Below are 57,671 nucleotides of genomic sequence, written 5' to 3'. Positions count from 1 at the left end.
ATTGAAGCGGCGATCCAAGCTGCAAAAGCAGATCCTCGTCCAACGCTTATCTGTACTAAAACGGTTATCGGTTTTGGTTCTCCAAACAAAGCGGGTACGCACGATTGTCACGGCGCGCCACTAGGTGCTGATGAAATCACGGCGACTAAAGCTCAACTAGGTTGGGAGCACGGTCCATTTGAAATTCCTGCTGATATTTACGCGCAGTGGGATGCAAAAGAAGCGGGCGCAGCAAAAGAAGCAGCTTGGAACGAAAAATTGGCAGCGTATGAAGCGGCTTACCCAGAGCTTGCTGACGAATTCAAACGTCGTATGGCGGGTGATTTGCCAAAAGAGTGGGAAGAAAAAGCAAATGCTATCATTGCTGATCTTCAAGCTAACCCAGCGAACATTGCATCACGTAAAGCATCACAAAATGCACTAGAAGCATTTGGTCAAATCTTACCTGAGTTTATGGGCGGTTCTGCGGACTTAGCACCATCGAACTTAACTATGTGGTCTGGTTCTAAATCTTTGACTGCTGATGACGCATCTGGCAACTACGTACACTACGGCGTACGTGAGTTTGGTATGACCGCTATCATCAACGGTATCGCACTACACGGTGGTTTCATCCCTTACGGTGCAACTTTCCTAATGTTCATGGAATACGCGCGTAACGCAATGCGTATGGCGGCATTGATGAAAGTGCAAAACATCCAAGTTTACACGCACGATTCAATCGGCCTAGGCGAAGATGGCCCAACTCACCAACCGGTTGAGCAAATGGCTTCTCTACGCATGACACCAAACATGAGCACATGGCGTCCATGTGACCAAGTTGAATCTGCAGTAGCATGGAAACTGGCTATCGAGCGTAAAGATGCGCCTTCAGCGTTGATCTTCTCTCGTCAAAACCTAGCACAGCAAGAGCGTACCGCTGAGCAAGTAGCAAACATTGCTAAAGGTGCTTACATCCTGAAAGATTGTGCAGGCAAACCTGAACTGATCTTGATTGCAACCGGTTCTGAAGTTGAACTAGCAGTAGAAGCTGCGGCGCAACTAACAGCAGAAGGCAAGCAAGTACGTGTGGTTTCTATGCCATCTACCGATGCATTTGATAAGCAAGATGCTGCTTACCGTGAATCAGTATTGCCATCTGACGTGACGGCTCGTATCGCTATCGAAGCGGGTATTGCGGATTATTGGTACAAGTATGTTGGTCTAGACGGCCGCATCATCGGTATGACCACATTCGGTGAATCAGCACCAGCAGGTGAACTATTCAAACTGTTCGGCTTCACCACTGAAAATGTGGTTGCGACAGCGAAAGAATTACTAGCTTAAGATACTCTTCTTAATTGCTAGTCAATCAAATCTAAAGCCGGACTGATGTTCGGCTTTTTTATTCCTCGGAAATAATGCGTTGGAAATAGGGATAAGGTAAGATAACTCCTCCTTAAATCTAATGATTCTTTAAACCAACAGTATGGAAAAATTATGCTCAGAATAGCGATTAATGGATTTGGTCGAATTGGACGTAGCGTGCTGCGAGCACTGTACGAAAGCGGTAAGAACCAATCGATTCAAGTTGTGGCTATCAATGAGCTTGCTGAGCCAGAAGGGATTGCGCATTTATTGCAATACGATTCCAGTCACGGTCGATTCTTTAAGCGAGTTAGCCATGATCAAGAGCATTTATTTATCCATCATGCCGAGCAATCCAGCTCGGCTTCAGAGCCTAGTTTTGATTCAATTCGAATCTTGCATTTAAGCGATATCAAATTGCTGCCGTGGAAAGATCTTAATGTCGATGTGGTATTAGATTGCACGGGTAAGTTTGGTTCACAAGCGGATGGGCAAGCGCACATTCAAGCTGGCGCAAAACGCGTCTTGTTTTCTCATCCTGGCGCTAATGATGTCGATAACACGATTATTTATGGTGTGAATCATGACTCACTAACATCGGAGCATCACGTCGTCTCAAATGGTTCTTGTACTACCAACTGTATTATTCCAGTGATTAAAGCACTCGATGACAGCTTTGGCATTGAATCTGGCACTATTACCACTATTCACTCTTCCATGAACGATCAACAAGTGATCGATGCTTATCATGCGGACTTACGTCGCTCACGCGCGGCCAGTCAATCGATCATTCCTGTCGACACCAAATTACACTTAGGAATTGCAAGAATTTACCCAAAATTTGCGGATAAATTTGAAGCAATCTCAGTGCGAGTGCCTACAATTAATGTCACGGCGATGGATTTAAGTGTCACAGTTCACAAAAATGTGAAAGTTGATGACATAAATCAATCCATTGTAGAAGCATCTCGTTGTACATTGGACGGCATATTGGATTACACCGAAGCACCATTGGTTTCGATTGACTTTAATCACGATTCTCATAGCGCCATTGTGGATGGTTCACAGACTCGAGTGAGCAACCATCGTTTAGTCAAAATGTTGGTTTGGTGTGATAACGAGTGGGGGTTTGCTAACCGTATGCTTGATACTGCTCAAACCATGGGCGAGCTGATTGAGTCATAGTGGTTGTGATTGTTGTGGCGAAAAAGTGCGCGTTTTTTTATTTTTTAGCTTGAAATAATAAATTCATGCCCCCACTATAATGAGCATTGAAATTGTAAGCTGAAAACTTTTACTGGTAATACATGGAAGTTGGCGGCAAAAAAGAAAGATTAAAAGAATTTTATCATTGGACATACGTCGAGTGACCGCAGTTTAGATATTATTAATTTCATTAACATTGAGAGGACAAACAATGTCTGTAATCAAGATGACAGACCTGGATCTAGCAGGTAAACGTGTATTCATCCGTGCTGACTTAAACGTGCCAGTAAAAGACGGTAAAGTAACTTCAGATGCTCGTATTCTAGCATCTCTACCAACGATCAAAACTTGCCTAGAAGCGGGTGCTAAAGTGATGGTTACTTCTCACCTTGGCCGTCCAACTGAAGGTGAATACAACGAAGAGTTCTCTCTACAGCCTGTTGTTAACTACCTAAACGACGCACTAGATTGCGAAGTGAAACTAGCAAAAGATTACCTAAACGGTCTTGAGCTAAACGCTGGTGAGTTAGTGGTTCTTGAAAACGTTCGCTTTAACAAAGGCGAGAAGAAAAACGAAGAAGAACTTTCTAAGAAATACGCTGCACTATGTGACGTATTCGTAATGGATGCATTTGGTACGGCTCACCGTGCTCAAGCGTCTACTCACGGTGTTGGCATGCACGCGCCAATCGCTTGTGCTGGTCCTCTACTGGCTAACGAGCTTGAAGCACTGGCTAAAGCTATGGACAAACCAGCTCGCCCAATGGTGGCTATCGTTGGTGGCTCTAAAGTTTCTACTAAACTGACTGTGCTTGAGTCTCTATCTAAAGTGGCTGACCAACTTGTTGTTGGTGGTGGTATCGCGAACACGTTCATCGCAGCAGCAGGCCACAACGTTGGTAAATCTCTATACGAAGCTGACCTAGTGGATACGGCTAAGAAGCTAATGGAAACTTGTGCAATTCCAGTTGCGACTGATGTGGCATGTGCAAAAGCATTTGATGAAAACGCTGAAGCTGAAATCAAGCACGTTTCTGAAGTACAAGATGACGACATGATCTTCGACCTAGGTCCTGATTCAACTGCGCAACTTGCTGAAATCCTAAAAGGTGCAAAAACTATCCTTTGGAACGGCCCAGTAGGCGTATTTGAATTCAAAAACTTTGAAGCGGGAACTAAAGGTATTTCTGAAGCAATCGCAGCTTCTGAAGGTTTCTCTGTAGCAGGTGGTGGTGACACTCTAGCGGCTATCGACAAGTTCGGTATCAAAGCGGATGTTTCTTATATCTCTACTGGTGGCGGTGCTTTCCTTGAGTTTGTTGAAGGAAAAGTACTTCCTGCAGTTGCTATGCTTGAAGAGCGTGCAAAAGCATAATATTTAAAAAAGGCGGGAGAAAACTCTCGCCTTTTTTACGTTTGTAGATTTTTATCTGTTGCGTAGATCACACTATGTGAATTGAAGCGGTTTATTGCTACAATGCGCACGTGAATTAAGCAAACGTTTATTTAATTAACGATTTCGTTCTTGGAACGGATTTTAAACGATAGAAAAATAGGACTAAACCCATGTCTAAGATCTTCGATTTTGTAAAACCTGGTGTTATCTCTGGTGATGACGTACAGAAAGTATTTGAAGTAGCAAAAGAAAACAAATTTGCTCTTCCAGCGGTTAACGTTGTAAACACTGACTCTGTAAACGCAGTACTAGAAGCCGCAGCGAAAGTTAAATCTCCAGTAATCGTTCAGTTCTCTAACGGTGGCGCAGCTTTCTTCGCAGGTAAAGGTATTAAGCTTGAAGGCCAAGGTGCACAAATCTTAGGTGCAGTTGCAGGTGCTAAATACGTACACGCTGTTGCAGAAACTTACGGTGTTCCAGTTATCCTTCACACTGACCACGCTGCTAAGAAACTACTTCCTTGGATCGACGGTCTACTAGACGCGGGTGAAAAACACTTCGCTGAAACTGGTAAACCTCTATTCTCTTCTCACATGCTAGACCTTTCTGAAGAGTCTCTAGAAGAGAACGTTGAGACTTGTGCTAAGTACCTAGAGCGCATGGCTAAAATGAACATGACTATCGAAATCGAACTAGGTTGTACTGGTGGCGAAGAAGATGGCGTAGATAACTCTCACATGGACGCATCTGAGCTTTACACTTCTCCAGAAGACGTAGCATACGCATACGAGAAACTAAGCGCTGTTAGCCACCGTTTCACTATCGCTGCATCTTTCGGTAACGTACACGGTGTTTACAAGCCAGGTAACGTTGTTCTTACTCCAACTATCCTACGTGATTCTCAAGCATACGTTTCTGAGAAGTTCGGCCTACCAGCTAACTCTCTAAACTTCGTATTCCACGGTGGTTCTGGTTCAACTGAAGCTGAAATCCAAGAGTCAATCGGCTACGGTGTTATCAAAATGAACATCGATACTGATACTCAGTGGGCATGTTGGGACGGCGTTCGTCAATACGAAGCTGACAACCACGATTACCTACAAGGTCAAATCGGTAACCCAACAGGTGAAGAAGCGCCTAACAAGAAATACTACGATCCACGCGTATGGCTACGTGCTGGTCAAGCGTCTATGGTTGCTCGTCTTGAAAAAGCATTCGCAGACCTTAACGCTATTGACGTACTATAAGTTGTCATCTTTTAGCGTTTAACTGATATTTTATTTAACAAAAGCCTCACAGTAATGTGGGGCTTTTTGTTTATTTGGACATCCAGTTCTGGAAGTGATTAATAATAAGAGGAATTATTTGAATACAGATAGCAACAAATAGTTTCCAGTGTTAAAAAAAATAGCTATATTGTGTATATGTTTGGTATCGAAAAGCATAATAGTTTGCTTTCAGAGAGCTTGCTCTATATCGGTATTCTACATACACCACCTAAGATTCATCGACTCATGTAATTTATAAAGGAAGAAACATGGCAGCTGAAGATCAAGTGACAGAAGTCGCTCACGCTATTGCTCCAAAGCTAACAGATTGGTTTGTCGCTAACTCTGATTTACTTGTGCAATATGGCGTCAATATTATTTCCGCTTTAGTTATTCTTTTCATTGGTAATATTGTTGTTAAGGCAATCAGTAACAGTGTTTCTAAAGTTCTTGAAAAGAAACAAATGGACCAAGCCGTTGTGCATTTTATTGGTTCGCTAGTTCGTTACTTATTGTTTGTTATCGTTTTAATCGCAGCACTAGGGCGCGTTGGTGTTGAAACTGCCTCTGTTGTTGCTGTAATTGGTGCTGCAGGTTTAGCAGTAGGTTTAGCACTTCAAGGTTCTCTATCTAACTTTGCTGCTGGCGTTCTGATTGTGGCATTCCGTCCGTTCAAAGCGGGTGATTATGTTGAGATCGGTGGTACTGCAGGTAGCGTAGAGTCTATCCAAATTTTCCAAACCATTTTAACAACACCTGATAACAAGATGGTTATTGTACCAAACAGCAGTGTTATTGGTGGTTCAATCACGAACTACTCTCGCCATGCTACACGTCGTATTGACTACGTGATTGGTGTGTCTTACAAAGCTGATCTTAAGAAAACCAAAGAAGTTCTTGCTAAGGTTCTAGCGGCTGAAGAGCGTCTATTGAAAACGCCAGAGCCAACCATTGGTGTGGTTGCACTTGCAGATTCTTCAGTTAACTTCGTTGTTCGCCCTTGGGTTAAGACTAACGATTACTGGGCAGTTTACTTCGACCTTCTACAAGCGATCAAAGAAGGCTTGGATGAAGAGGGTATCGAAATCCCATTCCCACAAATGGATGTTCATTTAAATAAGCTTGAAGACTAATTCTGTCAGCTTTATGTAACATTTAATTGAAAGGCGCTTAGTGCGCCTTTTTTATTGCTAATATATACCCTTCGTACTTGAAGTTGCAGTTTTGTTGACAGCGCTCATTCGCCCCAATCATTTAGGCAAGCTAAACTCATGGGGGCTCATTCACTTGTCGCCTCACTGAAACTCCAATTACTTTGGGTATAAAACCTAAATATTGATATATGTGAGGTAGTTATGAATCATTTTTTCAAACGAATTTTACTGTTAGGTGCCACACTATTCAGTGTTCATACATTCGCAGCAGAAGCCAACATTCCAACGCTTTCCACCAGTGGATACGGTGAAATGACGGTGAAGCCTGATATGGCTGTTTTTACCGTTGCGATTCAGGCGGAGCGTAGCCAGGCGAACCAGGCAAAGCAAGCCGTGGATAAAGTGGTGACTAAACTAATCAGTGCCTTAAATGCCAAAGGGATTGAGCGTAAAGAGATTCGCAGTGGTAACTTACAGGTTTCTCCGCAATATACTTACCCTAAAGATGCCAAGCCTGTGTTGAATGGCTATCAAGCGGTTCGTTATATAACAGTGAATGTTGTTCAATTAGATGGTTTGAATAGCTTGCTAGATACGGCATTAACTGCGGGTGTGAACCGTGTGGATAATATTCAGCTTAAAGTGAAAGATGAAGCGCAATATAAACAGCAAGCGCGAGCTGCCGCTATTGCGGATGCAAAAGAAAAAGCACAAGCATTAGCAAGTGGGTTTGATGCTAAGCTTGATGGCGTTTGGTCTATCAACTACCACAATAATAGCGCTCGTCCTGTGGTTATGGCGAAATCTATGATGATGGAAAGCCGCTCTGCGGATCAAACTTATCAAGATCAATCCATGACGATTTCAGACCAAGTCGATGTGGTATTTAAACTAAAAAATTGATGTGGTTTAAAAAGAAGTTCGTGTAAAAAGATTTAACCTCAGCTTAAGTTAAGGTTATTTAGTATAAAGAAAAACAGCGACGTAAAGGTCGCTGTTTTCTTTTGTCTTAATTCAATATTATGAATTAGTGCAGGATACGAGCACGAATCGTACCTTGTACGGCTTTCATTTTTTCCAGAGCTTCTTCTGAACGTTCCGCTTCGATATCAATGACTACGTAACCCATTTCAGGAGTGGTTTGTAGATACTGAGCCGCGATGTTAATACCGGCTTCAGCAAAGATGGTATTAATTTGTGTCAAGATACCAGGGCGGTTCTCGTGGATATGTAGCAAGCGTGAAGTGCCAACGTGTTCAGGTAGAGATACTTCTGGGAAGTTAACACAAGATAGGGTAGAGCCATTATCTGAGTATTTAGCGAGCTTGCCAGCGACTTCGATACCGATGTTTTCTTGTGCTTCTTGAGTTGAGCCACCGATGTGAGGCGTTAGAATGACGTTATCGAACTTCATCAATGGTGATTCGAATGGGTCATTGTTGGTTTTTGGCTCGACAGGGAATACATCGATTGCCGCGCCACCTAGGTGACCTGATTCTAATGCTGAACAAAGCGCATCGATATCAACGACCGTACCACGCGCTGCGTTGATAAAAATCGCACCTGGCTTCATCTGAGCAAATTCTTCAGCGCCCATCATATCTTTAGTGCTGTGAGTTTCTGGAACATGCAGAGAAATGATATCTGACTTATTGAGTAGCTCACTCATGGTTGCGACTTGATTTGCATTGCCCAGTGAGAGTTTATTTTCAATATCATAGTAAGAAACTTGCATACCTAGGTTTTCAGCTAAGATACTAAGTTGAGTACCAATATGGCCATAGCCGATAATGCCTAAGCGTTTACCGCGAGCTTCATAAGAGGCATCGGCACTTTTCTTCCAAATACCACGGTGAGCAAGGGCGTTCTTCTCTGGAATACCACGCAACAACAATAGAATTTGACCAAGTACTAATTCGGCAACACTACGTGTATTGGAGAATGGGGCGTTAAAAACGGGGATACCACGAGCAGCAGCTGCTTTAAGGTCCACTTGGTTAGTACCAATACAGAAACAACCAACCGCAACGAGTTTTTCGGCAGCGTCAAACACTTCTTGAGTCAGTTGAGTACGGGAACGAATACCGATGAAATGCACGTCTTTTACCGCTTCCAGTAAATCTTCTTCTGAAAGAGAGCCTTTGTGGTATTCGATATTGGTGTAGCCTGCTGATTGCAGTACTTCAACTGAAGATGGATGAAGGCCTTCGAGTAGCAGGATCTTAATCTTATCTTTGCCAAGTGATACTTTAGCCATGTAACGTCGTCCTTAATTGAGAATAATGATTCTTGCGCACTTTCATTACTGGCCTACAGGCATGATACCAATCGTATAGTATATTAATGACTGGTATTTGTAGGTCGAGCACTCCTTGTGCGTCACTGTTTAAATAAAATATCAAAAAAATGTGAACTTGGGTAAGGTTTTTACTAAATAAAGTACAAAAAAACGGCGCTTTGGGGCACCGTTTTCATTTTGTTCAATAAAAGAAAGTTTTGCCTAATAAAACAGCAGATTATTCTTCGATTTTGGCACCTTCCGGTGTACCAGTGATCACGATGTCTGCGCCGCGGTGGGCAAACAAACCAACCGTAACAACACCGGCAATGCCGTTAATTTTGTCTTCTAATGCTTTAGGGTCAACAATCGATAAGTTATGAACATCTAAAATGATGTTGCCATTATCGGTGACGATACCTTGGCGATATTCTGGTGTACCACCGAGTTTAACCAATTCACGAGCCACGTAAGAGCGAGCCATTGGAATAACTTCTACTGGTAGTGGGAATTTACCCAACACATCTACTGCTTTCGTATCATCGACAATACAAACAAATTTCTTAGACATGGCTGCGACAATTTTTTCTCGAGTTAATGCTGCGCCGCCGCCTTTGATCATCGCACCTTGAGGGTTAATTTCATCGGCGCCATCAACATACACATCAAGGCCATCGACTTCATTGGAATCAAAGACGTGAATCCCCAGTTCTTTCAAACGTTCAGTCGAAGCCACAGAGCTTGATACTGCACCTTCAATTTGGCCTTTCATTGTCGCTAGGGCATCAATGAAGTGATTAACGGTTGAACCTGTGCCCACACCCACAATGCTGTCTGGCTTTACATATTTCAAAGCGGCCCAACCAGCGGCTTTTTTCATTTCATCTTGTGTCATGTGTGCACTCCTAAATTGCTCAAGTAATCGATTGCTAAATGGTGGTTTTGAGGTCGGGCGGGATTATAGCTGCTTATTTCACTTTTCCCAATGCCAAATCTGACTTGGGGTCACAAATATGGGCAACGGGATGTCCCAATGTTCGCTGGGTAGGTGTTCGACTTGCTGACAATCGTGGGCTAAACCGATAGGAATTGCGCCTTGTCCGTTAGAAAACCAAGGTTGAAGCATACGATCATAATAACCGCCGCCCATGCCAAGACGTTGGCCGCTTTCATCAAAGGCAACTAATGGCGTAAAGATAATATCGATATTTTTGATTGGACAAATTTGAGTTTGATCGAGTACCGGCTCAATGATGCCATATTTGTTATGACATACACGGCTATCAGGTCGATAGTGCAAAAACAACAAATGGCCTTGAGAGAAAGGATGAAGTACGGGGAGTAAGACCTGTTTACCTTGCTGCCATAGCCATTCAATGGTTGGCTTAGTATCGATTTCACCATCATTAGATAAGTAAATCCCAACCGTATGCGCGTTAACTATTTGGGGTAACTGCTGAATCTTTTCGAGTAACGCTAACCCTGCTTGTTGTTGCTGTTGAGACGAGAGCGCGCAACGTCGTTGACGGATGAGTGTTCGAATTTGAGAGCGAGATGCATGAGCTGGAATTGGGCATTTCATATTAAAACCAATATGAGGAATACCCCAAAGTGCCGTTGAGAATTGATGGACCTATGAACCAGCGAGTTCAAGGCGGATCCGCAATGAGAACCGTAGGCTTCTCGGTACGAGCCGAGCTTGCACAATAGCCCTTCAAATGCCAATCCTTTGGTGTTGCTTATCGGCTCAGGGACTTAAATCCTCTGACAAACACTCCAGGGTAAATTTTTTAGCTGTTTTGCTATAGCGTTAGCTTACTGCTTCGCTAAAGCTTGATCAAGTTGTTGCGATAATTGTTCGATACGTTGTGTCATTGCTTGATTTTCGCTTTGTTCATTTTTTAACTCTTGCACTTCATAACAAGCGTTGAGCGCAGCGATAATCAGTAATTGTTCAATATTGTGCACTTTAGTGCGTTCAGTCATCTGGTTCAAGCGGCGGTTTAATTCATTCGCAGCAGCATGCAAAGCCTCTTCTTGCCCAGGAGGACAATTAACACGAGTGAGTTTTCCTAAAATTTCGACTTCCACTGTGGTGCACTCTTAGTTGCTGAGAAATATACAATCTCAATTAAAATGATAGATAAATAAGATTGTTCGACTGAGGGGAAACTATAGGCTAAATGGCGGTCTATGTTCAAGCATTTCAGTGATGAGCGTTGCTATTTTGCTGAATGTTGACCAATTCGATTATAAAGTGACTGATTTCGATTGTAACTCGGTGGATTAGGGTTTTCGGTAGGAGGCTTGAGTTGATATACTCAGAGTAAATTTACCCAACTCAATGGAACACTTCATGACTGACATTCGTCTTCCCGATTATCATCAAGCCTTAGTTGAAATGACCTCAGCTTCTTTGTCTGTTACTCCTGCTGAACTGCAAGGTATTTTAGTTGGGATGTTAAGTGGCGGTTTTACCCAAGACGGCGATAGTTGGAAAACCATATTGTTTGATTACACCAATGATGGCATGGGCTGGCCGGTGAATGCGAGCCAAGTTGCGGAAGCGGTGTATGCTCACGCGATTAAGCAATTGAGCGGTGCAAGCATGGAATTAACTTTATTGCTTCCGGATGAAGATGATTTATTTAATTACGCAGACGCGGTTTCGGATTGGGTGAATCATTTTATTTCAGGTCTTGGACTTGCTGGTTCGAATCTATCTAAATTATCGGATGAAACCAAAGAAGCGTTAGCGGATCTCGAAGAAATTTCAAAATTGGGTATTGATGAAGACGATGATTTACCTGAACAAGCGCTATTACTTGAACAAGTGATCGAACATGTGAAAGTGTGCGTATTGACCATTCATGCCGATTTAGGTGCTAAGCCTCAGACGAGTTCTGAGAAGAAAATACTCCATTAATACAGCAATAAAGGCGATAGGATGAAGCAGTACGATATTGCAATAGTTGGGGCTGGAATGGCAGGTGCGACGTTAGCCGTAGCCGTTGACCATTTGTGCCAAGGCAAATTGAATATTGCCGTGATTGAAGCTTATCAATTGCATGACGAACAACGTCATCCTGGCTTTGATTCCCGTGCGATTGCTTTATCTTATGGAACAGCTCAAATCTTAAAACAGTTAGATTTATGGGCACGTTTTGAACCATTTTTGACGCCTATTACCGATATTGAAATCTCCGATCGTAGTCATTTAGGCTTAGCGGATATTACCGCACAAGACGAACATGTTGCCGCTCTTGGCTACGTGGTTGAGCTGGAAAGTGTTGGTCGAATTTATCAGCAGGCCATTCGAGAATGCACGTCGATTGATTATTATTGTCCTGCGAAAGTGAAGCACATTGAACGTACGCTTGAGTCTGTGACTGTCACCTTGTCTGATGATCAGCTATTGCAGGCAAATTTATTGGTGGCGGCCGATGGCGCGTTATCGGAAAGCTGTCAGCACATCAATATTCCTTTAAATGAAATCGATTTTGAGCAAGTTGCGGTCATTGCAAATGTGACGACTGAAGTGGCGCCACAAGGTCGAGCCTTTGAGCGTTTTACTGAATTTGGCCCCGTTGCTTTTTTACCTATGTCAGAAGGTCGCAGTTCTGTTGTGTGGTGCATGCCTGAAGCCAGAGCCCAAAAGATGATGCAAGCTACCGATGATGATGTGATCGCCGCGTTACAGCAAGACTTTGGCTGGCGTCTAGGGAAGATCACGAAAGTCGGCGCTTTGGCGTGTTATCCTTTAGTACTACGTTATCGAGAGCAAATTGTGTCTCACCGATTTGCCGTTGTGGGGAATGCCGCGCAAACCCTTCATCCCATTGCGGGTCAAGGATTTAACTTAGGTATTCGAGACGTATTCAGCCTTGCTGAAGAAATTACTCAGGCTTATCAAGAGCAAGGCGATGTCGGGAATTATTCCATGTTATCTCGTTACCGCCAGCGTCGTCAGCAGGATAGAGAACTCACTATGTCGTTGACATCTTGCCTAGTGAATAGCTTTTCCAATGCTTGGCCAGCGATGAGAGTTGGACGTAATCTAGGACTGTTAGCCATCAGCTATTTACCTTATCTCAAACAACCTATTGTGAAACGTACAATGGGGCTAGTGGAGCGATAATATGCAAAGTTTTGATATCACTATTGTAGGTGGAGGCATGGTTGGCCTTGCACTTGCGGCTTCTTTAGCCGATAGCCATTTACGCGTTGCAGTTATAGAAGGGCAAACGCCTGATGAACACCTGGCTGCGATGCCTGATACGCGGGTATCGGCATTAAGTCGTGCTAGTGAAAACTTACTGAAAAATCTAAAGGCTTGGCCTGGCATCACTTCTCGTCGCCTTTCTCCGTATCAAGCCATGGAAGTGTGGGAACAAGACAGCTTTGCTCGTTTGGAATTCAAAGCGCAGGACTTGTCGCAATCTAACCTTGGGCATATCGTAGAAAACCGTGTGATTCAACTGGCACTGTTGGACCGCGTTAAGCAGTTGAGCAACGTTAGCCTGTTTATGCCAAATCGTTGTAGCAATATGGTGGTTGGAGAAAGTGAGGCTTGGATTACGTTAGATAATGGCGATTCTATTTCCAGTAAGCTCGTGGTTGGTGCTGATGGCGCTAATTCTTGGGTTCGTCAGCAGCAAGATATTCCTTTGACCCATTGGGATTATGGCCACAATGCGATAGTGGCGAACATTCGTACCGCTGAATCTCATCAAGGTGTGGCAAGACAAATCTTTACTCCGCAAGGCCCAATTGCGTTATTGCCCCTTTCTGAACCGAATTTATGTTCACTAGTGTGGTCAACAGAGCCGAATCGAGCCGATATGCTGGTGGGATGTTCTGATAAGATCTTTAACCAGACACTTACGAGTGAATTCGATACACGTCTGGGGTTATGCCAAGTTGAAGGTGAACGCAGTAGTTACCCATTAAAAATGCGTTACGCGCGAAACTTTGTGACTAATCGAGTTGCATTGGTCGGGGATGCTGCGCACACCATACATCCATTAGCCGGACAAGGTGTGAATCTTGGGTTTTTAGATGCTGCCAGTCTAGCGGAAGAAATCTTGTCACTGTGGCAACAAGGTAAAGATCTTGGCTTGCATTCACATTTGAGATCTTACGAGCGCTGGAGAAAAGCGGAAGCCGCTAAAATGATAGCAGCGATGCAAGGATTCAGAGACCTGTTTGATGGTGATAATCCAGCGAAAAAATTGGTGCGTGGTTTAGGCATGCAGTTTGTTGGGCATTTACCTGGTATGAAAGAAGAAATGATGAAAAGAGCGCTTGGTATTACCGGCAATTTACCCAGTTTGGTTAAAGTTAAAGCGTAATATCTTCTTTTTAATAAAAAGAGCTCTAAACAAAAAAGGTTGGCGTAGTGCCAACCTTCTTTGTTTTGTCTTACTTTATTCTGTTTTTTTGGGCCCGTTTTGCGTTGGTTATCACCTGCAAAACAAAGGTCCACTACACACAGCGGATTCGATTGATCTCTTGGTTGATCTCTTTCACCATGCGGTAATGCAGGCTTTGCGCTTGAGAAGGAATGATCAACTTAGCGTTATCAAATTCAAACTTACCCACACCATTAATATAAATACGCCCTTTAAAAAAACGACTTACATGTCTTGCGACGGCACCTGGAACATATTTATTAAACAGTCTCATACTAACATCCTTATAGTAACTTGAGGCCATTATAACGAGCTTTATGAAACCTTAATGTTAAAGTTTGATTTTTTATGTAAAAATTGCTGCATCCATCAAACTTTTATTCTGCTTTTTCTCGATTAATCCATATTTTAATTTGCTTTGTGTATGTTTGAATAGTTATTGATTTGTCAGTTATATGAATTTGGCATAAAAAATGCCCACACGCTAAGGTGTGGGCCAATAGTCACAGATGCATTATACAAAGTGGATATGGCTGGACAGACCAGCCTGACACTTTACTTGCCTTTGTCGTACTCAATTGAGTTCGCAGTCAAAGCCAAGCGAATTCATCATACAGTAAAAAGATATAGATCAATAATTATTCATTTGTTTTGAGTAAAAATTCTTTTTGTTGTTTTCTGATGTGTGAGGGTGATCGACCTTTTGTGAATAAATTGTAATCGATTGCATGTTCTTGACATTCTTAACTGATAACACTCGATAAAAAATCACCAATGAAAGTGAATTTCATTGGTGATAATCAAAAGTGATAAAAATAGAGAAAGAGAAATTAATAAAGAAAGTGAGCTTATTCCTCTTCACTCAAGCTATACGGTAATTCTGCAAAGTGAAGTCTTGATTCTGGGAAGGCTTCTAGGCGGAATTGAGTATCGTTTTCTAAGTTATTCGGTAGTACCGCTAATAAGATCAATTTCCCATCTCCAAATTGGTAGTAAGTATTGATCTGACCTGCGTTACGCCAATTTTCACCGACTTGACGCTCCAAATTGAGGTTGTCGCTAAGGGGATCAGGACATTCTCCTTCAAGGCGGAAAAGTGCGCGTTTATTAATACCACGATATTTAGCGCGAGCGACGGTTTCTTGTCCGGTATAACAGCCTTTAGTAAATGAGATGCCGTTCAGCACTTGCAGGTTCATGGCCTGTGGAATGTGTTCTAATTGTTCATGCTGGTTGACTCTAGGTAGACCTTGCATGATGTCCGCATAATCCCATACGGTTTCATCGGCGCAAGTGGCAGAGTTTAGCTGAGTGAGCAATGCTTCGACATCAGCCGCAGGCAACATAAGTAACCAACGTTGGTCACTGATTTGTACTGCGGTGATGTTGCCGAAGGCGAGCACTTGTGTGTCTTCGGTTAAGGCTTGGCCTGAAAGCGCTTCAACCGTTTGAGTGGCATGCGTTCCGATTAAGCCAAGAAACACATCGTTACTCGATTGAATGTCTACTTTAGAGAAAATGGCATACTTTTTAATTTCAACCAGTTCTTTCTCAATAGCAGAACGGCGTTGGAACATGGCATAGCCACCTTGATGATGAAATAAGCGGAATGCACTTAGCATTTTCCCTTTAGCATCACAGTGAGCACCTAGCGTCGATTGGTGAGGTTCAAGCGACACGACATCACATGTCACCTGACCATGCAAATAGGATTTTTTATCATCGCCGTACATAGTGATTGCGCCCCATGATGGCAGATGACACAGCACCAATTCGGGCAATGCTTGAGTTGAAGTTAGCGGATAGGGCGTAAATTTATCGGTCCAATTCATCCTAATGTCCTTGCGCAATGTGATTGTTGGAATACCAAAGTCATTCATATAGGCGACTTGGTAGAGCACTTGGAATACATGGTAAAGGTGGAATTGATATTTGTCAGCATTTGTTGTGATAGTTACTGACTCTGTGATAACGACACTGGTTGCAAACCTAACCAACTGATAAACTCCAAGCAGATATATTATGAGATGGAACCAATATGTATACAGCAGAAGAAAAAGCACGCATTAAATGGGCTTGTCGCCGTGGTATGTTAGAGCTTGATGTCGTTATCATGCCATTTTTTGAAGAATGCTTTGATGACTTATCTGAGCAAGAACAACAAGAGTTTGTGTCTTTATTAGAGTGTGATGATCCTGATTTGTTTACTTGGATCATGGGACATGGCCGTAGTGAGCATCTAGGTCACGCCAAGTTAGTGGATCGCATCGTTGCCCACAATCTTAGTAAAGTCCGTTAATCCGTCACCTCACACGACGCTCTTTTATTATCGTTCTACTTATATCGCTCAAATTGGATTCGTACTTTTTAGTACAATGTGTTTTTGGGCGATATCAGTGTCTCAACTTCCTCTCACCCCTTCTCTTTTACTGATAATTTTATCTTTATTTGCACTTCATTCCTTATATCGACGTTCACTCTCTCAGAATAACCAAGATCGTTTTTCTCTCATTCAGCGCTTGGATAGGCAGTGGTGTGAATTCGGCATTCAAATCGTTCTACATAACGGTGGGTTAATTCGTATTTTTCGCCATCAAATGCTTGAGCAGGATTACAAGCGTTTAAATGCTTTACTGGATGAAGGGGAAGGGCACATCTCCTGTCTTGTGCAGCTAAAAGAAATGGAAAGTAAGCATCAAACCGAAAAGAGTGTAAGGGGAAAATAGTAAAGCGAGAAAATATAAAGGGGTAAAGAGAGGGAAAAATAGGCCCGATAGCGAGCCTATTCGCAGATGAATTTGAAGTTACTGCTGATAAAACTTAAGGTCACCCGACCCTAAAACAACGGATTACTGGTACGGAACTTTTCGGGCTCTAGAATGGTTGGTCCGCTATTTTCCAACTGATTAGGGTAATCAAGTGTGTAGTGCAGACCACGACTTTCCTTGCGCTCCATTGCACAACGAACCATTAACTCAGCGACTTGCAGTAAGTTACGCAATTCAAGTAGGTTATTCGATACTCTAAAGTGGCTGTAATATTCATGGGTTTCTTGTTGCAACAACTGAATACGACGCATCGCCCGTTCTAAGCGCTTATTGGTACGTACAATTCCCATGTAGTCCCACATAAATAGACGAAGCTCGTGCCAGTTATGTTGCAGTACCACTTCTTCATCTGAGTTCGTTACTTGGCTTTCATCCCAATACGGTAAAGTGTCAGGTAGTGGCACACTATCAATTTTAGCCACAATATCTTTCGCTGCCGACCAAGCGTATACCACACATTCTAACAACGAATTCGAGGCTAAACGGTTCGCACCATGCAGACCGGTATAAGTCACTTCGCCAACCGCGTATAAGTTATCAAGATCGGTTTGACCTTGTTGATTCACCATCACGCCACCGCAAGTGTAGTGAGCCGCAGGTACGATAGGAATCGGTTCTTTACTCATATCGATACCAAGATCAAGCAGACGCATGTTAATGGTCGGGAAGTGTTTTTCTATAAATTCAACCGGTTTATGGCTGATGTCTAAATACATGCAATCTGCACCAAGACGCTTCATTTCATAGTCGATCGCGCGAGCCACGATATCACGAGGGGCAAGCTCGGCACGCTCATCGAAATCAGGCATAAAACGAGTGCCATCAGGGCGTTTTAGATAGGCGCCTTCACCACGTAATGCTTCGGTTAACAAAAAGTTTCTGGCTTCAGGGTGAAATAAACACGTTGGGTGGAATTGGTTAAATTCGAGGTTAGCGACACGACAACCTGCACGCCAGGCCATCGCGATACCATCACCAGAAGAAACATCCGGGTTTGATGTGTACTGATAAACCTTAGAAGCACCGCCGGTGGCAAGAACCACAAATTTAGCACGAACCGATTCAACATGTTCTAGATTGCGGTTCCAAATATACGCTCCCACTACCTTTTTGGCATCGCCACCAATGCGGTCTTCGGTAATGAGATCTAAGGCGTTATAACGTTCTAAGAAATGGATGTTGGGATGATTATTGACGTTATCTTGTAGGTTGGTTTGCATTGCCATACCGGTGGCATCAGCAGCGTGAAGAATACGTCGATGACTGTGGCCACCTTCACGAGTTAAGTGGTGTCGAGGATGCTCACTTTTATCATTTTCATCTAAATCGAAAGGAACACCACCATCAATTAGCCATTGCACACACTCTTTCGCATTTTCTGTGATGAAGCTAACCGCGTCTTCTTCACAAATTCCAGCGCCCGCGATGAGGGTATCTTCAATATGAGACTCCACACTATCGCTTTCATCAAAGACAGCAGCAATACCACCTTGAGCGTAATAAGTGGAGCCTTCATTACGAGGACCTTTGCTTAATACTATGACTTTACCATGAGGAGCTACGCGTAATGCTAAAGATAGCCCCGCGGCACCACTACCAATGACCAATACATCGCATTGATGTTCACTGTTTGTGTTCATAAGTTTATTTCAGTTCCTAAGCAGGTATAGAGATTGTTTCTATACGCGTTTGTGCTACTCAATAAATGAGTAAATAGTCAGCCGATACTTGGCAGCCATTTGTAATCAGGGGGTAATATGCATAAATATTAAGCCGACTTGCAAGCGCCGTTTGACTTTTCCATGAAAAAAATAAGAAAGTACGGTGACGCTGACAGCTTATTTTATGTTTAAAATGGCAAAAGTTTTTATTTATATGAACTTTTTGCACCGGCTCGTGTCACAATGATGGTCGGTGATACATCAATACTACAATATACCCAAGTGATTACCATAAGGCGCTGGTACCGTTAGTTAGAACGATTTCTTATAAAAGCTAGCTTCTTATGAAAAATTGAGCGTTAAAACGCGTTCAGATCATTTAAGTATAATAAAAAGTACTCATACCGATGATGGAAATGAGTAAAACAAATAGGAGTAGGTGCTCGAAATGAGCGAGCAGTTAACTGATCAAGTTTTAATTGAGCGAGTTCAAAACGGGGATAAACAAGCATTCAACCTTTTGGTGACTAAGTATCAAAACAAAGTGTGCAGTTTGATATCTCGCTACATTAAGAACTCGGGCGATGTGCCTGACGTGGCTCAAGAAGCCTTTATCAAAGCTTATCGAGCGTTGCCAAACTTTCGTGGGGAAAGTGCGTTCTATACTTGGCTTTATCGTATCGCGGTCAATACTGCGAAGAATCATATCGTCTCTCAATCACGCCGTCCGCCATCCAGTGATGTCGATGCAGAAGAAGCCGAATATTATGAATCTGGTGGCGCATTAAAAGAAATTTCGAACCCTGAGAACTTAACGTTGTCAGAAGAATTAAAGCAGGTGGTTTTTCATGCAATTGAAGCCCTACCTGAAGATTTAAAAACAGCAATGACATTACGTGAACTCGATGGCTTGAGTTACGAAGAAATTGCTGAAGTGATGGATTGTCCTGTGGGGACAGTTCGTTCTCGGATTTTCCGAGCTCGTGAAGCCGTGGAGAAAAAAATTCGTCCACTGGTGCAGCGATAACCTGTGAATATAAATGGTGAGTAACATGACCAATAAACAGCAGATCTCAGCTCTAATGGATGGTGAGCTCGTCGATCAAGCCCTGATTTCAGAGATTGAGCAAGATGAAGAATCGTTGCAAGCGTGGAATCATTACCACTTGATCGGAGATACGCTTCGAGGCGAAACCCCGGCGAATCCGCAATGGGATATAGCATCGAAAGTGGCACTGGCACTAGATGATGAGCCTGCACACACCACTCGTTCGGTGAATAATGTCGCGTCTATGCTTGAAGCTCAGCCGACACCACAAAAAGCACGTTCACGCATGCCATCTTGGTTAAGTAATTTAACCCAAGTGGGTATTGCAGCCTGCGTGTCTCTGGTTGTGGTGTTAGGGGTTCAACAATACTCAGGCTCAGATAGCACCAATGTGGCCTCTGATTCAGATCAGCTCCCAGTTTTACAAACCATACCTTTTGCTGGATCTGCCGAACCCGTTAGCCTGACTCGCGACTCGGTTCGTCCACAATCCGATGAAGCAAAAGCGATGGAGCAGCATCGACGTGCCAACGCTTTGATGCAAGATTATGAATTACAACTGCGTTTGAATCATGCAAGCGAATAGTTTGAGCTTGTTAATCATCAACGGATGAAAGCGGTATTGAAATGAAAAAAATCCTGATTAGTACTTGGTTGCTACTCAGCTTATTTAGTCAAGTTGCCTCAGCGGAAGATGCTAAGCCATCCGCTGAGGCTTTATTGCTTAAAATGAGTGAGGCGAGTAAGACAATGAATTATGAGTTGTCTTACATTTTGGTTCGTAAAAACAGCATAGAACCGTTGTTGTATCGTCATGCTATCGAAAATGAGCAAAACCTAGCGCATCTTGTCTATCTTAGTGGGCCGGTGCGTGAGGTGATTCGTCGTGGTGATGAAATCAGTTATATCGAGCCAGGGCTAGATCCTTTTTCTATCCGTTCCGGTCACATGGTTGCGCCATTAATTCCGTTGATTGACAGTGATATTAACGCCCTCAGCCAGATTTATGACTTTGTTAAGATTGGCCGTTCTCGTGAAGCCGGTACCGCTTGTCAAGTTGTGCGCGTTGTTCCAAAAGATGGTCAACGCTATTCCTATATAGTGTGGATTGATGAACGTACCCATTTGCCTTTACGTGCGGATTTAGTTGAGCGCAATGGTGAAATTCTAGAGCAATATCGCACGATTTCTTACGCTGTAAGTGATCACGTTGCGACGATTTTAGATGGTCTCAATTCAGTTAAATTACCAGACGTGCTGACGTTGCCTAAGCCAGAAGAAACAGACGCAGACTGGAAAGTTAACTGGGTACCCAATGGTTTTGAAGCGAACAGCTTGAATCGCTACCGTATGTCGGTAACTGGCAGTGTGGTAGAAAGCCAACTGTACAGTGATGGATTGTTTAATTTTTCCGTCTATGTATCGGAAATGAAAACCCCAAATAGCCAATTGCAAACCTATCGCCAAGGCCGTCGTACCTTGCAAACTTTTATTAAAGACAGTCGAGAGATTTCAGTGATCGGGGATATTCCTCCGTCTACTGCCAAGCGTATTGCTGACTCTGTCACTTTTAATAATAAATCCAATGGAACGACGCCATGATGACCGCCTTAGCAACGGTGATGTCCGTTGAGAAGCAGCAAGACATGAATTATGTTGAGCTGAGCTGCGAGCAACAAACGAGTTGCAAGAGTTGTCAGTCGCAAAAAAGCTGTGGCACAGGCATGGTTTCAAAAGCGCTCGGGAATAAAGCGCATTTATGGAAGCTCAATACTCGTGAACCCTTACAAGCGGGTCAAGTGGTCGAGATTGGCCTACCTGAAAAAAGTTTGGTGTTATCGGCATTGGTGGTGTATTTGCTGCCATTGCTTGCCATGATTTTAGGTAGCGTTGTCGCGCAACTGGTTTTAAGACCATGGCTTGGCTTAGGCGAAGGGATTGTGATTTTGTCATTCTTTTTATGTGGCGCTTTAGGTATTTACTTTGCTAAGCCTGCCACACAATGGTTGGAGCAAAAAGTAGGGAGTGAAGTGTCACTGATTCGCGTGTTGGGTCAGCCAATCCTATAAATGTTTTATTTAGGTTAATCTTGTTTTCGTCAGGGTATAGCTACCCAGCAGGAAATTGGGTAGAATCCCTGCCACTATAATGAAACTAGCCCTAAACTTGGGGTTTCATGTCCCATTCACCCATTATTTGAGTATTGTCTCCAGCCTATGAAGCACATTCGTAACTTTTCGATTATCGCCCATATCGACCACGGTAAGTCGACTCTTTCTGATCGCTTAATTCAAGTTTGTGGAGGGCTGACCGAGCGCGAAATGGCAGCTCAAGTACTTGATTCCATGGATCTTGAGCGTGAACGTGGCATCACTATCAAAGCGCAAAGTGTGACACTTGATTATAAAGCTTCTGATGGCGAAACCTATCAGTTGAACTTCATCGATACTCCTGGACACGTTGACTTCTCTTACGAAGTATCTCGCTCTCTAGCCGCGTGTGAAGGTGCCTTATTGGTGGTTGATGCTGGTCAAGGTGTAGAAGCTCAAACATTGGCTAACTGTTATACCGCGATCGAAATGGATCTCGAGGTTGTGCCAATCCTCAATAAAATTGACCTACCTGCCGCAGACCCTGAGCGTGTCGCTGAAGAAATTGAAGACATCGTCGGTATTGATGCGATGGAAGCGGTACGTTGTTCAGCGAAAACTGGCGTAGGTGTTGATCTTGTTTTAGAAGAGATTGTGAAAGCGATCCCGGCACCTGAGGGTGATCCTGAAGCGCCATTGCAAGCGTTGATCATTGACTCATGGTTTGATAACTACTTAGGCGTTGTGTCTTTAGTGCGTATTAAAAACGGTAAGCTGAAGAAAAACGACAAGATCAAAGTCATGAGTACCGGTCAAACTTGGGGTGTAGACCGCATTGGTATCTTTACACCGAAACAAGTGGATACCGATGGTCTAGAGACTGGCGAAGTAGGTTGGGTGGTTTGTGGTATTAAAGACATTCTCGGCGCACCAGTTGGTGATACCTTAACGCATGCAAAAGGCGGCTGTGAAAAAGCGCTACCAGGTTTCCAAAAAGTGAAACCACAGGTTTATGCGGGTCTATTCCCTGTATCATCGGATGATTATGAAAACTTCCGTGATGCTCTGGGTAAATTAAGCCTCAACGATGCATCGTTATTCTATGAGCCAGAAAGTTCAGCAGCACTAGGTTTTGGTTTCCGCTGTGGTTTCCTCGGCATGTTGCACATGGAAATCATTCAAGAGCGTTTAGAGCGTGAATACGATCTGGATTTGATCACCACCGCTCCGACCGTAGTGTACGAAGTCGCTAAAACTAACGGTGATATTTTATACGTTGATAGCCCGGCGAAATTGCCAGCAATTAACGATATTGACCAAATTCGTGAGCCAATTGCCCGTTGTAATATTCTTGTGCCATCAGATTACTTAGGTAACGTGATTACACTTTGTGTAGAAAAACGTGGTACGCAAGTAGACATGGTTTATCACGGTAACCAAGTGGCATTAACTTACGATATCCCAATGGCAGAAGTGGTTCTGGATTTCTTTGACCGCTTGAAGTCAACTTCTCGTGGTTATGCGTCACTGGATTACAACTTCCACCGTTTTGAAGACTCCAACATGGTTCGTGTGGATGTGTTGCTTAACGGTGACACTGTTGATGCACTGGCGATCATCACGCACAAAGATCAAGCACAAACTCGTGGCCGTCAGCTGGTGGAAAAAATGAAAGAATTCATTCCACGTCAAATGTTTGATATTGCGATTCAAGCGGCGATTGGTAACCACATTATTGCGCGTTCAACCGTGAAGCAATTGCGTAAAAACGTAATCGCTAAATGTTACGGCGGTGATGTGAGTCGTAAGAAGAAACTGTTGAAGAAACAGAAAGAAGGTAAGAAACGCATGAAGCAAATCGGTAACGTAGAGCTGCCGCAAGAAGCGTTCCTAGCCATCTTACACGTAGGTAAAGATTAATCACTGAATCATTCCGTTTTGGTGATAGCTTGTTGCTAAGGTCAACAGACCCTAGTGCCAGCAACAAGTCGATAAAGTGAAAGGGTTTAGGCTCTTTCACTTTTATTCTTTTGTATAAAGCGGCCATTTGGCTGGAGTAATTTAATAAAAGGGAAGCCGAGTCGGATGGCGAATACATTTTCATTGATCTTAGTGCTAGTGACATTAGTGACTGGCGTGGTATGGGCATTAGAGAAGTTTGTTTGGAGTAAAAAACGTAAACAAGCTTTAATGAGTGCTGAAGAGCAAACCAAGACCGGGCTTAGCCAAGATCTTGCCGCTAAAATTCATCCCCAGCCTTGGTGGGTTGAAAATAGTGTTTCCATCTTCCCAGTGATTGCATTTGTATTAGTACTTCGCAGCTTTATTTATGAGCCGTTTCAAATTCCATCTGGCTCGATGATGCCAACCTTATTGGTGGGCGATTTCATCTTAGTTGAGAAGTTTTCCTACGGCATTAAAGATCCGGTATTTCAATCTAAGTTAATTGAAACGGGTGAGCCACAACGTGGTGATATCGCAGTATTTAAATACCCGCCTCAGCCAAACATTGACTACATTAAGCGCGTAGTTGGCCTACCGGGTGATACTATCCGCTATACTGAAGATAAAAAGATTTGTGTACAAGCAGCGGGCTCATCGACTTGTGAACCAGTTGCTCAGTTTGATGCAAAACAAAGTCCATTTTATCAAGATGGCATTCCTCTGATTGAAGCGACAGAAAAGCTTGGTCCAGTGGAACACAATGTACTAATCAATCCACTTCGTCGCGATAATGTGCAGGCGTATCAGCCTCGTGCATTCCGTAATGAGTGGGTCGTACCAGAAGGTGAGTACTTTATGATGGGTGATAACCGTGATAACAGTGCTGATAGTCGTTACTGGGGTTTTGTGCCAGAAGCGAACTTTGTGGGTAAAGCCACAGCCATCTGGATCAGTTTTGAATTTGACCGTGATGCCGACAGCGCATTACCGTCTTGGATCCCAACCGGCGTACGATTTAACCGTATTGGCGGCATTAAATAACGAGAGAGTATGAATTCTCAGATCAACAGATTACAAACAAAGATTGGCTATCAGTTTAATGATGCCAATCTTTTGAATTTGGCACTGACACACCGCAGTGCCAACAGTAAACACAATGAGCGCTTAGAATTTTTGGGCGATTCAATTTTAAGTTTTGTTATTGCAGATGAGCTATATCATCGTTTCCCTAATATTAATGAAGGGGACATGAGTCGTATGCGTGCTACGTTAGTACGTGGGCATACTTTAGCTCAGTTAGGTCGTGAATTTGACTTAGGTGACTACTTAAAATTAGGTCCAGGTGAATTGAAAAGCGGCGGTTTCCGTCGTGATTCCATTCTTGCCGATGCCGTTGAAGCCATCATTGGTGCTTGCTATTTGGACAGCGATATTGAAGTGGTTCGCAAGGTGGTCTTGGCGTGGTATTTACCTCGACTAGACGAAATTAAGCCGGGTGTCTCACAAAAAGATCCAAAGACACGCCTACAGGAATTCTTGCAAGGCCGTCGCAAGCCATTGCCTGTTTATACCGTGTCTAAAATTAAAGGTGAAGCGCATAACCAAGAGTTTACTGTTTCCTGTGAAATCAATGGCATTGATGACCCAGTGGTAGGCAAAGGCACTAGCCGACGTAAAGCAGAGCAAGCGGCTGCGGAGTTGGCATTAGGAGTATTAACCAATGACAAATAAACATGATTCAAATGAACCTGCAGAGTTCGATTTAGATGCTTACTTTGCTGGTGAAGCTCAGCCTTCACAGCAACAAGAAGCGGAGATCGATCCAAGTGAACAACACTGCGGGTTTGTGGCGATTGTTGGTCGACCTAATGTGGGTAAATCTACCTTATTGAACCATCTGCTTGGCCAGAAAATTTCGATCACTTCGCGTAAGCCGCAAACTACTCGTCACCGTATCATGGGGGTAGAAACTGAAGGCGCGTATCAAGCCATTTATGTCGATACTCCAGGGCTTCATATTGAAGAAAAACGCGCGATTAACCGTTTAATGAACCGTGCCGCAAACAGTTCATTAAGTGACGTCAACTTAGTGCTTTTCTTAGTGGATGGCACACACTGGACGCCAGATGATGAAATGGTGCTTAACAAATTGCGTGCGGCAAACTTTCCAACCGTATTATTGGTGAATAAAGTCGATAACGTAAAAGATCGCAATGAAGTGATGCTTCACATGCAAGCCATGTCTGAAAAGATGGACTTTGTTGATATCATTCCTATTTCGGCAAAACATGGCCGTAATACCGATGCGATTCGCAAACACGTTCGTGAAGCACTGCCGCAAGCGATTCATCATTTCCCTGAAGAATACGTGACCGACCGTTCACAACGTTTCATGGCATCTGAAATCATTCGTGAAAAATTGATGCGCTTTACCGGTGATGAATTGCCGTATTCCGTCACAGTCGAGATTGAACGCTTTGACTACAATCCAGAAACCGATGGTTTTCATATCAATGCGTTAATTTTGGTTGAACGTTCTGGTCAGAAGAAAATGGTGATTGGTAAAGGTGGTGAGAAAATCAAAACCATCGGTCGAGAAGCCCGTTTGGATATGGAAGAATTGTTCGAACGTAAAGTCTACCTAGAAACCTGGGTGAAAGTGAAATCCGGCTGGGCAGATGATGAGCGCGCTTTGCGTTCGTTAGGTTATATTGATGATTTATAATCGTTAATCAGGATCTCGTGACTCGTTTCTCGATGAAAATCTTGATGAAAGATGAATCGAGAAACGAGCAGCCGAGATTCGCGCTACGGAAAAAGCTATGTCTGACCCGCAAGGATTACAACGCTGTTTTATCCTACATCGCCGTCCTTATACTGAAACCAGTTTGATCTTGGATGTATTCAGTGAAGAGTATGGCCGAGTCAGTATTTTAGCCAAAGGCGCGCGCAGTAAGCGATCCAACCTCAAAGGGGTGCTCCAACCCTTCACACCGTTATTATTAAAGTGGTTTGGTAAAGGTTCGATGAGAACGTTAAGACAAGCCGAACCGATAAGCCTCGGTATTCCTCTTACCGGAATCAATCTCTATTCTGCAATGTATATCAACGAGTTGATCAGCCGCGTGGTAGAGTCTGAAGGCGCCTATCCTGAACTATTTCATGATTATCTCGCCGCTCTGACAGAGTTAGCTCAAGCGGATAACCCTGAACCGGCATTACGTCGATTCGAGTTAGCTTTGCTGTCATCACTTGGCTACGGAGTGGACTTTTTACACTGTGCCGGCAGTGGGGAGCCCGTATCTGAGAACATGACTTATCGCTATCGTGAACAAAAAGGCTTTATTGCGAGCGTGAGAAAGGATAACTTAACCTTTCTTGGCAATGAGTTAATCGCGATCAGTGAGCGTCGATTTCTTACCAAACAACAATTACAAGCTGCTAAGCGTTTTACTCGCATGGCTCTCAAGCCTTATCTTGGTAGCAAACCATTAAAAAGTCGGGAATTATTTGTGTCGGTATCATCGAGCAGTATTCCGAAAACAAGGAGTTAAACCATGAGTGAGATTTACTTAGGCGTCAATATTGATCATATCGCAACCGTGAGAAATGCGCGTGGGACTAAGTATCCAGATCCTGTTCATGCGGCGGAAATTGCAGAGCGCGCAGGCGCTGATGGCATTACTGTGCATTTGCGTGAAGACCGCCGTCACATAAAAGACCGCGATGTGCGTATTTTGAGTGAAACCATTCAAACCCGTATGAACCTTGAAATGGCAGTCACCGATGAAATGGTCGAGATTGCGATTCAAACCAAGCCTGAGTATGTGTGTTTAGTACCTGAAAAACGCGAAGAACTCACCACAGAAGGTGGGCTGGATGTGGCCGGTCAACTTGAAAAAGTAAAAGCCGCTACGGAAAAACTCACCAAAGCAGGCATTAAGGTGTCTTTATTTATTGATGCTTCACATGAGCAAATTGATGCCGCTAAAGCCTGTGGTGCACCTTTTATTGAATTGCACACCGGCCATTACGCGGATGCTGAATCCGATGTTGAGCAAAAGGCAGAATTAAAGCGCATTGCGGCAGGGGCAACTTATGCGCATAGCATTGGCATTAAAGTGAATGCAGGGCATGGATTGACTTATCACAATGTTGGCCCGATTGCGGCATTGCCAGAAATTTATGAGTTAAACATTGGTCATGCCATTATTGGCCGTGCTCTGTTTGATGGTTTAGATAAAGCTGTAGCTGACATGAAATCGGTTATGCAACACGCACGTCAGCAGGCTCTATTAGGCTAATGGCGATTATCGGCTTAGGCACAGACATTGCCGATATTGAACGCATAGAGAACAGTTTACAGCGTTCGGGACAAGCGTTTGCTGAGCGTATTTTAACGCCGTTTGAACTCGCCATTTTTCATGGGTTGAAACAAAAAGGGCGCTACCTTGCTAAACGCTTTGCAGCCAAAGAAGCCGCTTCTAAAGCACTGGGTACGGGCATTGCGTGTGGGGTCAGTTTCCAAGATTTCACTATCGATAATGATCAACTGGGCAAGCCGGTATTAACGCTCACCGGAAAAGCGCTGCAACTAGCACACGACCGTGGCGTGCAACATATCCATTTATCGATTTCCGATGAAAAGCGTTATGCCATGGCGACGGTGATTTTAGAGTCGTAAGCGGGATTAAAAAAATCGAGCCACATACCAGCTCGATTTTTTGTTTTAGCTATTTCAGATCAGCATCACTTCAATAATGTTTTCGCTTCTTGTTTTACCTTTTCCATTTCATCTTGCAGCTCAAACAATTCCGGTTCGATATCCGCGACCGGTTGCTCTGCTCGCAAGGCGGTTTCAATGGTGGCACATAAGGTTTGCAGCTTAGGAACACCACTGTAGGAGCAACTGCCGTGCAATTTATGAATCGTTGCCAGTAAACTTTCTTGATATTTTTCTGGCTCGGTTAATGCCCGCTCAATTTCCTGATCGACTTCGGGTAAGAACTCGATCAGCATGGTGAGCATATCGATCGCCAGATCTTCTTTATTGGCGGCTTGCTTTAACGCTTTTGGCCAGTCAATGCTGACTGGTTGACTGGCCGACTTGTGATGGTGTCCTTGTGTAATGCTAGGTAGCTTGTCCAACTGACCGTCCGTTAAATCAAGGCGTTCTATGGTGCCTTGCTCGGCATACGGGTTCCAGTGAACTAATGCTTGATGAAGGACATGCTCCTCAATGGGTTTCGATAAATAATCATCCATGCCAGCTTGCAGTAGTCGTTCGCGTTCGCCATCAATAGCATGCGCGGTTACCGCAATCACGGGGGTTTGTGCATTCATTGGTAATTGCTTGATTTTTTGGCACGCGGTCACCCCATCCATGTGTGGCATTTGAATGTCCATTAAAATGACATCAAATTTTTGTTCTGCGGCTTGTGCGACCGCTTGAGTCCCGCTGCTGCATGCGACAATATGTTCCACTTGTTCTTCTAATAATGCGCTGATCAACTTTAAGTTAGCCGGATTATCATCGACCGCCATGACTTTGAGTGGCAGTACATCTTTATGCGCTGGTGGCGCTGCTAATAATGTCGATTTAGCTTGGTTGGGCAGCATCAGTTGGATTAATTTGCGGCGCACAATGGGTTTGGCAATACATTGGATCGGGTAGAGCTTAATTAAGTTTTCCGCCAGTGCTAATTCGGTGCTCGGCAAGCCTAAAATTAACTGCGACGACAAATTCAGCCCTTTCTGGATCAGGGTAAATAAGCTGCTTTGATCGTAGCTTTGGTTCGGTGGTAAGTTGAGTAATACAAAATCAAAGCGCTCTGGGTTATCTGCCAGTTGAGCTTGATAGGTAACATTCATGCCGACACGAGTTAATTGTTGTTCGATAATCGCGGCGGCAGGCATGTTTGGCTCAACCAGAAGTACCGATTTCCCATGAAGTGATGAGGCATCAATTTGTGGTGCAAGCGGCATATTGGTGGTTTGGAAGCTTACCGTAAACCAGAATGTTGAGCCTTGGTGTAAGCGACTGGTTAGGCTGATTTCACCACCCATTTGGCTAATCAAGTTTTGTGTAATGACTAAGCCTAGACCTGTGCCGCCATAACGGCGAGAAATACTGGCATCGGCTTGGCTAAATGCTTGGAATAATTGGGACTGCTGACGTTCGGAAATACCAATTCCGGTATCACGCACCATGAATTGCACTTCAATACTTTTCTCTTGGCGAGAGCGCAATTCCGCCACAATGTCGATGTTGCCGCGCTCGGTAAATTTGATGGCATTACCAACGAGGTTAGTAAGTACTTGCTGAATACGAAGCGGGTCACCCACCATGGCTTGCGGAATGTTAGTGTCAATATTGAGCGTGATTTCTAGGCCTTTCTCATGAGCGCTTGGAGCTTGCAAGCTCACGACTTCATCGAGCGTATCTTGCAGGTCAAATGGAATATTCTCCAAGAGCAACTTACCCGCTTCGAGTTTAGAAAAATCGAGAATATCGTTGATGATCGACAGTAGATTTTGCGCAGAACGCTCAATCGTTTGTAGGTAATCCACTTGGTTGGCGGTTAACTCTGTTTTCAGCATTTGACGAGCAAAACCAATCACACCGTTCAGTGGAGTGCGCAACTCGTGTGACATATTGGCGAGGAATTCTGATTTCACCCGCGCGGCTTCTTGGGCGCGTTTTTTCGCAATATCGAGTTCAATGTTTTGAATTTCTAACTGTTCAAGTGTTTCACGCAAATCAGAGGTTGCTTGGTCGATGCTGTGCTGCATTTCCACATGGTATTCTGACAACGAAATCGCCATAGCATTGATACCACTTTTTAGGGTATCAAGCTCACCATGCAGTTTGCCTTCAATTCGTACATCGAGGTGGCCTCGGCGAATCCGGTCTACCACACTGACCATGTGAGATATAGGTAACGTCACATCACGCATTAAGCGATAAGCAAAAAAGCCAGATAAGCCAATACCAAACAACAATACGATTAAAGCGGCAAAGATTTCTTGATATTGCTGTAAACGTAAAGATGACAAATCTAATTCAATGGCGATATAACCCAAGGCTTGATTTGGATCGATCTTTTTACCACTTGAACTGGTAAATTGGCCTTCGGCTAAAATCGGCGAACGAAGGATCATGATATTGGGATTGGTTTTCGATGGCTCAATGGTGCTTAGTAGCGGGATGGGCTTGCTCTTATCAAAGGTGAGCGACTGGAAATTCGGATGAAAGTTGGATGTCACAAACAATTCATGATGCGCATCGAACACCGCAATACTGCGGACAATGTTGGAATGCTTACGATGGGCGTAACTGATTAGACGGCGTACGGCTTCGCGGCTTTGCTGTGTCATGCCGTACTCACTGGCAATCGCAAGAGGCTCAATGATATCGGTGCCGGAAGTGATGAGCTGCGACTCAAGATCTTGATAGCGATTAAAAGTGAAAAAAGCGCTCAATAATAAGCCAATAATCAACGTTGGTGCTAACGTTAAAGTAATTACGCGGGCGCGCAAGCCATACCTTGTCATGATTCTTTAATTACAAGCCTGTCTGGATATGGGAAAATAGCGGAATGAGAGTGCTGTTCGATAATGAGCCGAAGAACATAGTCAATCCAAACGTGTCCTTAGCTTAATCAACTCCGAGCGGTTCGACAATCATTGTGAGCAAGATTGACAGATAAAGCACACATAATTCTTTCATAACAAGTTTGTTTATAAAAAAGACTTAACACCATCTCGCTTTTTAGATAATGGGTATTCAAATTCATGGCCAACTTTTACCAAGCCAAAAAAACTAAACCACAGCAGCAAAAACACCAAGTGGTGACGATTGAAAAATTGGATCATCAAGGGGCGGGAATCGCTTATTTCAATAACAAGCCGATGTTTGTAGAAGGCGCGTTACCGCAAGAACAAGTCTTGGTGCAGCCGATTGAAGAAAAAAGCAAATTTTCGCGTGGTAAATTGATAGCTATTCAAAAAGCCAGTGCTCAGCGTATTGAGCCATTCTGTCCTCATTATCATCATTGTGGCGGCTGTAATTTGCAGCATTTGGATCATGATGATCAAATTGCTCATAAAGCTCACTCTCTGCAAAACCTGATGAAGAAATTTTCTGATGAAGAGATAACCTTGAGTGAACCGATTCGCTCGCAATCTCAAGGTTATCGCCGCCGCGCTCGCATGAGTGTGTTTTTTGATAGTAAGAAACAACAATTACAATTTGGTTTTCGCCAAAAAGCGAGTAAGCACATTGCTAACGTGACAGATTGCCCCGTGCTTGAGCCTAGCCTGAATTTGTTGCTGCCTGAGATTAAGTCGTTGTTACTCCAGTTTGATCACCCGCGTGCAATCGGGCATGTCGAAGTGGTATTTGATGGTAACCGCAGAGCCGTATTACTTCGCCATACTGAGTCGTTAACGGAACAGGAACGCGATTTATTGTTAGCGTTTGCCTCCAATCAACAAGTGACTGTGTACTGGTTAGATAATGATGGCGAGCTACACTGTTTAGCAGGGCAACCGCTGCAATGTGTCGAAACGGGCAATAAGATAGATTTTCTGCCGACTGACTTTATTCAAGTAAACCAAGCGGTCAATCAGGCGATGGTAAAACAAGCGGTCGAGTGGTTAGCGATCACTAAAACCGATCGCATACTGGATTTATTCTGTGGTTTAGGTAACTTTAGTTTGGCTCTGGCTCAACAAGCCCAGTCTGTTGTTGGTGTGGAAGGTATTCAAGCTATGGTCGACAGAGCGCGATCCAACGCTCAAATTAACCAATTAGATAACTTAGAATTCTATCAAGCTGATCTAGAACAAGACTTAACTCAGGCACCTTGGGCTAAAAAAGCGTTCGATAAAATATTACTCGATCCTGCTCGTGCGGGGGCATCGGGTATTATTGATAAAGTGGCCGAACTTGGTGCGAGCACTGTGGTCTATGTGTCGTGTAATCCAACAACATTGGCGCGTGATAGTCATAGTCTGCAAAACCAAGGATACCAACTTAAACGTTTGGCCATGATGGACATGTTCCCTCATACCAGCCACCTAGAATCGATGGCGCTTTTTGTTAAAAGCCAATCGGTTAAGAACAAGTCAGTTAAGAATAAATCGAAATCGGCGAAGCAACATAATAACCATGCAAAAAACACTAAGAACGGTCGAGTTAAACCGTCCAAATTAAAACTATTTTAGGCATGAATAAGCATTTTTAGCCTTTTATCATTCAAAATTGAAAACAGGAAAGTGTAATGGTCGCAGTCAGAAGCGCACATTTAAACAAAAACGAACAATTTGAACTTGAATCTTGGATTGAGAGTCTTCGTCAAGATGGCAAGACCAGCAATAAGTTGACTCAGGTTTACCAAGAGTGCGAGCGCTTATTAGAAAATCATCCTGATCGCTCGCTATTGTTGTGGCGTGGCCGAGAAATGATTGAAATTTTGATCACACTTTCTATGGACCGTCCAACCTTAGTCGCAGCACAACTTTTTCCTGTTGTAACCGCGGGCTTATTTGAACGAGAAGCCTTAATTGAAACCTACGGCAAAGAAATCGTGAAATTGATTGATGGCGTAGAAGAAATGGCCGCTATCGGGCAATTGAATGTGAGCTTAGATGCTTCAGAAGCCTCGGAGCAAGTGGATAATATCCGCCGTATGTTGTTGGCGATGGTGGATGATTTTCGCTGCGTGGTTATCAAATTGGCCGAGCGTATTTGTAATCTACGTGAAGTCAAAAATGAACCAGATGAAGTGCGTCAAGCGGCCGCAAAAGAGTGTGCCAATATTTATGCCCCATTAGCTAACCGTTTAGGTATTGGTCAGCTGAAATGGGAGATTGAAGATTACGCTTTCCGTTATCAGCAATCGGATATTTATAAGAAAATCGCTAAGCAGTTATCTGAACGCCGTATTGTGCGTGAGCAGTACATTCATGACTTTGTGACCAACTTGTCGAAAGAAATGAAAGCCGCCAACATCAATGCGGAAGTCAGCGGCAGGCCAAAACACATCTACAGCATTTGGCGCAAGATGCAGAAGAAAAATCTCGCCTTTGATGAGCTGTTTGATGTGCGCGCGGTGCGCATTATTGCCGATAAACTGCAAGATTGTTACGCCGCGTTAGGTATGGTGCACACCAAATATAAGCACTTGCCAAGCGAGTTTGATGATTATGTTGCTAACCCAAAACCTAACGGTTACCAATCGATTCATACCGTGGTGTTAGGCCCAGAAGGCAAAACCATTGAAATCCAGATTCGTACCAAGCAAATGCATGAAGATTCTGAGCTTGGGGTTGCCGCACACTGGAAATACAAAGAAGGCAGTTCGGCAGGCCGCAGTGGCTATGATGAGAAAATTACCTGGCTACGTAAGCTGATCGATTGGCAAGAAGAAATGGCCGATTCTGGCGAAATGCTGGATGAGCTACGCAGCCAAGTGTTTGATGATCGTGTATATGCCTTTACTCCGCGTGGTGATGTGGTTGATTTGCCAATGGGGGCCACACCGCTTGATTTTGCTTATCACATTCACTCGGAAGTCGGGCATCGTTGTATCGGGGCGAAAGTGGGTGGCCGAATCGTGCCATTTACCCATAAACTGGCGATGGGCGACCAAGTTGAAATCATCACGTCAAAAGAGCCAAATCCTTCTCGTGATTGGCTCAACCCTAACTTAGGCTTTGTCCATTCAGGCCGTGCTCGTGCCAAAATTAATGCTTGGTTTAGAAAGCAAAGCCGCGAGAAAAATATCGAAGCGGGTAAAGATATCTTAGAGCGAGAATTGCAAAAAATTGGCGCGACGTTGAAAGACGCGCAGCAATACTCGCTTAAGCGCTTTAACGTCAATTCTTCTGATGAGCTGTTTGCTGGTATTGGTAGTGGTGACTTACGTATTAACCAAGTGATTAATCACATTAATGCGTTAGTGAATAAGCCTACCGCGGAAGAAGAAGACAAACAAGCACTGGCTAAGCTACAGGAATCGCAACAAGCGCATGAAAGCCGCCCACGTAAAGATGCGGTGGTGGTACAAGGGGTCGATAACTTAATGACGCACCTTGCGCGTTGTTGCCAACCGATTCCGGGCGATGATATTTGTGGATACATTACTCAAGGTCGAGGCATCTCTGTTCACCGTGTCGATTGTGAGCAGTTAGAAGAGCTCAAGCATCACGCACCAGAACGTATTATTGATACCGTGTGGGGCAGTGGTTTTACTGGGCATTACATTCTGACTATCCGCGTGGAAGCGTTAGAGCGTAGCGGTTTGCTCAAAGATGTCACCGCGTTGTTTGCCAATGAAAAAATCAAAGTCAGTGGCATGAACAGCCGTACCGATTACAAGCGTCAAATTGTGATCATGGACTTTAACTTGGAAGTGACCAACGTTGAGGTTCTATCACGTATTATTGCGCGCGTTGAGCAGCTAAAAGACGTGCTGCGAGTGAAGCGTTTGAAGTAAGCATCAATATTGAAAACAGACACTGCCCATTTTTGCGCAGTGTCTTTTTTTATCCTCAATCTTCCTCTCAAATGAGTTCAGAACCGATGAAAGCGAGAACGATATGACTCAATCGATAGAACAATTGAAAGCCATTATGCAACAGCTGCGCGATCCTGATACTGGCTGCCCATGGGATACCAAGCAAACCTTTGAAACCATTGTGCCCCATACCATTGAAGAAACCTACGAAGTGGTCGATGCCATTCACAAGCAAGATTGGGCGAATTTAAAAGAAGAGCTGGGCGATGTGTTATTCCAGGTAATCTTTTATAGTCAGATGGCTAAAGAACAAAACTTGTTTGATTTTGATGATGTCGTTGACACGCTCAATGAAAAATTAGTTCGCCGCCATCCTCATGTTTTTTCTGATGAAAAAGTTCAAGATGAAGCCGAGCTGACTCAACGTTGGGAAATGACCAAGCAACAAGAAAAAGCCCAATTAGGCAAACAAGAAGAAAGTATTCTAGACTCTATACCAGTTTCGTTACCTGCTTTAGCTCGTGCTAATAAAATCCAGAAAAAGTGTGCCAAATATGGCTTCGATTGGGATTCGTTAGGGCCTGTCGTTGAAAAAGTGCATGAAGAAATCGATGAAGTCATGGAAGAAGCGTTACAAGTCGAACAAAACGCGCAACGCATCGAAGAAGAACTCGGCGATTTGTTGTTTGCCACTGTCAACTTAGTGCGTCATCTAGGGCATAACCCAGAAAGTGCCTTGGCGAAAGCGAATCAAAAGTTTGAAAAGCGTTTTCGAGGGGTAGAATCTCGCGTTCAGCAACAAGGTAAATCGCTGACCGATTGCTCTCTGGAACAATTAGATGCCCATTGGGAAGCAATAAAACAGCAGGAAAAGAACAATTTAGCGTAACAGAAATACTTGTTTTATATAGTGATTGTTTTGTTTGTAAAGCAGTGAAATGGTACTGGTATAGCTAAATTGATTTGAAGCAAGAAATAAAATAATCGAGTGTGATAGATTTCACGTTGTGGCGATAAATGGGTTCTGGTATAGTTTCGTCCCGTCCAGAAGAAATCCATTTCCCTCATTCAACCAATTTCAGGTTAAGCATGACGACAAATTACATTTTTGTTACTGGTGGGGTCGTATCCTCTCTAGGTAAAGGTATTGCAGCAGCATCACTTGCAGCGATTTTAGAAGCTCGTGGTCTTAAAGTGACCATGATGAAACTTGATCCATATATCAACGTGGATCCAGGCACAATGAGCCCGATCCAACACGGTGAAGTGTTTGTAACTGAAGACGGTGCAGAAACCGATCTTGACCTTGGTCACTACGAACGTTTCATTCGTACCAAGATGAGCAAGCGTAATAACTTTACTGCCGGTCGTGTCTACGAAGATGTTCTACGTAAAGAGCGTCGTGGTGACTACCTAGGTGCAACTATTCAGGTTATTCCTCATATAACTAACTCAATCAAAGACCGCATCATCGCTGGTGCTGAAGGTCACGATATCGCGATCGTTGAAATCGGCGGTACAGTGGGTGATATCGAATCTCTACCATTCATGGAAGCGATTCGTCAGCTTGCCGTTGAAGTTGGCCGTGAAAATGCGATGTTCATGCACCTAACGCTTGTGCCTTACTTGGCGGCAGCGGGTGAAGTGAAAACTAAACCGACTCAACACTCAGTAAAAGAGCTGTTGTCTATCGGTATTCAACCTGACATTCTTGTGTGCCGTAGCGATCGCATGATCCCTGCGAACGAGCGTAAGAAGATTGCACTGTTCTGTAACGTTGCTGAAAAAGCCGTTATCTCAATGAAAGATGTGGATTCAATCTATAAGATCCCGCAACTTATCCGTGCTCAAGGTTTGGATGATTTAGTGTGTACTCGTTTTGGTATTTCTGCGCCTGAAGCGGATTTATCTGAATGGGAACAAGTGATTTATGAAGAAGCGAACCCAACCGGTGAAGTGACTATCGGTATGGTAGGTAAGTACACTGAATTACCAGATGCTTACAAATCCGTAAACGAAGCGTTAAAACACGCGGGTTTGAAAAACCGTTTAAGCGTGAATATCAAGTACATTGATTCGCAAGATCTTGAATCTAAAGGCACCGATTTATTAGAAGGAATTGATGCTATTCTTGTACCTGGTGGCTTCGGTGACCGTGGTATTGAAGGTAAGATTCTAGCGGCTCAATACGCTCGTGAGAAAAAAGTACCATACTTAGGCATTTGTCTTGGTATGCAAGTGGCACTGATCGAATACGCACGTAACGTTGCTGGTATGGAAGGTGCTCATTCAACTGAGTTTAATAAAGAAACTAAGTACCCAGTGGTTGGTCTTATCACTGAGTGGGTAGATAAAGAAGGTAACGTTGAAGAACGTACTGAAGCGTCTGATTTAGGCGGCACAATGCGTCTAGGTTCTCAGCTTTGTCACCTAGAAAAAGGCACGAAAGCGCATGAACTGTACGGCAACACTCAAATTCACGAGCGTCACCGTCACCGTTACGAAGTGAACAACAATTTGCGTCCTCAAATCGAAAAAGCCGGTTTGAAAGTGTCTGGCCTATCGGCAGATAAAAAATTAGTGGAAGTGATTGAAAACCCGAATCATCCTTGGTTTGTGGCGGCGCAGTTCCACCCAGAATTCACATCAACACCTCGCGACGGTCACCCACTGTTCGCAGGGTTCATTAAAGCGGCGGGTCAAAACCAACGCGGTGAATTTGAATAATTACCTTAATCGGTAAACTTTGAAAGTAAGATGTAAAAGGGATATGGATGGTTGCTTTATGTTGTGCAGCCATCCTTAAATTTGACATTTATATTTAAATTGAACGAGAGGAAACATTAATGTCTAAGATCGTTAAAGTTCTAGGTCGCGAAATCATCGACTCACGTGGTAACCCAACTGTAGAAGCTGAAGTACACCTAGAAGGTGGCTTCGTAGGTATGGCTGCTGCTCCTTCTGGCGCATCAACTGGTTCTCGTGAAGCACTTGAATTACGTGACGGAGACAAATCACGTTTCCTAGGTAAAGGTGTTCTTAAAGCAATCGAAGCAGTTAACGGCCAAATCGCTACTGCTCTAGTTGGTAAAGACGCGAAAGACCAAGCTACAATCGACCAAATCATGATCGATTTAGACGGTACTGAAAACAAATCTAACTTCGGTGCTAACGCAATCCTAGCGGTTTCTCTAGCTAACGCAAAAGCAGCTGCAGCGGCTAAAGGCATGCCTTTATTCGAGCACATCGCTGAACTAAACGGCACTGCAGGCGTATTCTCTATGCCTCTACCAATGATGAACATCATCAACGGTGGTGAGCACGCTGACAACAACGTTGATATCCAAGAATTCATGATTCAACCAGTTGGTGCTGCAACGCTTAAAGAAGCGGTACGCATGGGCGCGGAAGTATTCCACAACCTAGCTAAAGTTCTTAAGTCTAAAGGCTACAACACAGCTGTTGGTGACGAAGGTGGTTTCGCTCCTAACCTTAAATCTAACGCTGAAGCGCTAGAAGTAATCGCAGAAGCAGTTGCAGCAGCAGGTTACGAGCTAGGTAAAGACGTTACTCTAGCAATGGACTGTGCAGCATCTGAGTTCTTCGACAAAGAAGCTGGCATCTACAACATGAAAGGTGAGGGTAAAACGTTCACTTCTGAAGAGTTCAACCACTACCTAGCGGGCCTAGTTGAAAAATTCCCTATCGTTTCTATCGAAGACGGTCTAGACGAATCAGATTGGGATGGCTTCAAGCACCAAACTGAACTACTAGGTGGCAAAATCCAACTAGTAGGTGACGACCTATTCGTTACAAACACTAAGATCCTTGCTCAAGGTATCGAAAAAGGCGTTGCTAACTCTATCCTAATCAAGTTCAACCAAATCGGTTCTCTAACTGAGACTCTAGCTGCAATCAAGATGGCTAAAGACGCAGGTTACACAGCAGTAATCTCTCACCGTTCTGGCGAAACTGAAGATGCAACTATCGCTGACCTAGCGGTAGGTACAGCTGCAGGTCAAATCAAAACAGGTTCTATGAGCCGTTCTGACCGTGTTGCTAAGTACAACCAATTAATCCGTATCGAAGAAGCTCTAGGTTCTAAAGCGCCTTTCAACGGTTTAAAAGAAGTTAAAGGTCAAGCGTAATTCATAACGAATTAGCTAGCTTTTAGTTCTTAAAAACCATCTCTTCGGAGGTGGTTTTTTTTTATGTGTGGAACGTTACTCGGTGCTCGGTCGTTTCACTACTCGTCGCTCGGAAGAGAAAAAGCGCTTTATCGATAGACGAGCAGCGCAGCGCCCGAGAGACGCTCCACGATCATGCTCTTCCTAGCCACTAGGGACTTGATACTAGGAACTACCTTTATCGAGAAACGAGCAGCGAAGCGATCCTAGCAGCGCAGCGCCCGAGGTACGAACCTACTCTCTCACCTTCTTAAAACTTTTAAACGCTTTGTTCATGATCCGCTGTCTCGAATAATGTATCATTAGCGCAATTATTTGATAGTGAGTCGATGATGAGAATATTTACTTTAGTACTCATCGCTATCTTGGCGACCCTGCAATATGACTTGTTTTTAGGCAAGAACGGTATCTTGGATTACCAAGCGGTTCATGCGGATATTGCAGTGCAACAAGAAGTGAATAACAGTTTGCAAAAGCGTAACCATTTGATGTTTGCTGAAATTGACGATTTACGCCAAGGCTTAGATGCGATTGAAGAACGTGCGCGTCATGAGTTAGGTATGATCAAAAATGGCGAAACGTTTTATCGCATCATTGGTGATGATTCAGAAGCCAATGCCACTTTCAACTCTGATGATGATCAATAATGACTGATTTCCCAACCCGATTTGCCGTTGTGGTGCCTGCCGCTGGAGTAGGTAAACGCATGCAGACTCATCACCCTAAGCAATATCTCTCTTTACATGGTAAGACGATTTTAGAGCACACGGTTACCAACTTATTGGCGCATCCTGCGATCGAATTAGTTGTGGTTGCGGTGAGTGACGGAGATGAATATTTTTCTGAACTATCCTTAGCTAAGGCAGATAATGTAGTGCGCGTCTCGGGTGGACAAGAGCGTGTGGATTCGGTGTTGTCTGGATTGCAGTACTTGTCGCAACATCATGCTGAGCAATACCCTTGGGTTTTGGTCCATGATGCGGCGAGACCTTGCCTCACTCAGCAAGATGTCAGCGCTTTGATTGAACAATGCCAGCAGGCGCAATGTGGTGGCATTTTGGCAACTCCGGTTCGCGATACCATGAAACGTGCCCGTAGTGGTTCTGCTCACATTGAAAGCACTGTTGATCGTGACAACTTATGGCACGCACTTACGCCGCAAATGTTCCCATTAGCTGAATTGAAACACGCGTTGCTTGATGGTTTAGAACAACAAAGCATCATCACTGATGAAGCCTCAGCGATGGAAGCTATTGGGTATCAACCTATATTAGTAAAAGGTCGCGCCGACAATATCAAAGTGACGCAACCTGAAGATTTGGCATTGGCTGAATTTTTCTTATCTCAATCTCGTTAACGCAAAGGAAAAATAATGATTCGCATTGGTCACGGTTTTGATGTGCATAAATTCGGTGGAGAAGGCCCGGTTATAATTGGTGGTGTGGCTGTACCTTATGAGCAAGGTTTGATTGCTCACTCAGATGGGGATGTTGCCTTGCATGCATTGACTGACGCCTTGTTAGGCGCGATTGCTGCTGGCGATATTGGCAAACACTTCCCAGATACCGATGATAAGTGGAAAGGGGCCGATAGCCGAGCTTTGCTGCGTGAAGTGTACCGCTTTGTGAAAGAAAAAGGTTACCGCTTGGGGAATGCCGATGTCACTATCATTGCCCAAGCGCCGAAAATGTTGCCGTACATTCAAAGCATGCGTGAAGCGATTGCCGCCGATCTTGAAACCGATCTTGAAAATATTAATGTCAAAGCGACCACCACTGAAAAGCTGGGCTTTACTGGCAGAAAAGAAGGTATCGCTTGTGAAGCGGTTGCCTTAATTGTTCAACAATAATTTCTTTAAAAAAGACACCAACATGACTGATATTTTAGCGCCATTTGCGTACTTATGCGGTAAACCCGCTGCGACAGCCAAAATCAAAGCGCAAGCCAAAGACTTCCAAGTTATCGAAGATTTAGGTTTTTCTTTTTCTGGTCACGGTGAGCACTTGATGGTGCGCATCCGTAAAGAAGGAGAAAACACGGCTTTTGTCGCCAATGAAATCGCTCGTCTTTGTGGTGTGCCATCAAAAAATGTTGGCTGGGCAGGGCTAAAAGATCGTCATGCGGTTACCGAGCAATGGCTAAGTATCCACTTACCAAAGCCTGAAATGGTATTCGATGCTGAAAAATTGGAAGCCTTGCATCCGAGTATTAAAGTGCTTGAGACGGCGCGTCATAATAAAAAACTGCGTCCAGGGGAGTTAGTTGGTAATCAGTTTATCTTACGTTTAGTCGATGTCTCTGATATGGATGATGTATTGGCACGCTTAGAGAAAATCCAGCAGCAAGGTGTACCTAACTATTATGGAGCACAGCGTTTTGGGCGTGAAGGCAATAACTTGAATGAAGCGCGCCGTTGGGGACGAGATAACGTACGAACTCGTAACCAAAATAAACGCAGCATGTATTTATCGACCGCTCGTTCTTGGATCTTCAATCACATTGTGTCCTCGAGAATTGAACAAGGTTATTTCAATCAAGCATTACTCGGTGATGTGGTGCAAGTGTCAAATGGCGAGCAATGTATTGATGCCAATAATATTGAGGCGTTACAAGCGCAAATTAACCAAGGTAATGCGTCGATTACCGCGGCGTTGGCTGGAGACAATGCATTGCCAACTCAAGATCAAGCATTGGCACTTGAACAGCCACAACTTGATGCCGAACCTGATTTGATGGCATTAATCAGAGGTAATCGCATGCGTCATGATCGCCGTGCTATTGGATTGAAAGCCATGAATATGCAATGGCAGGTTGAAGCCAACGATGTGGTGTTGTCTTTTTCATTGCCTGCCGGCTGTTTTGCAACCGCTATTTTACGTGAAGTGGTCGATGCAATAGAAGAAGAGCGCGTTTACGCTGATTAATCGAGCTAAAAATCTTAATCAAGGAATGAAGATGAAAATACTGCTGAGTAATGATGATGGGGTGAACGCTCAAGGGATCAATACCTTGGCGAAGTGTCTTTCAGAGATCGCAGAGATCGTGATTGTGGCACCGGATCGCAACCGATCTGGCGCATCGAACTCGTTAACGTTAGAAACGCCATTACGCGTGACTCAAGTCCGTCCTAATGTATATTCGGTTCAAGGTACGCCAACCGATTGCGTTCATTTTGCCTTAAATGAATTATTGAAAGATGACATGCCAGATATTCTGGTTTCTGGGATCAATCATGGTGCAAATTTAGGTGACGATGTGCTGTATTCGGGCACGGTGGCTGCTGCTATGGAAGGGCACTTCCTCGGCGTTCAATCGATTGCCATTTCTTTGGTTGGTCGTACTCATTTTGATACCGCAGCGCAAATTGCCAAAGATATGATATTGCAGCATGTGAAAAATCCGATCCCTGCTAAGCATTTGATCAGTGTGAATGTGCCTGATTTATCGTTAGAGCAACTTGGCGCTACACGCGTCACTCGACTAGGTGCGCGTCATCATGCTGAAGATATGATTAAGCAAAAAGACCCGCGTGGCGCTGATATTTATTGGCTCGGTCCTCCAGGAAAAGAAGCGGACGCCGGTGAAGGCACAGACTTTTATGCGATTGAAAAAGGGGAAGTCTCAGTGACCCCATTGCGTGTCGATCTCACTGCGCATGAAGCTATGCACTCAATGAAAGAGTGGGTAAGCCCAAAATAAAGCGTTGAGTCGTAGCTCAAATAAAAACACCGTAATTCAGTCACTCATTCAGCAAAAATGGCAAAAAATTAATAGTGAATCATGAAGAATATTAAAGCTGATCAGCTTGTATCCTTATTACAACAAAAGGGCATTACCGATCCTCGCTTACTTGAAGTGATGCGCAGTTTACCGCGTGAGTACTTTGTCTCAGAGGCCATGCGCCATCAAGCCTATGATAATAATGCACTGCCTATCGGTGCAGGGCAGACCATTTCTCAGCCTTATATTGTGGCCAAAATGACGGAGCTGTTGAACCTAAAGCCAAATAGTCGAGTGCTTGAGGTTGGCACAGGCTCTGGTTACCAAACCGCAGTGCTGTCTAAGCTGGTGGATCATGTGTATTCGATCGAGCGTATTAAGTCACTTCAGTGGGATGCGAAACGTCGTTTGAAACATTTGGATATTTATAATGTCTCAACCAAACATGGTGACGGTTGGCAAGGTTGGCTATCAAAAGGGCCTTTCGATGCCATTATCGTGACGGCAGCGGCGTCTCACCTTCCTGTCGCATTAACCGAACAATTGGCAGAAGGTGGCATTTTGATCATTCCAATTGGTGACCAACATCAAGAATTGATAAAAATAGAAAAGAAAGCGGGGGAGTGCATTTCTACTTTGGTAGAAGGCGTGCGTTTTGTTCCCCTCATTGCGGGTGAATTGGCCTAATTTCATAGAAGGTATTCAGGTTGTTGTTGAAGAGAAGTACGTTAATAGCGTTGTTTTGTCTTATCTTTTTAGCGGGATGCTCTTTGAATCCGTCTAAAAATGATCGTGGCAGCTATAAGGGCAGTTACTACGTGGTACAAAAAGGTGACTCGGTGTATTTCATCTCTTATCTTGCCGATAAAGACGTCAACGATATCATTCGATTCAACCGCTTAAAGCCACCTTACACCATTCATCCTGGACAAAAATTAAACTTATGGCGTTCGGTTTACGTGCCGCCAGCGTTTGATGGCACCGGCGCTGGTGATAGCCAGCCAACGGCAAATTCTTCGACTAAAGTCGCAAATAAACAGTCAACTTCCCCAGTTGTACAACCTCAATCAAAGGAGTATGTTGAACCCCAGAAAACACAAAACAATAATAATACTGTCACCCAATCTACATCAAATAACGACAAGGTAGAACGCTGGGTATGGCCAACACGAGGACGTGTGATCAGCAAGTTCGCGGTTGGTGACCAGGGCAATAAAGGGATTGATATCGCTGGGCAAAGAGGGCAAGACGTCGTCGCAACGGCTTCTGGAGTCGTGGTGTATGCCGGAAATGCTCTGAGGGGGTACGGGAATCTCATCATTATTAAACACAATGATGATTACCTTAGTGCCTATGCTCATAATGACCGTTTAAACGTTCAGGAAGGGCAGTCAGTGAAAACTGGCCAGAAAATTGCATCGATGGGAAGTACAGGCACCAATAGTGTTCGCCTGCACTTCGAAATTCGATACAAAGGTAAGTCGGTGAATCCAGAAAGCTATTTGAAATAGCGCGGTTTTGAAATAAGGCTATTTTCAACATTAAGCTACTTACGATAATGACATATTAAGCTGTTATGTCTTGCTAAAACTTAATTCGCCAAGGGGAGGCGCTTATGAGTATCAGCAATGCAGTAACCAAAATGAATGACATCGATGATTCAGAATTCGATGTTGAAGCGATGGAAACTGAGGAAGTTTCGCAAAAAGACGATATTAAAGAAGAGTATGAAATTTCGGCCAAAAGCCTTGATGCGACTCAACTTTATCTCAGTGAAATCGGTTTTTCACCACTTCTCACCGCCGAAGAAGAAGTACTTTATGCTCGCCGAGCTTTACGTGGCGACGCAGCAGCACGCAAGCGTATGATCGAAAGTAACCTACGCTTAGTAGTTAAAATCTCTCGCCGTTATAATAGCCGTGGTTTGGCACTACTTGATCTTATTGAAGAAGGTAACTTAGGCCTTATTCGTGCGGTAGAAAAGTTCGATCCAGAGCGCGGATTCCGTTTTTCAACTTACGCGACTTGGTGGATTCGTCAAACCATTGAACGCGCCTTAATGAATCAAACACGCACCATTAGGTTGCCTATTCATGTCGTCAAAGAGTTGAATATCTATTTGCGTACCGCGCGTGAATTAGCGCAAAAACTCGATCATGAACCCACTGCAGAAGAAATCGCATTCCAATTGGATAAGCCAGTTGAAGACGTGAGTAAAATGCTGCGCTTGAATGAGCGCGTAAGTTCAGTGGATACGCCGATTGGCGGTGAAGGTGAAAAAGCGCTGCTGGATATTATCCCTGACATCAATAATGCTGATCCTGAGTTTTCAACTCAAGACAACGACATTAAAGCGTCACTATTGGATTGGCTAGATGAGCTTAATCCCAAACAAAAAGAAGTGCTCGCACGTCGCTTTGGACTTTTAGGCTATGAGCCATCCACTTTAGAAGAAGTTGGGCGTGAAATTAATTTAACTCGTGAACGTGTGCGTCAAATTCAAGTTGAAGGTTTGCGCCGTTTACGTGAGATTTTGATGAAGCAAGGCTTGAGCATGGAGTCTTTGTTCGACGCGGATTATGAATGATGTAAATCGTCATTAGTTTGATAAAGGGAAGCCACAGCGGCTTCCCTTTTGTTTTTGTAAAGTTCCTAGTGCGTAGTTGCTAGAAGGAGTATGTTCGAGGGGCGTGTCTCGGGCGCTGCGCTGCTCGTTGCTCGAAAAAAAGCGAGTACCTAGAGTGAATTGACTATTAGCAAGAACGTCATCCTGAAAAGCGACGTAGGAGTGCAGTTCAGGATCTCCTACCACAATTTGAGTCTCAACATGCGGTAGTAGATTCCGTATCTTCTTCGCCTAGGCTCATGTATGGAATGACGTTATTGATGTTGAGAAACGAGAACCCGTTTTTTACTCGTCTCTAGGCCATTAAGCTCTTAAGACGATATAAGGCATCCAATGCTTCTCTTGGGCTCATGTCATCAGGGTTAATGTTTTCCAAAGCGTGTTCCACTTCGCTCAATTCAGGGATTAAACTCAATTGTTGTTCGGTCACAACGGCTTTGGTTGTTGAGTTAGGCTCGCTCGTTTCATTACCCGCTTTTTGGTGGCCGAGTGCTTCAAGTTGCTGCAATTTGGCTTTGGCTTGTTTGATGACAGATTTTGGCACGCCGGCTAGACCCGCTACAGCCAAACCATAAGATTTACTCGCAGCCCCTTCTTGTACCGCATGCATAAAGGCAATGGTGTCACCATGTTCAATCGCATCTAAATGGACATTGGCCAGGTGGTCTATTTGGCTAGGCAGTTCAGTGAGTTCAAAGTAATGAGTCGCGAACAAGGTCATGGCTTTGATTTTAGTGGCAAGCCAATGGGCACTAGCCCAAGCCAGTGATAGGCCATCATAGGTGCTAGTGCCGCGACCAATTTCATCCATCAGCACTAAGCTATTTTGAGTGGCATTATGCAGAATGTTAGCGGTTTCGGTCATCTCCACCATAAAGGTCGAGCGGCCTGAGGCGAGATCATCCTGTGCGCCAATTCGAGTAAATATACGATCAATCGTGCCGACAATGGCTGACTCTGCTGGTACATAACTGCCAATGTGCGCTAGGAGTGCAATCAAGGCGGTCTGACGCATGTAAGTCGATTTACCGCCCATGTTCGGGCCTGTAATGATCAGCATTTGGCGTTGGGCGTTCAGCTCAACCGGGTTGGCAATAAATGGCACATCCAACACTTGTTCAACCACAGGGTGACGGCCAGCATCAATATGTAGTTCTGGTTTTTCGGTTAATGTTGGACGGCAATAGTTAAGCGAATCAGCGCGCTCGGCCAGGTTTTGCAATACATCCAATTGAGAAAGCGAAGAAGCTAGCACTTGCAGGCTTTCCAAGTGTGGCATGAGAAGATCGAATAACTCTTCCCATAAGCGTTTTTCTAACGCCAGCGCTTTGGATTTTGAATTGAGGACTTTATCCTCGTGCTCTTTTAATTCCGGAATAATGTAGCGTTCGGCATTTTTGAGAGTTTGACGACGCACATAATGCGGTGGTACGAGATGACTTTGCCCACGGCTGACCTGAATAAAGAAACCATGTACATTGTTGTAGCCGACTTTTAAGCTATCAATGCCGTGACGATCACGCTCTTCCGCTTCCATCTTTTCTAAGTATTCGGTCGCACCGTCGGCAAGGTTACGCAGTTCATCGAGTTCTGCATGGTAACCTTCTGCCAATACGCCACCATCGCGGATCACCACCGGTGGATTTTCCTTGATGGCTCGCTCTAGTAACGAACAAATTTCATCTTTTGGTAAACAAGCTTGGGCGAGTTTTTGTAAATAGCGATGTTCAAAATTTTGAGTAATGCTGCAGAGCTCTGGCAGTTGTTGCATCGCATTACGTAGACGAGCTAAATCACGCGGACGTGCTGATCGCAAAGCTAAACGCGCGAGAATACGCTCAATATCACCAATGCTTTTTAAGCTCGGGTGAAGTTCGGTAAAATAGCCCTGATCTTTGAGCTCAGTGATGGCATCTAAACGCTGATTGAGAACCTCATTATTGCGCATCGGTTGATGTAGCCAACGCTTAAACATGCGGCTGCCCATTGGGGTCGCAGTTTTATCGAGTACTTCGGCCAGAGTATTGTCTGTACCGCCGGCTAGGTTTTGCGTGATCTCTAAATTGCGGCGAGTCGCGGCATCTAAGATCACCGAATCATCTTGGCGGTCAAAGGTAAGCGAACGAATGTGGGGCAAAGCGGTACGCTGAGTGTCTTTGACGTATTGAATCAAGCAGCCAGCGGCACATAAACCAAGCTTTGCATGTTCAACGCCAAAGCCGACTAAATCTTTGGTGCCAAATTGCATATTGAGTTGCTGCTTAGCGGTTTCTAATTCGAATTCCCAAACCGGACGGCGACGCTGACCTTTAGATTTATCCAATAAGCTGGTTGATGAAAAATCTTCTGGATAAAGTAATTCTTTTGGTGAAGTACGTTGCAGTTCTGCTTGCATGGCTTCAAGCGTTTCAGGCTCACATAATTGGAAGCGACCAGAAGTCATATCGAGCGTGGCATAGCCGAACTTATCATTTTGCTGATAAATGGCAGCCACTAGATTATCAACTCGCTCAGGCAAAAGTGCTTCATCGGTGACAGTACCTGGCGTGACGATGCGAACGACTTTACGTTCAACTGGGCCTTTGCTGGTGGCAGGATCGCCAATTTGCTCACAGATGGCGACAGATTCACCCAGTTGAACTAGCTTAGCGAGATAGCCTTCGACGGCATGAAAAGGCACGCCAGCCATGGGAATCGGTTCGCCGGCGGAAGTACCACGCTTGGTCAGTGAAATATCCAACAGTTGTGAAGCGCGCTTGGCATCATCGTAAAATAATTCGTAAAAATCACCCATACGATAAAACAGTAAAATATCGGGATTCTCTGCTTTTAAACGCAAATATTGCTGCATCATTGGGGTATGGGTTTCGGTTTTAGCCACGCGTATCACCTAAGATTTTTGAATAAATGTCATCACTGAGCGACATGATATTTTTCATGCCTTAAGAAAGCAATCGACAAGCGGGTAATGGTCTAAAATTAGCTCAATAAAAATGGCTCATCGAGATTGATGAGCCATCAGAAAGGTTATTACCTTTAGAGGTTAACTAGGACGTTGCCGTTTGTGGGCGTTTGGCATTAAGCAGCATGATACCGGCCACAATCACAAGACAGACTAAGCGGTAAATGTCATCGGTAAACAAAATGCCGAGCGCGAGCAACAACAGCAGGCTACGTTCACCCATATTGAGTTTATGTGTCAAGCGACCTTCAATGCCGCCGGCAAACGCGAAGATCAGACCGAGTGTTGTGATCACACCAATGAAGAAGTGGGTTAGCTCACCATCAATCCAAATCAAGCCAGAAAACGCCATCATGGCGGGAATAATGAAAAAGCCTTGTGCCAATTTAAAGGCTTGAATGGCTGAGCGCATTGGCGATGCACCAGCAATACCCGCGCCAGCAAAGGCTGCCAAAGCAATCGGTGGTGTGACGTTAGAGGTTTGAGATAGCCAAAATACGATCATGTGAGCCGTGAGTAGCCCAAGACCAAAGTCATTCAATGCCGGCACGGCCATGACCGATAAGACGATATAAGCGGCGGTAACCGGTAGACCCATACCTAAAATTACGGCTGCAACGGCAATTAATGCCAGTGCTGACCACAAATAGCCACCGGATAGTGCAATTAAAAACTGGGTGAATTGCAGGCCAATCCCCGTTTGCCCAACCACACCAACGACAATACCCGCGGTGGCACAGGCAATAGAAATCGGTACAGCAGAAATTGCGCCTTCTTTTAGGCCTTGTAGAAAAACGGGAAAACTAATGCGGCTGTGTTTTCTTAACATGGCGGCAATCAATATCGCAGCACAACCAGCGATGCCTACCAGTACCGGAGAGTAGCTTAATAGTAATAGCGTCGTAATAAAGACCAGCGGTACCAAGAAATGCCAGCCTTTTTTCATTACCATGCCAATCTTTTCTTCGACCGTCATGCCTTCTAAACCCAATTTGCACGCCATTAAATGGACATACAGTAAGGTACTGGCAAAGTATAAAATAGCCGGTGCGATGGAAACCAAGAGAATGTCGCTATAAGGAATACCGGTAAACTGCGCCATCACGAATGCTCCAGCGCCCATCACAGGAGGCATGATTTGTCCACCAGTTGACGCTGCCGCTTCAATGCCAGCGGCTTGCTCAGGCTTGTAACCTAGACGCTTCATCATTGGAATGGTGAGTGCGCCAGTGGTTACGGTATTGGCAATCGCTGAGCCTGAAATCGATCCTAATGCCGCTGAGGCGAGTACGCTGGCTTTGGCTGGACCACCTCGGTATTTTCCGGCCACAGCAAACGCGGCATCAATGAAAAATTGGCCGGCACCTGTGACTTGCAAAAAAGCACCGAACAGCACAAAAATGAACACCACACCGGCTGCGATGGCGAGAGGCGCACCAAAAACACCGTTGGTGGAGAAAATATGGAATCGAATCACTTCTTCTAGCGAAAAGCCTTTACTAGCAATGCCGGCGGGTAGGGCGTCCCCAAAAAAAGCGTAAGCGAGGAAAAGGGCGGCAATAAACACCATCACAAAGCCGACGGTACGCCGTGTGGCTTCTAATAAGCTAATGACTAAAATGACACCGGCGAGTTGGTCGATAGGCTGCAAGCCATCCAGTAAAAAGCTGATGTCATCATAATCAAAAATACTGATTTGATAGGTCGCCCAACAGGTCGCCACGATGAGTGCAATATCCACCACACGGCTGACGAGATATAAGCCAGTGAGTTTGGTTTCGGGTTTTATCACAGGGTAGAGTAAGAAAGCTAAGGTGATAATCCAAGCTAAATGAATGGGTCTAAAAACCGGAGCGGAAAGTGTAGGCTGTAAACCTTGCCAGACCTGAAATACAGATAAGCCAACGGCAAAAATAGCAGCAAGCCAAACCAAACCTTCAGTCATAGTTTGGTTAAGTGATTTGGATTTTGTCATTTCAAACTCCGTATGAAAAAACCAAAGAACCGAATTGTAGAAGAAGAGTGGCACTCACCATTGAGAGGGATGATAAGGTGAGCGCCATACATATTTATACCCAAGTTACTTGGGTATAAACTTACTTTTTCATTTGCTCATCAAGGTACTTTTGCGCACCCGGATGCAATGCAATGCCAGACAGTTTGTTCATGTTCTCCAAGGTAGTAAATTTAGTCACACCAACAACCTGACGAATTTTACTCATATTCTCAAACGCCACTTTTGTCATTTCGTATGCTTGTTCTTCAGGCATATTCTTATTGACGACTAAGACATTCCATACCGCTGGGGTCGTAAAGGCAGGGACATTTTTATAGCTTTCTGCTGGCGCTTCTAGTGCTTGGTAAGAGGGCTCCGCCGCAATGATTTTTTGCATTTCTTCATCGCTAAAAGACAAAATGCGAATATCTCGAGTCAGTGCTAACTCTGTAATTGCCCCAACGCCTAAACTGCCCACTATCACACCCGCGTCAATTTGTCCATTAGCCAAGGCGCTGGTGGTTGCCGTGTAATTCAGTGATTGAGGTTTGATGTCATTCTCGGTGATCCCTAGCGTGTTTAGGATGTTGACGGCACTGACGCGAGTACCTGAACCTGGTGCACCTAATGAAATTCGTTTACCTTTTAGATCGCTAATCGAATGAATATCAGAATCGGCGGGTACCATGAATTGCACCGCATTTGGGTAGAGTGCAAATAGCACCGACACATCCATTTTACGCGGGAAAGGTTTCACACCTTCATTCGCTTGCAAAACCACGTTGCCTTGCGCGATACCGACTAACTGTTTACCCGTGGCAACTTTGATGGTGTTTTCAACGGAAGCGGCCGTCACTTCTGCACGCATATCAAAGTCATCAATATTATCACTCCAAATTTTGGCTAAGATGCCACCAAGTGGATAGTATGTACCGCTCTGGCTTCCGGTTCCTATGGTGTAGCTGGCAGCAAAAACAGGAATTGAGACGGCAAGCGAAAGTGCGACTAAAGCTCGTTTAGCAAATTTGGTTTGTTTGGCAAATTTTTTTAACATGATCACTTCCCTTAATCTTATTATTTACCTGAGCATGTGAAGGAAAATACCAAAAGCGAAATTCAACTGCACCAATTCCAATAGCATTTTCCAACAGTATTAGGTATGAAGGTTTTTTATTACAACTACGCAAGTATAGAAAAGAACCGATTGTAAAAAGATTGTTAATCTCGTTTGGTGTGATTTGAAACCATGAATTTGATCAAAAAGTTAAGTAAGGTCACAAAAAAATAGCCATTTTCAAACTCAACATAAAAGAGCGAAGTAATGAATTTATCGGAATTACATATTCTTAGTAAAAGAGTCGGTATCAAACTGAAACAGCAATCACGCATGCTAGTGACGGCTGAATCGTGTACTGGTGGTGGTATTGCAACAAGCATGACGGATGCGCCAGGCAGCTCAGCTTGGTTTGATAGAGCGTTCGTGACCTACAGCAATGAAGCGAAAATGGAAATGCTGGATGTCAATGCTGAGACACTCGAACACTTTGGTGCCGTCAGCGAAGAAACAGTAAAAGAAATGGTGTTAGGTGCACTGCAATATTCTCGCGGAAGCTACGCTATTGCGGTAAGCGGTATTGCAGGACCAAGCGGGGGCACTGAAGAAAAGCCGGTTGGTACAGTGTGTTTCGGCTGGGGTAATGCACAAGGTGTGCTTGAAGTGGAAACCCAACATTTTAGCGGTAATCGTGAAGAGGTTCGTCTGCAAGCCTGTTGGCATGCGCTAGAGCATTTAGAAGACATGCTCGATCGAGAAGAAAGCAGCTAGACCTATATTAAATTAAAAAAATTCATATACAGGTGTGGACACTGTACAAATCAACAGTATAATGAACACATCTTTTAAGAACAGATTTAACGCATCCGAAAGGTGGAATAAAAATGGACGAGAACAAACAAAAGGCTCTAGCGGCGGCACTTGGCCAAATCGAAAAACAATTTGGTAAAGGCTCAATCATGAAATTGGGTGATAACCGCACGATGGACGTAGAAACCATTTCTACGGGTTCTCTTGCTTTGGACATCGCATTGGGTGCGGGCGGTTTGCCAATGGGTCGTATCGTTGAAGTTTATGGTCCAGAAAGTTCGGGTAAAACCACATTAACATTAGAATTGATCGCAGCAGCACAGCGTTCAGGTAAAACTTGTGCTTTCATCGATGCCGAGCACGCATTAGACCCTATCTATGCGAAAAAATTGGGCGTAAATATTGATGACTTATTGGTTTCTCAACCAGACACCGGTGAGCAAGCGCTAGAAATTTGTGATGCGCTAGCACGTTCTGGTGCAATTGACGTATTAGTTGTGGACTCAGTAGCAGCATTGACACCGAAAGCGGAAATTGAAGGTGAGATGGGCGATAGCCACATGGGCCTTCAAGCTCGTATGCTTTCTCAAGCGATGCGTAAGCTAACCGGTAACCTAAAACAATCGAACTGTATGTGTATTTTCATCAACCAAATTCGTATGAAGATTGGTGTGATGTTCGGTAGCCCAGAAACCACAACAGGTGGTAACGCTCTAAAATTCTACGCCTCTGTTCGTCTTGATATTCGCCGTACCGGTTCAATTAAAGATGGTGATGAAGTTGTCGGTAACGAAACTCGAATCAAAGTGGTTAAGAACAAAATTGCTGCACCATTTAAGCAAGCGGAAACACAAATTCTATACGGCCAAGGCTTTAACCGTGAAGGCGAATTGGTTGACCTAGGCGTTAAAAATAAATTAGTTGATAAAGCGGGTGCTTGGTACAGCTATCAAGGCGATAAAATTGGTCAAGGTAAGGCTAATGCTTGTAAGTTCTTGAAAGAGAACCCTGCTATTGCTCAAGAAATCGATACTAAGCTGCGTGAAATGTTGCTATCTCCTGTTGTTGAGCAAGAAGATGCCGTTGAAGTTGAAGAAATCGAAGCTGGTGATGAGTTTTAATTCTCTCATTTTTACCTGATTCAAAATACAAAGCCCTGCCTATGTGTAGGGCTTTGTTGTAATGGCACTCTGGTAACTACCTTGCTGAGGTTAACTAGATTTATGTGAAGTGGCAGGGATTTATGCAAAGAAAGAAAAGCAAGTTGACGGCAAGAGAGAGTGCAGTACAAATGCTGAGTCGACGTGATCATGGTGAGTTCGAGCTACGACAAAAACTCAAGTTGAAAGAGTTTGAGCCGAGTGACATCGACCAAGCGCTCGAATATTGCCAAGGTAATGGTTGGGTGGATGACGTGCGCTTTGCCAAAAGCCAGATCCGTCAGCATGTGTTCAAAGGTCATGGTAAACGACGTATTCAGCAGGAGTTGATGCTCAAGCAAGTGTCAGAACAAGATATAGAACAAGCCTTTGAACAAGAACCACAAGACTGGTTTGAATTGGCAAAAGAGACGGCGCATAAAAAATTTAAAGGTAAAAAAGCCGAAGATGCTAAAGCCTATGCAAAACAGGTACGTTTTCTCCAGTATCGCGGTTTTGACTTTGAACAAATTAGTTACGCATTATCGACATTTGAATCCGAACAGGAATAGCCGCGTCGAGCATTGATGATCTCCCTACTAAAGCCAAATAAACTCAAGCCGTAACTTGTTTTACTAACGGCGCGTCATCCATTACAATGACGCAAAATTATACCTCAAATATTTCCGGAAGAATTGCATGTACATGAGCACAGATGAGGTACGCCGCGCGTTCCTATCGTTCTTTGAAAGCAAAGGACACCAAATTGTTGATAGTTCTTCATTAGTTCCAGCTAATGATCCAACCTTGCTGTTTACTAACGCAGGGATGAACCAATTTAAAGATTGTTTTTTAGGTGCGGAAAAACGCAGCTATACACGTGCAACGACTGCTCAGCGTTGTGTGCGTGCAGGTGGTAAGCATAACGACTTAGAAAATGTAGGCTTCACTGCGCGTCACCATACTTTCTTTGAAATGTTAGGTAACTTCAGCTTTGGTGATTACTTTAAGCATGATGCGATTGCTTATGCGTGGGAGTTTCTAACCGAAGTCCTTCAACTGCCAAAAGACAAACTATTGGTTACAGTATACGAGACGGATGACGAAGCGTTTGAAATCTGGAATAAAGACATTGGTATTCCGGCTGATCGCATCGTACGTATTGGTGACAAAAAAGGCGGTAAACCTTACGAGTCGGATAACTTCTGGCAAATGGGTGACACAGGTCCTTGTGGTCCATGTACTGAAATTTTCTATGATCACGGCGAGCACATTTGGGGCGGTCGCCCTGGCACACCAGAAGAAGACGGTGACCGTTTTATCGAGATCTGGAACAACGTTTTCATGCAGTTCAACCGTCATGCAGATGGCACGATGGAACCACTTCCAAAGCCTTCTGTTGATACGGGCATGGGTATTGAGCGTATTTCTGCCATCATGCAAGGCGTGCACTCAAACTATGAAATTGATGTATTCCAAACCTTGATCAAAGCGGCCGCTGAAGTGATTGGTACTGATGATCTGAATAACCAGTCATTACGCGTTGTCGCTGACCATATTCGTTCATGTGCTTTCTTGATCGTCGATGGGGTTATGCCATCAAACGAAGGTCGCGGTTATGTACTTCGTCGTATTATTCGTCGCGCAGTACGTCACGGCAACAAACTCGGTGCACAAGGTGCTTTCTTCTATAAATTGGTTGGCAAACTCGCCGAAGTGATGGGTTCTGCAGGTGAAGAGCTGAAGAAACAGCAACCTGTTGTGGAAAAAGTCTTACGTATCGAAGAAGAAAACTTTGCCCGTACGCTTGATCGCGGCATGGCGATTTTAAATGAAGCCATTGATGCGCTTTCTGAAGACAACAAAGTGCTTGATGGCGAAACGGTATTCAAACTGTACGATACTTACGGCTTCCCAGCTGATTTAACCAACGATGTTGCACGCGAACGTGATGTGACTATCGATGAAGAAGGTTTCGAAAGTGCGATGGAAGCACAACGTCAGCGTGCGCGTGAAGCCGGTCAGTTTGGTACCGACTACAACAAGGCAATTAAAACTGAAGCGGATACTGAATTCTGCGGTTATGCAGGCGTGAGTGGCGAAAGTGTTGTTGCTGAAATGTTTGTAGAATCAGATTCAGTAGAAAGTATCACCGCAGGTACAGATGCGATTGTCATTTTGGATGAAACACCATTCTATGCAGAATCAGGTGGTCAATGTGGTGATGCCGGTATCATTAAAACCGAATCTGGTGTGTTTGCCGTTAATGATACCCAGAAATTAGGTAATGCGATTGCGCACTACGGTAAGTTGGTTGAGGGTGTGATGGCGAAAGGCGATAAAGCCTCAGCACAAGTTGATGCCGAACGTCGTACGGCTATTACTTTAAACCACTCAGCAACTCATCTATTACACGCAGCATTGCGAAAAGTATTAGGTGAACATGTAACGCAAAAAGGCTCGCTAGTTCGCGCTGAAAACTTGCGTTTCGACTTCTCTCATCTTGAAGCCGTTACTGAGCAAGAGTTGCGTGAAGTAGAGCGTTTGGTTAACCAACAAATTCGTCGTAACCATAATGTTGAAACTAATATTATGGACATCGAATCTGCTAAGCAAAAAGGTGCAATGGCATTATTTGGTGAAAAATACGATGAGCAAGTACGTGTACTTTCGATGGGCGACTTCTCAACCGAATTGTGTGGTGGTATTCATGCTTCCAATACGGGTGACATTGGCCTGTTTAAGATCACATCAGAAAGTGGTATTGCAGCCGGTATCCGCCGTATAGAAGCGGTAACAGGTGAAGCGGCACTTGATGCGATTGAAGCTCAGCAAGCCCAGTTCCAACAAAAATTGGCCGAAGGTCAAGCAAAAGCAAAATTGCTGGAAAAAGAAATCCAACAACTGAAAGAAAAATTAGCGTCACAAGCTGGTGCGAGTCTTATCAGTCAAGTGCAAGAGATTGCTGGTGTGAAAGTGCTAATTAGCCAACTTGATGGTGCAGACAATAAAGCATTGCGCGGTATGGTTGATGAGCTGAAAAACCAAATCGGTAGCGGTATCATCTTGTTAGGTAACGTAGCGGATGACAAAGTGGGCTTGATCGCTGGTGTGACTAAAGATCTTACCTCGAAAGTGAAAGCGGGTGAGTTAGTGAACCTAGTGGCTCAACAAGTCGGTGGTAAAGGTGGCGGTCGTCCAGATATGGCTCAAGCCGGTGGTACGGATTGCGCGGCACTACCTGCTGCATTAGAGTCGGCACAAAGTTGGATTGCAGAGAAGTTATAATCTTCTAGCGCTTTCAAATTGTATTGTAAAAAGCGGCGTATCTACGTCGCTTTTTTTATGATCAGAATCTGCCTTAACGGGTGGGTTTTTATTGAAACTCGCATCTTGAAGTTACTTGGGTATATAAGCTGAAATAAAAGAGCAATATCATTGGTAGCTTAAATATTTATAGAAGCCTATACTGGGCTAAATTTTAGCTTAGATCATAAAATGAGTCTTTTATGATACTAAATCTATAATTTTAATTGATTGTGTAAATGGAATGATTGCTATTATAGGATTGAACTATTTCTTAAAGTTAAAGCCTAAATACGAAGAAATACATTGGCATCAAATTACCGAAAAATGTGGTTTTTTATCATTAAGCTTATTTACCCAAATAGAGCTTTTAATGGATAATAGCGCAATTGCAATAATAAATAGAGATTACTACAAGGAGTAGATAATGCTAATTTTGACTCGCCGAGTTGGTGAAACATTAATGATTGGTGATGAAGTCACCGTAACCGTTCTTGGTGTGAAAGGGAATCAAGTCCGTATCGGTGTGAATGCACCAAAAGAAGTATCTGTTCATCGTGAAGAGATCTACATGCGAATTCAAGCTGAAAAAGGCAATCCTACTGCGCCATCTGGCAATTATTAATTTGCATTGTTCATCTGAGGTCAGCGCCACTGGCCTTTGTTTTGTACATAAAAACTTATCGTAAAATCAATAAAACAGGATAAATAGGTCATA

Annotated in this window: 50 protein-coding genes, 1 other RNA gene and 1 pseudogene (1 of these 52 running past the window's edge); 40 read left to right on the top strand and 12 right to left on the bottom strand. The window is 44.0% G+C overall.

The features are described 5' to 3' along the window. The 6 genes from tkt to Vgang_RS09535 all read left to right on the top strand — a co-directional run. Positions 1 to 1,326, top strand: partial view of a transketolase gene (gene tkt / locus Vgang_RS09560; RefSeq protein ID WP_105900852.1) — the 3' portion only. Its footprint begins 669 nt before the window's first position; the window shows 1,326 of its 1,995 coding nt (coding positions 670–1,995); its start codon lies off the left edge, out of view; its stop codon occupies positions 1,324 to 1,326. Between the two features lie 153 nt (positions 1,327 to 1,479). Continuing rightward, positions 1,480 to 2,532 (top strand): erythrose-4-phosphate dehydrogenase, encoded by a 1,053-nt coding sequence (gene epd / locus Vgang_RS09555; protein ID WP_105900853.1) that lies wholly within the window; start codon positions 1,480 to 1,482, stop codon positions 2,530 to 2,532. 232 nt (positions 2,533 to 2,764) lie between these two features. Next, positions 2,765 to 3,928, top strand: a complete 1,164-nt coding sequence (locus tag Vgang_RS09550; RefSeq protein ID WP_105900854.1) for a phosphoglycerate kinase — start codon at positions 2,765 to 2,767, stop codon at positions 3,926 to 3,928. Between the two features lie 191 nt (positions 3,929 to 4,119). Further along, positions 4,120 to 5,196 carry a class II fructose-bisphosphate aldolase gene (gene fbaA, locus Vgang_RS09545; protein ID WP_105900855.1) on the top strand — a complete coding sequence of 359 codons (1,077 nt, stop codon included), beginning with the start codon at positions 4,120 to 4,122 and terminating at the stop codon, positions 5,194 to 5,196. 290 nt (positions 5,197 to 5,486) lie between these two features. After that, entirely contained in the window at positions 5,487 to 6,350 is an 864-nt protein-coding gene (mscS, locus tag Vgang_RS09540) for a small-conductance mechanosensitive channel MscS (RefSeq protein WP_105900856.1), read from the top strand. Positions 6,351 to 6,572: 222 nt separating this feature from the next. Continuing rightward, positions 6,573 to 7,274 carry an oxidative stress defense protein gene (locus Vgang_RS09535; protein WP_105900857.1) on the top strand — a complete coding sequence of 234 codons (702 nt, stop codon included), beginning with the start codon at positions 6,573 to 6,575 and terminating at the stop codon, positions 7,272 to 7,274. 124 nt (positions 7,275 to 7,398) lie between these two features. Here Vgang_RS09535 and serA read toward each other — a convergent pair whose 3' ends face one another. From serA to Vgang_RS09510, 5 genes are all read right to left on the bottom strand, one after another. Then, a complete protein-coding gene (gene serA / locus Vgang_RS09530) occupies positions 7,399 to 8,628 on the bottom strand; it encodes a phosphoglycerate dehydrogenase (protein ID WP_105900858.1) in 1,230 nt (409 codons plus the stop codon). A gap of 259 nt (positions 8,629 to 8,887) precedes the next feature. Continuing rightward, positions 8,888 to 9,544, bottom strand: coding sequence for a ribose-5-phosphate isomerase RpiA (gene rpiA / locus Vgang_RS09525; RefSeq protein WP_105900859.1), 657 nt, complete (start codon positions 9,542 to 9,544; stop codon positions 8,888 to 8,890). Positions 9,545 to 9,622: 78 nt separating this feature from the next. Beyond that, complete coding sequence (locus Vgang_RS09520) at positions 9,623 to 10,231, bottom strand: 5-formyltetrahydrofolate cyclo-ligase (protein ID WP_105900932.1); 609 nt, start codon at positions 10,229 to 10,231, stop codon at positions 9,623 to 9,625. Positions 10,232 to 10,248: 17 nt separating this feature from the next. Next, a non-coding RNA gene (ssrS, locus tag Vgang_RS09515) (6S RNA) lies at positions 10,249 to 10,435 on the bottom strand. A gap of 29 nt (positions 10,436 to 10,464) precedes the next feature. Continuing rightward, a complete protein-coding gene (locus Vgang_RS09510) occupies positions 10,465 to 10,740 on the bottom strand; it encodes a cell division protein ZapA (protein WP_105900860.1) in 276 nt (91 codons plus the stop codon). Positions 10,741 to 11,005: 265 nt separating this feature from the next. Between Vgang_RS09510 and Vgang_RS09505 the strand changes: the two genes are divergently transcribed. From Vgang_RS09505 to Vgang_RS09495, 3 genes are read left to right on the top strand one after another with little or no spacing between them, the layout of a single operon-like run. Beyond that, positions 11,006 to 11,575, top strand: a complete 570-nt coding sequence (locus Vgang_RS09505; RefSeq protein WP_105900861.1) for a YecA/YgfB family protein — start codon at positions 11,006 to 11,008, stop codon at positions 11,573 to 11,575. A 21-nt stretch (positions 11,576 to 11,596) separates the two neighbouring features. Continuing rightward, positions 11,597 to 12,787, top strand: a complete 1,191-nt coding sequence (gene ubiH / locus Vgang_RS09500) for a 2-octaprenyl-6-methoxyphenyl hydroxylase (RefSeq protein WP_105900862.1) — start codon at positions 11,597 to 11,599, stop codon at positions 12,785 to 12,787. Between the two features lies 1 nt (position 12,788). Further along, a complete protein-coding gene (locus tag Vgang_RS09495) occupies positions 12,789 to 14,000 on the top strand; it encodes an FAD-dependent 2-octaprenylphenol hydroxylase (RefSeq protein ID WP_105900863.1) in 1,212 nt (403 codons plus the stop codon). Between the two features lie 133 nt (positions 14,001 to 14,133). Here Vgang_RS09495 and Vgang_RS09490 read toward each other — a convergent pair whose 3' ends face one another. Next, complete coding sequence (locus Vgang_RS09490; protein WP_105900864.1) at positions 14,134 to 14,334, bottom strand: DUF1107 family protein; 201 nt, start codon at positions 14,332 to 14,334, stop codon at positions 14,134 to 14,136. Positions 14,335 to 14,908: 574 nt separating this feature from the next. Then, entirely contained in the window at positions 14,909 to 15,892 is a 984-nt protein-coding gene (ygfZ, locus tag Vgang_RS09485; RefSeq protein ID WP_105900865.1) for a tRNA-modifying protein YgfZ, read from the bottom strand. A 206-nt stretch (positions 15,893 to 16,098) separates the two neighbouring features. Here ygfZ and Vgang_RS09480 point away from each other — a divergent pair, with 206 nt between their 5' ends. Then, the gene (locus Vgang_RS09480) at positions 16,099 to 16,359 is read left to right on the top strand and encodes an FAD assembly factor SdhE (protein ID WP_105900866.1); all 261 of its coding nucleotides are present in this window, start codon (positions 16,099 to 16,101) and stop codon (positions 16,357 to 16,359) included. 97 nt (positions 16,360 to 16,456) lie between these two features. Beyond that, positions 16,457 to 16,786 carry a hypothetical protein gene (locus Vgang_RS09475; protein WP_157945987.1) on the top strand — a complete coding sequence of 110 codons (330 nt, stop codon included), beginning with the start codon at positions 16,457 to 16,459 and terminating at the stop codon, positions 16,784 to 16,786. A 110-nt stretch (positions 16,787 to 16,896) separates the two neighbouring features. Here the strand turns inward: Vgang_RS09475 and nadB are convergent, their stop codons facing one another. Then, entirely contained in the window at positions 16,897 to 18,528 is a 1,632-nt protein-coding gene (nadB, locus tag Vgang_RS09470) for an L-aspartate oxidase (RefSeq protein ID WP_105900868.1), read from the bottom strand. 469 nt (positions 18,529 to 18,997) lie between these two features. Here nadB and rpoE point away from each other — a divergent pair, with 469 nt between their 5' ends. From rpoE to acpS, 11 genes are all read left to right on the top strand, one after another. Beyond that, positions 18,998 to 19,576: an RNA polymerase sigma factor RpoE gene (gene rpoE / locus Vgang_RS09465; protein WP_105900869.1), complete on the top strand. Its 579-nt coding sequence runs from the start codon at positions 18,998 to 19,000 to the stop codon at positions 19,574 to 19,576. Positions 19,577 to 19,601: 25 nt separating this feature from the next. After that, positions 19,602 to 20,183: an RseA family anti-sigma factor gene (locus tag Vgang_RS09460; RefSeq protein WP_105900870.1), complete on the top strand. Its 582-nt coding sequence runs from the start codon at positions 19,602 to 19,604 to the stop codon at positions 20,181 to 20,183. Between the two features lie 41 nt (positions 20,184 to 20,224). Continuing rightward, on the top strand, positions 20,225 to 21,199 hold the full coding sequence (rseB, locus tag Vgang_RS09455; protein WP_105900871.1) for a sigma-E factor regulatory protein RseB: 975 nt from the start codon (positions 20,225 to 20,227) through the stop codon (positions 21,197 to 21,199). Next, complete coding sequence (locus Vgang_RS09450; RefSeq protein ID WP_105900872.1) at positions 21,196 to 21,666, top strand: SoxR reducing system RseC family protein; 471 nt, start codon at positions 21,196 to 21,198, stop codon at positions 21,664 to 21,666. Before rseB ends, Vgang_RS09450 begins: the two co-directional genes overlap by 4 nt. Before the next feature lie 147 nt (positions 21,667 to 21,813). Beyond that, positions 21,814 to 23,607 (top strand): translation elongation factor 4, encoded by a 1,794-nt coding sequence (gene lepA / locus Vgang_RS09445; protein WP_105900873.1) that lies wholly within the window; start codon positions 21,814 to 21,816, stop codon positions 23,605 to 23,607. Positions 23,608 to 23,772: 165 nt separating this feature from the next. Next, a complete protein-coding gene (gene lepB, locus Vgang_RS09440; protein WP_105900874.1) occupies positions 23,773 to 24,672 on the top strand; it encodes a signal peptidase I in 900 nt (299 codons plus the stop codon). Positions 24,673 to 24,681: 9 nt separating this feature from the next. Further along, positions 24,682 to 25,362, top strand: coding sequence for a ribonuclease III (gene rnc, locus Vgang_RS09435; RefSeq protein WP_105900875.1), 681 nt, complete (start codon positions 24,682 to 24,684; stop codon positions 25,360 to 25,362). Then, positions 25,352 to 26,356 (top strand): GTPase Era, encoded by a 1,005-nt coding sequence (gene era, locus Vgang_RS09430; RefSeq protein ID WP_105900876.1) that lies wholly within the window; start codon positions 25,352 to 25,354, stop codon positions 26,354 to 26,356. The genes rnc and era overlap by 11 nt, the downstream gene beginning before the upstream one ends. Before the next feature lie 97 nt (positions 26,357 to 26,453). Continuing rightward, on the top strand, positions 26,454 to 27,185 hold the full coding sequence (recO, locus tag Vgang_RS09425; protein WP_105900877.1) for a DNA repair protein RecO: 732 nt from the start codon (positions 26,454 to 26,456) through the stop codon (positions 27,183 to 27,185). A gap of 3 nt (positions 27,186 to 27,188) precedes the next feature. Then, positions 27,189 to 27,935 carry a pyridoxine 5'-phosphate synthase gene (pdxJ, locus tag Vgang_RS09420; protein WP_105900878.1) on the top strand — a complete coding sequence of 249 codons (747 nt, stop codon included), beginning with the start codon at positions 27,189 to 27,191 and terminating at the stop codon, positions 27,933 to 27,935. Continuing rightward, positions 27,935 to 28,315 carry a holo-ACP synthase gene (acpS, locus tag Vgang_RS09415; protein WP_105900879.1) on the top strand — a complete coding sequence of 127 codons (381 nt, stop codon included), beginning with the start codon at positions 27,935 to 27,937 and terminating at the stop codon, positions 28,313 to 28,315. The genes pdxJ and acpS overlap by 1 nt, the downstream gene beginning before the upstream one ends. Positions 28,316 to 28,380: 65 nt before the next feature. Here the strand turns inward: acpS and barA are convergent, their stop codons facing one another. Then, positions 28,381 to 31,185, bottom strand: coding sequence for a two-component sensor histidine kinase BarA (gene barA / locus Vgang_RS09410; RefSeq protein ID WP_105900880.1), 2,805 nt, complete (start codon positions 31,183 to 31,185; stop codon positions 28,381 to 28,383). Between the two features lie 240 nt (positions 31,186 to 31,425). Between barA and rlmD the strand changes: the two are divergent. The 13 genes and pseudogenes from rlmD to rpoS form a co-directional block, all read left to right on the top strand. Then, a pseudogene (rlmD, locus tag Vgang_RS09405) lies at positions 31,426 to 32,745 on the top strand (23S rRNA (uracil(1939)-C(5))-methyltransferase RlmD); the annotation flags it as partial. A gap of 170 nt (positions 32,746 to 32,915) precedes the next feature. Continuing rightward, positions 32,916 to 35,132: a GTP diphosphokinase gene (gene relA, locus Vgang_RS09400; RefSeq protein WP_105900882.1), complete on the top strand. Its 2,217-nt coding sequence runs from the start codon at positions 32,916 to 32,918 to the stop codon at positions 35,130 to 35,132. A 103-nt stretch (positions 35,133 to 35,235) separates the two neighbouring features. Then, positions 35,236 to 36,042, top strand: a complete 807-nt coding sequence (gene mazG, locus Vgang_RS09395; RefSeq protein WP_105900883.1) for a nucleoside triphosphate pyrophosphohydrolase — start codon at positions 35,236 to 35,238, stop codon at positions 36,040 to 36,042. Between the two features lie 200 nt (positions 36,043 to 36,242). Further along, on the top strand, positions 36,243 to 37,880 hold the full coding sequence (locus Vgang_RS09390) for a CTP synthase (RefSeq protein ID WP_105900884.1): 1,638 nt from the start codon (positions 36,243 to 36,245) through the stop codon (positions 37,878 to 37,880). A 119-nt stretch (positions 37,881 to 37,999) separates the two neighbouring features. Then, entirely contained in the window at positions 38,000 to 39,301 is a 1,302-nt protein-coding gene (eno, locus tag Vgang_RS09385) for a phosphopyruvate hydratase (protein WP_105900885.1), read from the top strand. A gap of 371 nt (positions 39,302 to 39,672) precedes the next feature. Continuing rightward, positions 39,673 to 39,987: a cell division protein FtsB gene (gene ftsB, locus Vgang_RS09380; RefSeq protein WP_105900886.1), complete on the top strand. Its 315-nt coding sequence runs from the start codon at positions 39,673 to 39,675 to the stop codon at positions 39,985 to 39,987. Beyond that, positions 39,987 to 40,697 (top strand): 2-C-methyl-D-erythritol 4-phosphate cytidylyltransferase, encoded by a 711-nt coding sequence (gene ispD, locus Vgang_RS09375; RefSeq protein ID WP_105900887.1) that lies wholly within the window; start codon positions 39,987 to 39,989, stop codon positions 40,695 to 40,697. Before ftsB ends, ispD begins: the two co-directional genes overlap by 1 nt. A 15-nt stretch (positions 40,698 to 40,712) precedes the next feature. Continuing rightward, the gene (gene ispF / locus Vgang_RS09370; RefSeq protein ID WP_105900888.1) at positions 40,713 to 41,189 is read left to right on the top strand and encodes a 2-C-methyl-D-erythritol 2,4-cyclodiphosphate synthase; all 477 of its coding nucleotides are present in this window, start codon (positions 40,713 to 40,715) and stop codon (positions 41,187 to 41,189) included. A gap of 22 nt (positions 41,190 to 41,211) precedes the next feature. Next, positions 41,212 to 42,264: a tRNA pseudouridine(13) synthase TruD gene (gene truD, locus Vgang_RS09365; RefSeq protein ID WP_105900889.1), complete on the top strand. Its 1,053-nt coding sequence runs from the start codon at positions 41,212 to 41,214 to the stop codon at positions 42,262 to 42,264. 31 nt (positions 42,265 to 42,295) lie between these two features. Continuing rightward, complete coding sequence (surE, locus tag Vgang_RS09360; RefSeq protein WP_105900890.1) at positions 42,296 to 43,039, top strand: 5'/3'-nucleotidase SurE; 744 nt, start codon at positions 42,296 to 42,298, stop codon at positions 43,037 to 43,039. An 81-nt stretch (positions 43,040 to 43,120) separates the two neighbouring features. Beyond that, entirely contained in the window at positions 43,121 to 43,747 is a 627-nt protein-coding gene (locus Vgang_RS09355) for a protein-L-isoaspartate(D-aspartate) O-methyltransferase (RefSeq protein WP_105900891.1), read from the top strand. Between the two features lie 44 nt (positions 43,748 to 43,791). After that, complete coding sequence (locus Vgang_RS09350; RefSeq protein ID WP_406708307.1) at positions 43,792 to 44,571, top strand: peptidoglycan DD-metalloendopeptidase family protein; 780 nt, start codon at positions 43,792 to 43,794, stop codon at positions 44,569 to 44,571. A 104-nt stretch (positions 44,572 to 44,675) separates the two neighbouring features. Next, positions 44,676 to 45,647, top strand: coding sequence for an RNA polymerase sigma factor RpoS (gene rpoS, locus Vgang_RS09345; RefSeq protein ID WP_105900893.1), 972 nt, complete (start codon positions 44,676 to 44,678; stop codon positions 45,645 to 45,647). 334 nt (positions 45,648 to 45,981) lie between these two features. Here the strand turns inward: rpoS and mutS are convergent, their stop codons facing one another. The 3 genes from mutS to Vgang_RS09330 form a co-directional block, all read right to left on the bottom strand. Beyond that, a complete protein-coding gene (mutS, locus tag Vgang_RS09340; RefSeq protein WP_105900933.1) occupies positions 45,982 to 48,540 on the bottom strand; it encodes a DNA mismatch repair protein MutS in 2,559 nt (852 codons plus the stop codon). Between the two features lie 193 nt (positions 48,541 to 48,733). Further along, complete coding sequence (locus tag Vgang_RS09335) at positions 48,734 to 50,623, bottom strand: TRAP transporter permease (RefSeq protein ID WP_105900894.1); 1,890 nt, start codon at positions 50,621 to 50,623, stop codon at positions 48,734 to 48,736. A gap of 121 nt (positions 50,624 to 50,744) precedes the next feature. After that, positions 50,745 to 51,698 carry a TAXI family TRAP transporter solute-binding subunit gene (locus Vgang_RS09330; RefSeq protein WP_105900895.1) on the bottom strand — a complete coding sequence of 318 codons (954 nt, stop codon included), beginning with the start codon at positions 51,696 to 51,698 and terminating at the stop codon, positions 50,745 to 50,747. Between the two features lie 267 nt (positions 51,699 to 51,965). Here Vgang_RS09330 and Vgang_RS09325 point away from each other — a divergent pair, with 267 nt between their 5' ends. From Vgang_RS09325 to csrA, 5 genes are all read left to right on the top strand, one after another. Continuing rightward, positions 51,966 to 52,469 carry a CinA family protein gene (locus Vgang_RS09325; RefSeq protein ID WP_105900896.1) on the top strand — a complete coding sequence of 168 codons (504 nt, stop codon included), beginning with the start codon at positions 51,966 to 51,968 and terminating at the stop codon, positions 52,467 to 52,469. Positions 52,470 to 52,582: 113 nt separating this feature from the next. Further along, a complete protein-coding gene (recA, locus tag Vgang_RS09320; protein WP_105900897.1) occupies positions 52,583 to 53,629 on the top strand; it encodes a recombinase RecA in 1,047 nt (348 codons plus the stop codon). Between the two features lie 122 nt (positions 53,630 to 53,751). After that, complete coding sequence (gene recX / locus Vgang_RS09315) at positions 53,752 to 54,219, top strand: recombination regulator RecX (RefSeq protein WP_105900898.1); 468 nt, start codon at positions 53,752 to 53,754, stop codon at positions 54,217 to 54,219. 127 nt (positions 54,220 to 54,346) lie between these two features. Continuing rightward, entirely contained in the window at positions 54,347 to 56,935 is a 2,589-nt protein-coding gene (gene alaS, locus Vgang_RS09310) for an alanine--tRNA ligase (RefSeq protein WP_105900899.1), read from the top strand. 445 nt (positions 56,936 to 57,380) lie between these two features. Then, positions 57,381 to 57,578 (top strand): carbon storage regulator CsrA, encoded by a 198-nt coding sequence (csrA, locus tag Vgang_RS09305; RefSeq protein WP_086983112.1) that lies wholly within the window; start codon positions 57,381 to 57,383, stop codon positions 57,576 to 57,578. Positions 57,579 to 57,671: the final 93 nt, after the last annotated feature.

This window comes from Vibrio gangliei, from assembly GCF_026001925.1.
GTDB classification, from domain to species: domain Bacteria; phylum Pseudomonadota; class Gammaproteobacteria; order Enterobacterales; family Vibrionaceae; genus Vibrio; species Vibrio gangliei.
Note: the sequence above shows the minus strand (reverse complement) of the source record. Positions and strands in the feature narration are given on the sequence as shown.

What these genes read in the sequence shown, in the direction of transcription:
- epd (WP_105900853.1), top strand. Translation starts at nt 1,480, where the DNA reads ATGCTCAGAATAGCGATTAATGGATTTGGTCGAATTGGACGTAGCGTG.
- Vgang_RS09550 (WP_105900854.1), top strand. Translation starts at nt 2,765, where the DNA reads ATGTCTGTAATCAAGATGACAGACCTGGATCTAGCAGGTAAACGTGTA.
- fbaA (WP_105900855.1), top strand. Translation starts at nt 4,120, where the DNA reads ATGTCTAAGATCTTCGATTTTGTAAAACCTGGTGTTATCTCTGGTGAT.
- mscS (WP_105900856.1), top strand. Translation starts at nt 5,487, where the DNA reads ATGGCAGCTGAAGATCAAGTGACAGAAGTCGCTCACGCTATTGCTCCA.
- Vgang_RS09535 (WP_105900857.1), top strand. Translation starts at nt 6,573, where the DNA reads ATGAATCATTTTTTCAAACGAATTTTACTGTTAGGTGCCACACTATTC.
- serA (WP_105900858.1), bottom strand. Translation starts at nt 8,628, where the DNA reads ATGGCTAAAGTATCACTTGGCAAAGATAAGATTAAGATCCTGCTACTC.
- rpiA (WP_105900859.1), bottom strand. Translation starts at nt 9,544, where the DNA reads ATGACACAAGATGAAATGAAAAAAGCCGCTGGTTGGGCCGCTTTGAAA.
- Vgang_RS09520 (WP_105900932.1), bottom strand. Translation starts at nt 10,231, where the DNA reads ATGAAATGCCCAATTCCAGCTCATGCATCTCGCTCTCAAATTCGAACA.
- Vgang_RS09505 (WP_105900861.1), top strand. Translation starts at nt 11,006, where the DNA reads ATGACTGACATTCGTCTTCCCGATTATCATCAAGCCTTAGTTGAAATG.
- ubiH (WP_105900862.1), top strand. Translation starts at nt 11,597, where the DNA reads ATGAAGCAGTACGATATTGCAATAGTTGGGGCTGGAATGGCAGGTGCG.
- Vgang_RS09495 (WP_105900863.1), top strand. Translation starts at nt 12,789, where the DNA reads ATGCAAAGTTTTGATATCACTATTGTAGGTGGAGGCATGGTTGGCCTT.
- Vgang_RS09490 (WP_105900864.1), bottom strand. Translation starts at nt 14,334, where the DNA reads ATGAGACTGTTTAATAAATATGTTCCAGGTGCCGTCGCAAGACATGTA.
- ygfZ (WP_105900865.1), bottom strand. Translation starts at nt 15,892, where the DNA reads ATGAATTGGACCGATAAATTTACGCCCTATCCGCTAACTTCAACTCAA.
- Vgang_RS09480 (WP_105900866.1), top strand. Translation starts at nt 16,099, where the DNA reads ATGTATACAGCAGAAGAAAAAGCACGCATTAAATGGGCTTGTCGCCGT.
- nadB (WP_105900868.1), bottom strand. Translation starts at nt 18,528, where the DNA reads ATGAACACAAACAGTGAACATCAATGCGATGTATTGGTCATTGGTAGT.
- rpoE (WP_105900869.1), top strand. Translation starts at nt 18,998, where the DNA reads ATGAGCGAGCAGTTAACTGATCAAGTTTTAATTGAGCGAGTTCAAAAC.
- Vgang_RS09460 (WP_105900870.1), top strand. Translation starts at nt 19,602, where the DNA reads ATGACCAATAAACAGCAGATCTCAGCTCTAATGGATGGTGAGCTCGTC.
- rseB (WP_105900871.1), top strand. Translation starts at nt 20,225, where the DNA reads ATGAAAAAAATCCTGATTAGTACTTGGTTGCTACTCAGCTTATTTAGT.
- Vgang_RS09450 (WP_105900872.1), top strand. Translation starts at nt 21,196, where the DNA reads ATGATGACCGCCTTAGCAACGGTGATGTCCGTTGAGAAGCAGCAAGAC.
- lepA (WP_105900873.1), top strand. Translation starts at nt 21,814, where the DNA reads ATGAAGCACATTCGTAACTTTTCGATTATCGCCCATATCGACCACGGT.
- lepB (WP_105900874.1), top strand. Translation starts at nt 23,773, where the DNA reads ATGGCGAATACATTTTCATTGATCTTAGTGCTAGTGACATTAGTGACT.
- rnc (WP_105900875.1), top strand. Translation starts at nt 24,682, where the DNA reads ATGAATTCTCAGATCAACAGATTACAAACAAAGATTGGCTATCAGTTT.
- era (WP_105900876.1), top strand. Translation starts at nt 25,352, where the DNA reads ATGACAAATAAACATGATTCAAATGAACCTGCAGAGTTCGATTTAGAT.
- recO (WP_105900877.1), top strand. Translation starts at nt 26,454, where the DNA reads ATGTCTGACCCGCAAGGATTACAACGCTGTTTTATCCTACATCGCCGT.
- pdxJ (WP_105900878.1), top strand. Translation starts at nt 27,189, where the DNA reads ATGAGTGAGATTTACTTAGGCGTCAATATTGATCATATCGCAACCGTG.
- acpS (WP_105900879.1), top strand. Translation starts at nt 27,935, where the DNA reads ATGGCGATTATCGGCTTAGGCACAGACATTGCCGATATTGAACGCATA.
- barA (WP_105900880.1), bottom strand. Translation starts at nt 31,185, where the DNA reads ATGACAAGGTATGGCTTGCGCGCCCGCGTAATTACTTTAACGTTAGCA.
- relA (WP_105900882.1), top strand. Translation starts at nt 32,916, where the DNA reads ATGGTCGCAGTCAGAAGCGCACATTTAAACAAAAACGAACAATTTGAA.
- mazG (WP_105900883.1), top strand. Translation starts at nt 35,236, where the DNA reads ATGACTCAATCGATAGAACAATTGAAAGCCATTATGCAACAGCTGCGC.
- Vgang_RS09390 (WP_105900884.1), top strand. Translation starts at nt 36,243, where the DNA reads ATGACGACAAATTACATTTTTGTTACTGGTGGGGTCGTATCCTCTCTA.
- eno (WP_105900885.1), top strand. Translation starts at nt 38,000, where the DNA reads ATGTCTAAGATCGTTAAAGTTCTAGGTCGCGAAATCATCGACTCACGT.
- ftsB (WP_105900886.1), top strand. Translation starts at nt 39,673, where the DNA reads ATGAGAATATTTACTTTAGTACTCATCGCTATCTTGGCGACCCTGCAA.
- ispD (WP_105900887.1), top strand. Translation starts at nt 39,987, where the DNA reads ATGACTGATTTCCCAACCCGATTTGCCGTTGTGGTGCCTGCCGCTGGA.
- ispF (WP_105900888.1), top strand. Translation starts at nt 40,713, where the DNA reads ATGATTCGCATTGGTCACGGTTTTGATGTGCATAAATTCGGTGGAGAA.
- truD (WP_105900889.1), top strand. Translation starts at nt 41,212, where the DNA reads ATGACTGATATTTTAGCGCCATTTGCGTACTTATGCGGTAAACCCGCT.
- surE (WP_105900890.1), top strand. Translation starts at nt 42,296, where the DNA reads ATGAAAATACTGCTGAGTAATGATGATGGGGTGAACGCTCAAGGGATC.
- Vgang_RS09355 (WP_105900891.1), top strand. Translation starts at nt 43,121, where the DNA reads ATGAAGAATATTAAAGCTGATCAGCTTGTATCCTTATTACAACAAAAG.
- rpoS (WP_105900893.1), top strand. Translation starts at nt 44,676, where the DNA reads ATGAGTATCAGCAATGCAGTAACCAAAATGAATGACATCGATGATTCA.
- mutS (WP_105900933.1), bottom strand. Translation starts at nt 48,540, where the DNA reads ATGATGCAGCAATATTTGCGTTTAAAAGCAGAGAATCCCGATATTTTA.
- Vgang_RS09335 (WP_105900894.1), bottom strand. Translation starts at nt 50,623, where the DNA reads ATGACAAAATCCAAATCACTTAACCAAACTATGACTGAAGGTTTGGTT.
- Vgang_RS09330 (WP_105900895.1), bottom strand. Translation starts at nt 51,698, where the DNA reads ATGTTAAAAAAATTTGCCAAACAAACCAAATTTGCTAAACGAGCTTTA.
- Vgang_RS09325 (WP_105900896.1), top strand. Translation starts at nt 51,966, where the DNA reads ATGAATTTATCGGAATTACATATTCTTAGTAAAAGAGTCGGTATCAAA.
- recA (WP_105900897.1), top strand. Translation starts at nt 52,583, where the DNA reads ATGGACGAGAACAAACAAAAGGCTCTAGCGGCGGCACTTGGCCAAATC.
- recX (WP_105900898.1), top strand. Translation starts at nt 53,752, where the DNA reads ATGCAAAGAAAGAAAAGCAAGTTGACGGCAAGAGAGAGTGCAGTACAA.
- alaS (WP_105900899.1), top strand. Translation starts at nt 54,347, where the DNA reads ATGTACATGAGCACAGATGAGGTACGCCGCGCGTTCCTATCGTTCTTT.
- csrA (WP_086983112.1), top strand. Translation starts at nt 57,381, where the DNA reads ATGCTAATTTTGACTCGCCGAGTTGGTGAAACATTAATGATTGGTGAT.